The 43,268-nt window shown below is 66.4% G+C and carries 40 protein-coding genes (1 of these 40 cut by a window edge); 23 read left to right on the plus strand and 17 right to left on the minus strand.

The annotated features are described in order from the left end of the window. The 6 genes in view from chlG to J7U37_RS08625 are tightly spaced (at most 34 nt apart) and all read left to right on the plus strand, a layout consistent with a single transcriptional unit that may run on beyond the window. Positions 1-525, plus strand: partial view of a chlorophyll synthase ChlG gene (gene chlG / locus J7U37_RS08600; protein ID WP_056186512.1) — the 3' portion only. The gene continues 360 nt to the left of window position 1, outside the view; only the last 525 of its 885 coding nucleotides appear in the window; the start codon falls outside the window, past its left edge; the stop codon is at positions 523-525. Then, positions 525-1,868: a BCD family MFS transporter gene (locus tag J7U37_RS08605; protein WP_247635441.1), complete on the plus strand. Its 1,344-nt coding sequence runs from the start codon at positions 525-527 to the stop codon at positions 1,866-1,868. The genes chlG and J7U37_RS08605 overlap by 1 nt, the downstream gene beginning before the upstream one ends. Before the next feature lie 22 nt (positions 1,869-1,890). Beyond that, positions 1,891-3,087 carry a geranylgeranyl diphosphate reductase gene (locus J7U37_RS08610; protein WP_247635442.1) on the plus strand — a complete coding sequence of 399 codons (1,197 nt, stop codon included), beginning with the start codon at positions 1,891-1,893 and terminating at the stop codon, positions 3,085-3,087. Further along, on the plus strand, positions 3,084-3,572 hold the full coding sequence (locus J7U37_RS08615) for a TspO/MBR family protein (protein ID WP_247635443.1): 489 nt from the start codon (positions 3,084-3,086) through the stop codon (positions 3,570-3,572). The genes J7U37_RS08610 and J7U37_RS08615 overlap by 4 nt, the downstream gene beginning before the upstream one ends. 1 nt (position 3,573) lies before the next feature. Further along, the gene (locus J7U37_RS08620; protein WP_247635444.1) at positions 3,574-3,930 is read left to right on the plus strand and encodes a hypothetical protein; all 357 of its coding nucleotides are present in this window, start codon (positions 3,574-3,576) and stop codon (positions 3,928-3,930) included. Positions 3,931-3,964: 34 nt separating this feature from the next. Beyond that, positions 3,965-5,563, plus strand: a complete 1,599-nt coding sequence (locus J7U37_RS08625; protein WP_247635445.1) for a cytochrome c — start codon at positions 3,965-3,967, stop codon at positions 5,561-5,563. A gap of 36 nt (positions 5,564-5,599) precedes the next feature. Here the strand turns inward: J7U37_RS08625 and J7U37_RS08630 are convergent, their stop codons facing one another. Beyond that, the gene (locus J7U37_RS08630; RefSeq protein WP_200935796.1) at positions 5,600-5,776 is read right to left on the minus strand and encodes a hypothetical protein; all 177 of its coding nucleotides are present in this window, start codon (positions 5,774-5,776) and stop codon (positions 5,600-5,602) included. Between the two features lie 204 nt (positions 5,777-5,980). Here J7U37_RS08630 and J7U37_RS08635 point away from each other — a divergent pair, with 204 nt between their 5' ends. The 5 genes from J7U37_RS08635 (at position 5,981) to J7U37_RS08655 (ending at position 8,801) form a co-directional block, all read left to right on the plus strand. After that, on the plus strand, positions 5,981-6,154 hold the full coding sequence (locus J7U37_RS08635) for a hypothetical protein (RefSeq protein WP_247635446.1): 174 nt from the start codon (positions 5,981-5,983) through the stop codon (positions 6,152-6,154). Between the two features lie 540 nt (positions 6,155-6,694). Then, entirely contained in the window at positions 6,695-6,931 is a 237-nt protein-coding gene (locus tag J7U37_RS08640) for a hypothetical protein (protein ID WP_247635447.1), read from the plus strand. A 71-nt stretch (positions 6,932-7,002) separates the two neighbouring features. Beyond that, positions 7,003-7,236, plus strand: a complete 234-nt coding sequence (locus tag J7U37_RS08645; protein ID WP_056479407.1) for a DUF2171 domain-containing protein — start codon at positions 7,003-7,005, stop codon at positions 7,234-7,236. A 96-nt stretch (positions 7,237-7,332) separates the two neighbouring features. Beyond that, entirely contained in the window at positions 7,333-7,617 is a 285-nt protein-coding gene (locus J7U37_RS08650; RefSeq protein WP_056479404.1) for a hypothetical protein, read from the plus strand. 332 nt (positions 7,618-7,949) lie between these two features. Next, positions 7,950-8,801 (plus strand): porin family protein, encoded by an 852-nt coding sequence (locus tag J7U37_RS08655; protein WP_200935795.1) that lies wholly within the window; start codon positions 7,950-7,952, stop codon positions 8,799-8,801. Between the two features lie 153 nt (positions 8,802-8,954). On the opposite strand, the gene J7U37_RS08660 is transcribed toward J7U37_RS08655, so the two are convergent. Then, positions 8,955-9,224: a hypothetical protein gene (locus J7U37_RS08660; RefSeq protein ID WP_247635448.1), complete on the minus strand. Its 270-nt coding sequence runs from the start codon at positions 9,222-9,224 to the stop codon at positions 8,955-8,957. A gap of 95 nt (positions 9,225-9,319) precedes the next feature. On the opposite strand from J7U37_RS08660, the gene J7U37_RS08665 reads away from it, so the two are divergent. Further along, a complete protein-coding gene (locus J7U37_RS08665; RefSeq protein WP_247635449.1) occupies positions 9,320-9,514 on the plus strand; it encodes a hypothetical protein in 195 nt (64 codons plus the stop codon). A gap of 16 nt (positions 9,515-9,530) precedes the next feature. Here J7U37_RS08665 and J7U37_RS08670 read toward each other — a convergent pair whose 3' ends face one another. Continuing rightward, positions 9,531-10,916, minus strand: coding sequence for an FAD/NAD(P)-binding protein (locus tag J7U37_RS08670; RefSeq protein WP_247635450.1), 1,386 nt, complete (start codon positions 10,914-10,916; stop codon positions 9,531-9,533). Between the two features lie 330 nt (positions 10,917-11,246). Between J7U37_RS08670 and J7U37_RS08675 the strand changes: the two genes are divergently transcribed. From J7U37_RS08675 to J7U37_RS08690, 4 genes are read left to right on the plus strand one after another with little or no spacing between them, the layout of a single operon-like run. Continuing rightward, positions 11,247-12,350, plus strand: a complete 1,104-nt coding sequence (locus J7U37_RS08675) for an LLM class flavin-dependent oxidoreductase (RefSeq protein WP_247635451.1) — start codon at positions 11,247-11,249, stop codon at positions 12,348-12,350. Further along, positions 12,350-13,291, plus strand: coding sequence for an ABC transporter substrate-binding protein (locus tag J7U37_RS08680; protein WP_247635452.1), 942 nt, complete (start codon positions 12,350-12,352; stop codon positions 13,289-13,291). Before J7U37_RS08675 ends, J7U37_RS08680 begins: the two co-directional genes overlap by 1 nt. 25 nt (positions 13,292-13,316) lie before the next feature. Continuing rightward, positions 13,317-13,847: a cupin domain-containing protein gene (locus J7U37_RS08685; RefSeq protein WP_056186544.1), complete on the plus strand. Its 531-nt coding sequence runs from the start codon at positions 13,317-13,319 to the stop codon at positions 13,845-13,847. Between the two features lie 48 nt (positions 13,848-13,895). Further along, positions 13,896-14,855, plus strand: coding sequence for an aliphatic sulfonate ABC transporter substrate-binding protein (locus tag J7U37_RS08690; protein WP_056186547.1), 960 nt, complete (start codon positions 13,896-13,898; stop codon positions 14,853-14,855). 161 nt (positions 14,856-15,016) lie between these two features. On the opposite strand, the gene J7U37_RS08695 is transcribed toward J7U37_RS08690, so the two are convergent. Then, entirely contained in the window at positions 15,017-16,279 is a 1,263-nt protein-coding gene (locus J7U37_RS08695) for a D-serine ammonia-lyase (protein ID WP_247635453.1), read from the minus strand. Between the two features lie 515 nt (positions 16,280-16,794). Between J7U37_RS08695 and J7U37_RS08700 the strand changes: the two genes are divergently transcribed. The 3 genes from J7U37_RS08700 (at position 16,795) to J7U37_RS08710 (ending at position 20,959) form a co-directional block, all read left to right on the plus strand. Then, positions 16,795-17,115, plus strand: coding sequence for a hypothetical protein (locus tag J7U37_RS08700; RefSeq protein ID WP_247635454.1), 321 nt, complete (start codon positions 16,795-16,797; stop codon positions 17,113-17,115). 350 nt (positions 17,116-17,465) lie between these two features. After that, positions 17,466-19,247, plus strand: a complete 1,782-nt coding sequence (locus J7U37_RS08705; RefSeq protein ID WP_247635455.1) for an EAL domain-containing protein — start codon at positions 17,466-17,468, stop codon at positions 19,245-19,247. 242 nt (positions 19,248-19,489) lie between these two features. Further along, positions 19,490-20,959: an FAD-binding oxidoreductase gene (locus J7U37_RS08710; protein WP_247635456.1), complete on the plus strand. Its 1,470-nt coding sequence runs from the start codon at positions 19,490-19,492 to the stop codon at positions 20,957-20,959. A 6-nt stretch (positions 20,960-20,965) separates the two neighbouring features. Here the strand turns inward: J7U37_RS08710 and J7U37_RS08715 are convergent, their stop codons facing one another. The 3 genes from J7U37_RS08715 to J7U37_RS08725 are packed head-to-tail and all read right to left on the minus strand — an operon-like array spanning position 20,966 to position 24,361. Further along, positions 20,966-22,015: a response regulator gene (locus tag J7U37_RS08715; protein ID WP_247635457.1), complete on the minus strand. Its 1,050-nt coding sequence runs from the start codon at positions 22,013-22,015 to the stop codon at positions 20,966-20,968. Positions 22,016-22,028: 13 nt separating this feature from the next. Continuing rightward, the gene (locus J7U37_RS08720; protein ID WP_056186660.1) at positions 22,029-22,442 is read right to left on the minus strand and encodes a response regulator; all 414 of its coding nucleotides are present in this window, start codon (positions 22,440-22,442) and stop codon (positions 22,029-22,031) included. Positions 22,443-22,477: 35 nt separating this feature from the next. Next, a complete protein-coding gene (locus J7U37_RS08725) occupies positions 22,478-24,361 on the minus strand; it encodes an MHYT domain-containing protein (protein ID WP_247635458.1) in 1,884 nt (627 codons plus the stop codon). A 171-nt stretch (positions 24,362-24,532) separates the two neighbouring features. Between J7U37_RS08725 and J7U37_RS08730 the strand changes: the two genes are divergently transcribed. Then, positions 24,533-26,155, plus strand: a complete 1,623-nt coding sequence (locus J7U37_RS08730) for an ABC-F family ATP-binding cassette domain-containing protein (RefSeq protein ID WP_247635459.1) — start codon at positions 24,533-24,535, stop codon at positions 26,153-26,155. Between the two features lie 234 nt (positions 26,156-26,389). Beyond that, the gene (locus J7U37_RS08735; RefSeq protein WP_247635460.1) at positions 26,390-26,722 is read left to right on the plus strand and encodes a hypothetical protein; all 333 of its coding nucleotides are present in this window, start codon (positions 26,390-26,392) and stop codon (positions 26,720-26,722) included. Positions 26,723-26,968: 246 nt separating this feature from the next. Here the strand turns inward: J7U37_RS08735 and J7U37_RS08740 are convergent, their stop codons facing one another. The 4 genes from J7U37_RS08740 to J7U37_RS08755 all read right to left on the minus strand — a co-directional run bounded on the left by J7U37_RS08740 (position 26,969) and on the right by J7U37_RS08755 (position 35,179). Next, the gene (locus J7U37_RS08740; RefSeq protein WP_247635461.1) at positions 26,969-30,136 is read right to left on the minus strand and encodes a CusA/CzcA family heavy metal efflux RND transporter; all 3,168 of its coding nucleotides are present in this window, start codon (positions 30,134-30,136) and stop codon (positions 26,969-26,971) included. A gap of 33 nt (positions 30,137-30,169) precedes the next feature. After that, complete coding sequence (locus J7U37_RS08745) at positions 30,170-31,444, minus strand: efflux RND transporter periplasmic adaptor subunit (protein WP_247635462.1); 1,275 nt, start codon at positions 31,442-31,444, stop codon at positions 30,170-30,172. A gap of 432 nt (positions 31,445-31,876) precedes the next feature. Beyond that, positions 31,877-33,433, minus strand: coding sequence for a glutamine-hydrolyzing GMP synthase (gene guaA, locus J7U37_RS08750; RefSeq protein ID WP_247635463.1), 1,557 nt, complete (start codon positions 33,431-33,433; stop codon positions 31,877-31,879). 444 nt (positions 33,434-33,877) lie between these two features. Beyond that, on the minus strand, positions 33,878-35,179 hold the full coding sequence (locus J7U37_RS08755; RefSeq protein WP_247635464.1) for an RsmB/NOP family class I SAM-dependent RNA methyltransferase: 1,302 nt from the start codon (positions 35,177-35,179) through the stop codon (positions 33,878-33,880). A gap of 147 nt (positions 35,180-35,326) precedes the next feature. On the opposite strand from J7U37_RS08755, the gene J7U37_RS08760 reads away from it, so the two are divergent. Then, positions 35,327-35,500: a hypothetical protein gene (locus J7U37_RS08760; RefSeq protein WP_200935794.1), complete on the plus strand. Its 174-nt coding sequence runs from the start codon at positions 35,327-35,329 to the stop codon at positions 35,498-35,500. Here the strand turns inward: J7U37_RS08760 and panE are convergent. The 4 genes from panE to J7U37_RS08780 form a co-directional block, all read right to left on the minus strand. Then, positions 35,497-36,447, minus strand: a complete 951-nt coding sequence (panE, locus tag J7U37_RS08765) for a 2-dehydropantoate 2-reductase (protein WP_247635465.1) — start codon at positions 36,445-36,447, stop codon at positions 35,497-35,499. The two genes, J7U37_RS08760 and panE, sit on opposite strands and share 4 nt — an antisense overlap. Positions 36,448-36,523: 76 nt before the next feature. Further along, the gene (locus J7U37_RS08770; protein ID WP_247635466.1) at positions 36,524-36,955 is read right to left on the minus strand and encodes an MAPEG family protein; all 432 of its coding nucleotides are present in this window, start codon (positions 36,953-36,955) and stop codon (positions 36,524-36,526) included. Between the two features lie 116 nt (positions 36,956-37,071). Next, the gene (gene guaB, locus J7U37_RS08775) at positions 37,072-38,565 is read right to left on the minus strand and encodes an IMP dehydrogenase (protein ID WP_056479350.1); all 1,494 of its coding nucleotides are present in this window, start codon (positions 38,563-38,565) and stop codon (positions 37,072-37,074) included. Between the two features lie 164 nt (positions 38,566-38,729). Next, entirely contained in the window at positions 38,730-39,632 is a 903-nt protein-coding gene (locus J7U37_RS08780; protein WP_247635467.1) for a DUF3313 domain-containing protein, read from the minus strand. A 306-nt stretch (positions 39,633-39,938) separates the two neighbouring features. Between J7U37_RS08780 and J7U37_RS08785 the strand changes: the two genes are divergently transcribed. Continuing rightward, a complete protein-coding gene (locus J7U37_RS08785; protein WP_247635468.1) occupies positions 39,939-41,354 on the plus strand; it encodes an MFS transporter in 1,416 nt (471 codons plus the stop codon). A 3-nt stretch (positions 41,355-41,357) separates the two neighbouring features. Here the strand turns inward: J7U37_RS08785 and J7U37_RS08790 are convergent, their stop codons facing one another. Together J7U37_RS08790 and J7U37_RS08795 are read right to left on the minus strand one after the other, a co-directional pair. Continuing rightward, positions 41,358-41,885: a DoxX family protein gene (locus tag J7U37_RS08790; RefSeq protein WP_056189071.1), complete on the minus strand. Its 528-nt coding sequence runs from the start codon at positions 41,883-41,885 to the stop codon at positions 41,358-41,360. A 78-nt stretch (positions 41,886-41,963) separates the two neighbouring features. Beyond that, the gene (locus tag J7U37_RS08795) at positions 41,964-43,133 is read right to left on the minus strand and encodes a multidrug effflux MFS transporter (RefSeq protein ID WP_247635476.1); all 1,170 of its coding nucleotides are present in this window, start codon (positions 43,131-43,133) and stop codon (positions 41,964-41,966) included. Positions 43,134-43,268: the final 135 nt, after the last annotated feature.

Below are 43,268 nucleotides of genomic sequence, written 5' to 3' on the forward strand. Positions count from 1 at the left end.
CTGGCCTGGATCTACAGCGCCCCGCCCCTGCGCCTGAAGCGCAATGGCTGGTGGGGCAACTCGGCGGTCGCCCTGTGCTACGAGGGCCTGCCCTGGTTCACCGGCGCCGCCGTGATGGCCGCGTCGGTGCCGGACCGCCGGGTGCTGCTGATCGCCCTGCTCTACTCGGTCGGTGCCCACGGCATCATGACCCTCAATGACTTCAAGTCGGTCGAGGGCGACGGCCGCACCGGCATCCGCTCGCTGCCCGTGCAACTCGGCACCCTCGGTGCCGCCCGCCTCGCCTGCCTGGTCATGGCGGTGCCGCAAGTCGCCGTCATTCTCGGGTTGTTCGCCTGGAACCGGCCCTGGCACGCCGCCGTCATCGGCGCCCTGCTGATCGGACAGTTCGTGCTGATGCGCCGGCTCCTCGCCGCACCACGGGAGCGAGCCGCTTGGTACAACGGCACGGGGACCACGCTCTACGTCCTCGGCATGCTGGTGGCGGCCTTCGCCCTGCGGCCCCTGGTCCAGGGAGGTTTCTGATGGCATCCGCGTCCTTCGGCTGGCTCGCCATCGCCCGACTCGGCCTGGTCCAGACCGCGCTCGGCTCCGTCGTGGTGCTGATGACCTCGACCATCAACCGCGTCATGGTCGTGGAACTCGCCCTGCCGGCCATCGTGCCGGGGGCGTTGGTCGCCCTGCACTACGCCGTGCAGGTGCTGCGCCCGCGCTGGGGCTACGGCTCCGACCGCACCGGGCGGCGCACGCCCTGGATCGTCGGCGGCATGGCGGCCCTGGCCCTCGGGGGCTTCGGCGCCGCCGTCGCCACCGCGCTGGCCGAGACGCATCAGACCGCCGGCCTCGCCCTTGCGGTGCTGTCGTTTCTCACCGTGGGCATGGGCGCAGGGGCCGCCGGCACCTCGCTCCTGGTGCTTCTCGCCACCGGTGTCGAGGCGAGGCGCCGGGGCGCGGCCGCCACCGTCGTGTGGGTGATGATGATCGCGGGCTTCGCCATCACCGCACCGCTGGCCGGGCACTTCCTCGATCCGTTCTCGGGCGCCCGGCTAGTCGCCGTCTCCGGCACGGTCTCGCTGATCGCCTTCGGAGTCGCGTGGCTGGCGATCCGGGGCGTCGAGCCGGCGGCCCGGATCGCCGACAGCGCCGGCTCGACCGAGAAGCGCCCGTTCCGCGACGTGCTGGCGCGGGTCTGGGCCGAACCCGAATCGCGCCGCTTCACGATCTTCATCTTCATGGCGATGCTGGCCTACAGTGCCCAGGAACTCATCCTCGAACCCTTTGCCGGCCTCGTCTTCGCGATGACGCCCGGCGTCACCACGAAGCTGGCCGGCCTGCAGCATGGCGGCGTGCTGGCCGGCATGCTTACGGTGGCGGGCATCACGATGGGGATCGGCGGCCCGGTGCTCGGTTCGCTCAAGCTGTGGACCACGCTCGGCTGCGCCGGCTCGGCCCTCGCCCTTCTCGCCATCGCGGGGGGCGGCCTGATCGGCGCCGACTTTCCGCTGCGGGTGCCGGTCTTCGCCCTCGGGGTGTTCAACGGCATCTTCGCGGTGGCCGCCATCGGCTCGATGATGGCCCTGGCCGGTGCAGGTGGCGAGGCCGAGCGCGGGACCCGCATGGGTGTCTGGGGCGCGGCCCAGGGCGTCGCCTTCGGGGCCGGTGGATTTCTGGGCACGGTGGCGGTGGATCTCGCGCGCCTCGTCACCCCGCGGGTGGTCGATGCCTATGCGGGCGTGTTCGCCGCCGAGGCTGTCCTGTTCGTGTTCGCCGCAGGGCTCGCCCTGCGGATCTCCCACGCTCCGGCGACGCAGGTCCCGCGCGCCCGGCGATCCGCGACATCCTTCGAGGCAACGCTTTCTGCGAGGTAGGACCATGCTACGAGACCGGACCATGGCCGCGCTTCGGGATACCGATGGGGAGACCTACGACGTGGTGGTGGTGGGCGGTGGCCCCGCCGGCGCCACGGCCGCCACCGACCTCGCCCGTGAAGGCAGGCGCGTTCTGCTCCTCGACAAGCCGGGCCGGATCAAGCCCTGCGGCGGCGCGATCCCGCCCCGCCTGATCCGCGACTTCGCCATTCCCGATCATCTCCTCGTCGCCCGCATCCGCTCCGCCCGCATGGTCTCGCCCAAGGACAAGCGGGTCGATATGCCGATCGGGGACGGCTTCGTCGGCATGGTCGACCGGGCCGATTTCGATCCGTGGCTGCGCGCGCGCGCCGCCGCCGCCGGGGCGGTGCTGCGCCCGGCCACCTTCCGCCACATCGAGCGCGACGGCGACGGCACTACCGTTCACTATCTCCAGGACGGCTATCCCCGCGCCGCGCGGACGCGCCTCGTCATCGGCGCCGACGGAGCGAGTTCCCCGGTCGGCCGGGCCGAGATCCCGGGCCACGCCGCCATGCGCCAGGTCTTCGCCTATCACGAGATCGTCCGGCTCCCCGAGACCGGGACCCACGATGTCGAGGCCACCCGCTGCGACGTCTATTACCAGGGCAAGCTCTCGCCCGACTTCTACGCCTGGGTCTTCCCGCACGGCGACACCGTGAGCATCGGCACCGGCAGCGCCCGCAAGGGGTTCTCCCTCCGGGGCGCCATCCGGGCGCTGCGGGCCTCCACCGGCCTCGAGGGCGGCGAGACCGTCCGGCGCGAGGGCGCGCCGCTTCCCCTCAAACCCCTGCGCCGGTGGGACAACGGCCGCGACGTCCTGCTCACCGGGGACGCCGCCGGTATCGTGGCACCGGCCTCCGGCGAGGGCATCTACTATGCGATGCTCGGCGGGCGCCTCGCGGCCGAGGCGGCGCAAGCCTTCCTCGCCACCGGGCAGGTCAGGGCGCTTGCCGGCGCGCGTCGCCGGTTCATGCGCCTGCACGGCCGGGTCTTCCTGATCCTGCGGATCATGCAGGGCGTTTGGTACCGCAACGACGGCCTGCGCGAGCGCTTCGTCTCCATCTGCCGGGACCGGGACGTGCAACAGCTCACCTGGGATTCCTACATGAACAAGGAGCTGGTGCGGGCCAAGCCCGCCGCCCATGCGCGGATCTTCTTCAAGGATCTGGCGCACCTCTTCCGCTGGGTCTCGCCATGATCGCCGCGCTGTGGGGACCGGCCGGCATCGCCGCCGTTTCGGCCATCCTGGTGGCCCTGGCGGGCGGGCTTCTGACCACCACCGGACCCTGGTACCAGGCGCTTCGGCGCCCGGCCTGGAAGCCGCCGGACTGGGCCTTCGGTCCGGTCTGGACCACGATCTTCACCCTGACGGCGATCTCGGCCGTGCTCGCCTGGAACGCCGACGCGAGCGTCGCGGCCCGGAGCGCATTGGTGGCGGCGTACGTCGTCAACGCCGTGCTCAACATCGCCTGGAGCGGCCTGTTCTTTCGCCTGCGCCGTCCGGACTGGGCCTTCGTCGAGGTGCTGTTCCTGTGGCTCTCGATCGCGGTGCTGATCCTGGTCACCGTCCGGGTCTCGGGCTTGGCTGCGTCCCTGTTGCTGCCCTATCTCGTCTGGGTCGGCATCGCCGCCTGCCTCAACCGGGCGATCGTCCGCCTCAACGGCCCGTTCCAGCGCGCCTGACATGGAGGCGCTTCTGGCCAGCGGGCACCTCCTCGATGCCATCCTGCTCCTGGTCGCGATCGAGGCCCTGGCCCTGATCCTGTGGAGCCGACGGGTGCGGGGCACCTGGCCGGTCGCGCTCCTGTTCAATCTCGGCTCGGGTGCGGCTCTGATGCTGGCCCTACGCGCCGCGCTGACCGGCGCGGCGTGGCCTGCCATCGCCGGAGGCCTCGCCGTGTCCGGGCTGGCGCACGGTGCCGAGATGGCCCTGCGCCTCGGACTGTTCGCGAGACCGCCACGCTTCGCTGCCCGACCGGTCCGCCGACCCGTCCGTCGACGCGAACCCGAACCCAGGGCCGCCCCCGATCCAAGCCCCTGACCGATCCCCGCACAGCCCGATCCGGAGAGACGCCATGAGATATCGCCGCCCCGCTCTCCCGCTCAGGCCCTGGCGGGTGCTGAATCGCCCCGCCCTCGCGGCCGTTGCCCTGGCCCTCGGTGCTCATGCCGCCGCGGCCCAGAGCGCGGCCCCGGCCGCCGCCGATGCCGATCTGATCAAGCGCGGCGAGTACCTCGCCACCGCCGGGGATTGCGTCGCCTGCCACACGGCGCCGGACGGCAAGCCGTTCGCCGGCAACTACGTGCTCAACACGCCGATCGGCAAGATCCGGACGCCCAACCTCACCCCCGACCCGGAGACCGGTCTCGGGCGATGGAGCGCCGACGATTTCTACCGCGCCTTCCACGAGGGCATCACCAAGGACGGTTCCTATCTCTATCCGGCCTTCCCGTTCGCTTGGTACACCAAGGTCACGCGCGCCGATTCCGACGCGATCTTCGCTTATCTGACGTCGCTGCCGGCTGTGCACGAGCCGCGCAAGCCCTCCGAGATCCCCTTCCCGTTCAACATCCGCACGGCGCTGATCACCTGGCGCACCGCCTTCTTCACGGCGGGCGAGTTCCAGCCCGATCCGCAGGCGAGCCCCGAGGTCAATCGCGGCGGCTACCTCGTCGAGGGGCTCGGCCATTGCGGCATGTGTCACAACGCCAACAAGATCGTGGGCAACAGCGGGCTGGCCGGCAAGCTCGGCGGCGGCGTCATCGATGGGTGGTACGCGCCCAACATCACGCCGGACGACCACACCGGCATCGGCGCCTGGAGCGACGAACAGGTGGTGACCTACCTCAAGACCGGCGCCGCGCCCGGCAACCAGCCCGGCGTCGCGGCCGGGCCGATGCGCCAGACCATCGAGGAATCGCTGTCCAAGCTGACCGATGCCGATCTGAAGGCGATGGTGGCCTACCTGCGCACGCAGAAGGCCAAGGAGAGCTACAAGGTCAAGGACATCCAGGCCTTCAATCAGGCCGACGCCCCCGGCGCCGCGACCTATCTCAGCTACTGCTCGTCCTGCCACAAACCGGATGGCCGGGGCGTCGAGGGCGCGATTCCGGCGCTCGCCGGCAACACCTCGGTGCAGGCGCAGGGGCCGGAGACGGTCATCCGCGTGATCCTCGGCGGCCTCGCGGCGCAGAACGGCTACGCGCCGATGCCGGCCATCGGCGTCGGCATGACCGACCAGGAGGTCGCCGACGTCACCGACTATGTCCGCAATGCCTGGGGCAACGCTGCCCCGGTGATCGGCGAGCGCGGCATCGTCGCCGCGTCGCGCAAGGCCACCGAGACCATGCTGGCCGGGAGCGCGCCCTGCGCCGAGATCGCTCAGCCGGAGGTGGCCAAGGCCATCGCCGAATCCGGCGCAGCCCAGAGCCTTGCCGGCCTGGAGCCGGAGAATTTCATCCCGGTGATCGACGCGCTGCTGCCGAAAATCCGGGCGGCCGCGCCGGAGGCGAAGGGCGACGACATCGTCAACGGGCTGACGACCGCCTTCTGCAAGGCCGCCCGCCAGGATCCGCGCTACGACAAGGCCGGCTGGCACGCGGTGATCGGCAGCTTTTCCAGCGTCACCTACAGCCAGCTGAAAAACCCGGAGCTGCGCGCCGCAAAGCCCTGAGACCCAGCCGCAGGGGTGCCCGCGATCTCCGGCCTCTCAGTGTTCGGTACCCGGCCGGTTCGGCCGGGGCGGCCCGCCATGGGTCTCGACGAAGGCGGAGCGCTCCGGCGACTTCTTCTTGGCCGCGACGCGAACCCGCATCACGAGCAGGGCCGCGATGGCAACGGCGAATGTCGCCAGTGCCAGGCCGAAGATCAGCGTTTGGTCCTGCATGTGACCCCCTGGTGGGATGTGTCGAGATCAATCGACCAGAGGATATCCAGTTCCAGCTTGACGTTAACGAGAGCAGATACAAGGAAATGTTGTTGTTCGAGTTCCGAGGCTCAGAGATCCTGGGTTCGAATACACGACATCGTCGTTCGCGACGCACACCCCGCACGGATGACCTGCCTGCGCCCTCCGGCCGGCGGGAGCGCGGTGAACACGCCCGCCTTTCCCGAAGTTGAGCGGACGAAAAACCCCCGGGAGGACAAGCTGTCCGAGGCCAAGATGGCGCTTCAGCGCGCCATCGACCTCAACGCCGAGGGCGACCCGTCCTGCCGCGACGCCGTTGCGGATCCGCGCAAGCTGATGCCGCACAAGGGCCGCTGACCCGCACGTGCAACGAACGTCCGCGCCAGCTGGCCGGCGTCGCCGCTCAGAGGGGACGCGTCGCCCGAAGGCGGGACAGTTCGAAGGCGGCGAGAGCCATCGGGGTTCCGATGAGGAACAGGGCGAAGAAGAGGGCCATGGTCGATCGTCCGTATCCGTCGGGTGGAGGCGTTGCGCCTGTGCGCGGACGCCCGGGAGACAGACGGTTCAACGCCGATGAGCGGAAGACGGTTCAGACGCGCCGCGCGCCGGCGGCACATGGGCCGGCCAATGCCAACGGCCATGCCGATCGGATTCCTGTGCGCGTACATCCGGCGTCACAGGAATCCGGCAGCATGGCCGTTGCCGGTCAGGTGGTCCGAGACCGCCACCGGCTTGCCCCCTGTGTGAACGAACAGGGTTAAGGAAGCGTGAACGTCGCCGATCCAGGGCGCGGGGCCGGCCGACCCGCCTCCCCTAGAGCGGGGCGCGCCCACTTCAAGAATATCGCCCACGGCCAAGCTTTGCTATCGGCCGGCAACAGACGCGGAGAGACGATGCATGGCGGTGGAAACGCAGGGCGGACCGAAGGACGGGCGCGCGAAGCGCCTTCGGCGGCTCTGGCGCAGGCATGATTCGAACCTCCGGTCCAGCGGCCTTGCGCAAGGCCGACCCCTCATGACCACCCGGCCCGAGGAGACCGATCTCCCGGCGCGCGGATTGACGGCGCGCGAACTCATCAACATGGCCCGGGCGGCCCGCCGGGAACGGCCCCGGGAGCCCTCGACGAGCCACTGAAGCTGGATCGGTCCGCTTCTCGGAACACCGCCTCATCGCTCCCGTTGAGATTGCAACAGGGAGTGAAACCGATGGTCGATGTCGCGCAGATCAAGGAACACGCGAACGTGGTGGGCTCCGATGGCGCCCATGTCGGCACGGTCGATCACGTCGACAAGGGCGAGATCAAGCTGACCAAGACGGACCCGGAGGCCGGGGGCCTGCATCACTTCATCCCCGTGGACTTCGTGCACTCCGTCGAGGGCGGCACCGTGCGGCTCGATCGGCCGGCGGAGGAGGTCAAGCGGGAATGGTCGACGTCCTAGCGCTGCATTGAGCGGCAGCGCTAGGACGTCGCGGGCGGCCCATGCCGGGCCGTCCGTCCGACGCGGCCCGTCCGCGGAACTCAAGGGTTTTTCCTCATGGCTGACGTGATCAACGGCGATTTCGGAACCGGCCGGGCCGCGCTTGCGGGCCTGGAGCGGGTGTTCGGCGAGGCGGCGGGGCTTCGCGTCGGATTGCGCCGCATCGAGGCACCGCATGGCGACGAGTTGCAGGTCACGGTCGGCGCCGAAGGTCTGTCGGTTCCGAGGCATGTGGCAGTGGTTCTCGCCAACCCGGCTGGAGAAGACGAAGCGGACCGGATCGGCAAGGCTGTGCTCGAAGCGCTGCAACTCGCCGAAGGTCTTCGTGATGGAGCCGTCTGAATATTAATCGGATAAGACCTGAATGAAGATGGTTTCTTCCGTTTATGTCCAAATCATCCGGCTTATCTATCAATACTGAAATAATATCTCTGAGTCGAAGAAAATATATTTCGTCTAAGATTCGGGCCATGCAGCCGATCTGATTGCTTTTTATAAACATTCCATGAAATTTATCGGCGTATCCACTGAATATGACCGTGCCTCACACAATCGATCGGAATCTCAAACAAGTCTCTAGTGTTGCATCGATGCACTAGGGACTCGCCTGGACTCTGGATAGACAAGTTTTACACGCATCGTGAATGCGGTCTTCGAGCCGGGCCTGAAAACCAATGATCAAGAAAATCCTCGTCGCTTCCACCGTGCTCGCCGGCCTGACGGCTGCAGCTTCGGCCGCCGATCTTCCCCGCCGCGCGGCTCCCCCGGTTTTCGTGCCGGTGCCGGTGTTCACCTGGACCGGCTTCTATGCCGGCTTCAACGCGGGTTACGGTTTCGATACGGCCAAGAACCAGAGCAACGTCTTCAACAACGTGTTCCCGAACCTCGATGTCGGACCGAGCAGCCCGTCGCAGATCGCCTACTCGAACAACTCCAACGAGGGTTTCACGGGCGGCGGTCAGATCGGCTACAACCACCAGTTCACCCCGGGTTCGGGCTTGGTCGTCGGTGTCGAGGCTGACGCCCAGTATGTCGATTTCGGCCGCAGCCGCACCGCCGCGATCCTGACCCCCGGCTTCGCCCCCGCGCCCGGCGTCACCTTCGTCGATCCGCGCGGCACGGCCGGTCTCGACTACTTCGGCACCGTCCGCGGTCGCGTCGGCTATGCCTTCGACCGCACCCTGGTGTACGGCACCGGCGGCTTCGCCTACGGCGCCGGCAGCAACGAGCGTTCGTTCGGCGGCTACCGCGGCAACGACAGCTTCCGCACCGGCTGGGCCGCTGGCGGCGGTATCGAGTACGCGCTCCCCACCGACTCGTTCCTGAACTTCTTCCGCTCGTCGGCCGTCACGCTCAAGGTCGAAGGCCTGTACGTGAACCTCGACCAGGGCAACAAGAGCCCGGGCGTCTACGCCGTCGACACCAACAACGTGCTCTACCGCCAGCCCGGTTTCACCAACCGCAACAGCGGGACCGAGTTCGCCGTCGTCCGCGCCGGCCTGAACTACAAGTTCGGCGCCTACTAAGACCGCGAGAGCACTCGGTTCGGCCGAAGCGCTCCCCAGTCCCGATCATCTGGCCGCTTTCGTCGAAGCGCGCCCCGAGGAGCGATCCTCGGGGCGTTTCTACGTTTGAGTTCGCTCGGCACCTGGCCCGCCCGCCTGCCGGTATGGGCGGGCTCAGGCCAGGGGTTGGCTCACATAGGCCACCATCATCTCGGCGACGGCGCGGTCGGCGTAATCGGCAAGGCTCTCGCGGCCCGCCACCGGGAACGCCTCGACCACGCGGCGCCCGGCAAGCAGGGCGGAGAGTTCGTGCGGCAGCAGGCCATTCTCGATGGCCGCCTCGGCCGCCGCCCTGCCGTAGCTGCGCCGAAGGCTGCGTGGCCCGAACAGGGCGGCGCCACCGGCCGGTCCGGCGCTCTCAGTCGATCTGACGTGAAGTTCCATGACGATGGTCCCCGATCCTCGTGTCCGTTGCGCATGCTCCCTCGATCGGCCAGCGGCAGCGGCAGCAGGATGGGCGGACGGAGATGGGGTTCGAGATGGACGTGGACATCGGCACAGGCATCGGCAAGGGACTCCTCTCCATCCGGCGGCTGATTGGGACCGCCGACGGCAGAAATCTACCGGATCGCCTGGGCAAAGTGCTTCTGAAGTTCCGGCCGGCGGTAGGCGCAAACGGATGGCCGGGGCCTCTTCGAGAGAACGTGCTGCCCGGCGGTGACGAGCAAGCCTGAGCGCCGGTGGATCGCATCAGCTTGAGATCCGCCCCGCCACGCGGTCGGCGAGGTCGCCGGCAGCGTCGCGGATATCCGGTACGGCAATGCATTCCCAGAGCACACCGCGCAGCATCGGGCCGAACGCCCAGAGCGGCGCATCGGTCGCTCGGCCCTCCTCCGGCCCGGTCACCGCACCGCCGGGCGTCGCCGCGATGCCGAGGCCGAAGGGACCGGGCTGAATCAGGCCACGTCTCAGCAGCGCGCGGATGAGCGGATCCTCGGTCTCGGCGAGGCGGCTGAAGCCGGTGGCGTCGAGGATTGCCTGGGCCGCGATGGTCTCGCGATCCCGGGTTCCGCGCGGGCGGATGGTCACCACCGCATGCTCCGGCGTATCGGAGAGGGCGACGATGCGCGCGGCCCGCACGACCAGCTGCCCGCGCCGGATCTCGGCGGCGATGGCCTCGGCGGCCGGTGGCGCCGTGCGGTGGCGGTGCACGTCCCAGTAAGGCCGGATGTGGCGCAGCACCCGGGCCTGCTCGGTCGGGGGCAAGCCGGTCCAGAGTTCGTCGGTCACCGGGCGAAGGGCGTCGATCACCCCGCGCCAATCCGCCCCCGCCGCCTCGGCCGACGCGACCGCGTGCCGAACCGCGCCGAAGAGCTTGCGCGCCGAGGCCCGGATCTCGGGCGTCAGGCTCGGGCGGTGCCTGGCCGCGACCGGCGCGTGGGGCTTCGGTAGCAATCCCCGGCGCGATACGGCGACGATGCGGCCCGCAAAGCCCGCATGCCGGAGGGTCGCGACGGAATCCATCATCGTCAGGCCGGTGCCGATCACCAGCACATCGCGGTCCGGGTCGAGCGACCCGAACGTGTCCGGCCGCCAGGGATCGCGCCGGTACCGGCTCGCTGCGACGACCGGCCCCGGCAGGTTGCCCATGGCGAGGACGAGGCCGGCCACCCGTCGGGTCGTTCCATCCCCGTCGTGCAGCACGAAGCCCTCGGGGGTTCGTTCGACATCGACGATCCCCGCATGGATCGCCTGAAGCCGGTCGCCCGCCCCGGCGACCACGCGCTCCCAGCGGGCGGCGAGATAACGGCCATACACGCCCCGCGACGCGAAGGTCCCTGCTTCGGTGACGCGGATGCCCCTGCGCTCAGTGACATCGAACGGAGTGCGGGCCAGCCACTCCGCAAAGTCGTCCTGACGGTCGGGGTCGGCGCTCATCTGTGTCGCCCGCAGGTTCAGCAGATGATCCGGGTTCGCGGTGGCGTAGGCGAGCCCGAGGCCGAAGGGGCGGCTGCGCTCGTAAAGCAGCACCGGGCGGTCGGGCGGGAGCGCGCCCAGCAGACGCTCCGCCGCCATCAGGCCACTGAACCCGCCGCCGATCACCGCAACGGGCAACGGCCGTGTTTGTGAGGTCATGGGGTCCACTCCCGAGGCGTCGCGCTGTCATAGGATCGTCCGTTTTAAAGAACAAGGCGCTTGGGTGTTCGTCGATCCAAAGCCAGGTTGGTCAAAGATCTTCGCGGGTTCCATCCGGATATCTTGGTCTTGCGATCGAATTTCTCGCCGAGCCATGCGGATTGGAAAGATCTTCTGTGAGGCATCGTTCTGAAAAACGAACGTTCTCGTTGACTTCACGATGCGGCGAAAGGACGATTGGGGGGATCGCTGCGACCCGTCGGAGCGGGCCGAACCCAGCACGTTTGAAATCTTGCGCCGTCGACACTCGCCCCAAGCCCAGGAGACCCCATGAGCTTCCTCAGTCCGGATGCCGTCGAGTTCATCGGGTTCGCCGCCCCGCGCGACCAGTCGGAAACCCATGCGGCTGCCGGCCCCGCCATCGATCGCGATTACCTCAACCTGCTGGCGCAGGCCCATGAATGGGGCGGATTCGACCGCATTCTGGTGGCCTTCTATGCGACGGCGCCCGACGCCCTTCTGCTCTCGGCCCAGATCGCGGCGGTGACCGACCGGATCGGCCTGATGATCGCCCACCGCACCGGCTTCACCGCCCCCACCGTGGCGGCGCGCCAGTTCGCCACCCTCGACCAGCTCACCGGCGGACGCGTCGCCATTCACGCCATCAGCGGCGGCGACGACCGCGAACTGGCGCAGGACGGCGATCACCTGACCAAGGACGAGCGCTACGCCCGCACCGACGAATTCCTGACCATCGTCCGTCAGGTCTGGACGGCCGCGAAACCCTTCGACTTCGCTGGCGCGCATTACCGGATCGTGCGCGGTTTTTCCGAGGTGAAACCGGTGCGCCAGGGCGGCATCCCGGTCTATTTCGGCGGCGCCTCGCCGGCCGCCATCGCGGTGGCGGGCCGCCATGCCGACACCTACGCCCTCTGGGGCGAAAGCCTGGATCAGGTCCGCGAGGCCATCGGCAAGGTCCGGGCGGCGGCGGCTCCGCACGGGCGCGACCCGCGTTTCAGCCTGTCCTTCCGGCCGATCCTGGCGGCGACGGAAGACGCGGCCTGGGCTCGGGCCGAAGACATCCTGGCCCGGACCCGCGCGACCCGCGCCGCGCAGGGCCTGGGTCCGGCCGCCTCGCCGCAGAACGAGGGCTCGCGCCGCCTGCTCGCCGCGGCGGCGCAGGGCACCCGCCTCGACGCCCGGCTCTACACCGCCATCGCCCGCGAGACCGGCGCATCCGGCAATTCCACCGCCCTCGTCGGCACGCCGGAGCAGGTTGCCGAAGCGCTGCTGGCCTATCACGACCTCGGCGTACGGACCTTTCTGATCCGGGGCTTCGACCCGCTGGAGGACGCCATCGCCTACGGTCGCGACCTGATCCCGGCCTTCCGCCGGCTTCTCGCCCGACGCGGCGCCCGAGCGGAGGCGGCGTGATGCGGATCGTCCTGACAGCCCTCGCGCTCCTGGCCTTCACGGCCCTGGCCCGCGCCGACGAGGCGGTGCTGCGCGTCGGCGATCAGCGCGGCAACGCCCGCGCGCTGATGGAAGCGGCCGGCCTGTTGGCCGACCTGCCCTATCGCCTCGATTGGAGCGAGTTTCCAGCCGCCGCGCCCCTGCTGGAAGCCCTCAATGCCGGGGCGATCGATGCCGGAGGCGTGGGTGACGCGCCCTTCACCTTCGCGGCCGCCGCCGGAGTGCCGGTGAAGGCCTTTCTGGCTTTCCGCAACCGTCAGGACGGGCTCGCGATCCTGGTGGCGAAGGACTCGCCGGTGAAGACGGTCGCCGACCTGCGGGGCAAGAGCATCGCCACCAATCGCGGCTCCATCGGCCATCAGGTCGTGCTGGCGGCCCTGGAGGAAGCGGGTCTTCCGGCCGGCGCGGTCACCCTGCGCTTCCTGCCGCCGGCGGATGCCAAGATCGCGCTGGCCAGCGGCAGCATCGAGGCCTGGGCGACCTGGGAGCCCTACACCTCCACGGCCGAACTCGCCGGCCTCGCCCGCGTGGTGCGCGACGGCAACGGCATCACGCCGGGCCTCAGCTTCGCGGTCGCGAGCGATACGGCCCTGACGCGCAAGCGTGCGCTGCTCGCCGATTTCGGTCGACGTCTGGTCGCGGCCCGCGACTGGGCTCTGAAGGACCCCGCCCCCTATGCCGCACTCTGGTCGAAGCTCATCGGCCTTCCGGAGGCGGTGCCCCTGCGCTGGTTCGCGCGGGCGCAGTACCGTGCCGTGCCGATCGACGAGGCCGTCATCGCCGACGAGCAGCGCAACATCGATCTGTACGTCCGTTCCGGGCTGATCCCACAGGCGCGCGCACCCAAGGCCGACGCGATCCTCGACCGCAGCTTCGCGCCCGCCGCCGTCGCGGTACGATGAGCCGCACCGCAGGAGGAGGCGAGACATGCACGGCGACCACGATCACGACCCGACCGATCAAGCTCATATGCACCGAGAGCACGACGATGCCGCCCCGGCGGATCGCTGGAAGCACGATGGCGTGCGGGTGATCCCGGGCGACAAGCTCGATCCCAACACCGCCCAGACCCCCGGCATGTTCCGGCAGGCGGCGATCAACCACGCGCGCGTCGGTGCCCAGAAGATCTGGGCCGGCACGGTGGCGATCGCCCCGGACGCCAAGACCGGAGTGCATCATCACGGCGCTCTGGAAAGCGTGATCTACGTGGTCTCCGGCCGCGCCCGCCTGCGCTGGGGCGACCGGCTCGAATACGTGGCCGAGGCGGGCCCCGGCGACTTCATCTTCGTGCCGCCCTACGTGCCGCACCAGGAGATCAACGCCGATCCGGACCAGCCGCTGAACTGCGTCCTGGTGCGCTCCGACAACGAGGCCGTGGTGGTCAACATCACCGATGTCGAACCGGTCGAGCGCCCCGAGACCGTCCACTGGGTCGATCCGATCCACAAGCATCCCTGACCGCTGCGCACTCCGCACAATGCTTCCGACAAAACGAGACACGCTTCCATGATCGACCGTCGCCACGCGCTGAAGGCCGCCGCCGGCCTCAGCCTCCTCGCCCTGTTGCCCGGAGGCGCCCGGGCGGAGCCTGGAAAACTCCGCATCGGCTTCCAGAAATCCTCGACGCTGATCGCCCTCCTGAAGGAGGATTCCGCCCTGGAGAAGGCCCTGGCGCCGCTCGGCGTGACCGTCTCCTGGCATGAATTCACCAGCGGCCTTCCGATCATGGAGGCGCTCAATGCCGGGCAGATCGACGTCTCGGCGGACGTGGCCGACACCGTGCCGATCTTCGCCCAGGCCGCCCAGGCGCGGATCACCTACATCGCCCAGGAAGCCGCCTCGCCCAAGGCGCAGGCGATTCTCGTCGGCGCCGAGTCCTCGATCCGGTCCATCGCCGATCTGAAAGGGCGCAAGGTCGCGGTCACTAAGGGGGCCGGCAGCCATTATCTGCTGCTCGCCGCCCTGGCCTCGGAGACGCTGCCCTTCAAGGCGATCAGCCCGGCCTATCTCACCCCCTCGGACGGACGCGCGGCGCTGGCCAGCGGCAGCGTCGAGGCGTGGGTCGCCTGGGACCCGTTCCTGTCGGCGGCCGAGCAGCAGACCGGCGCCCGGGTGTTGCGCGACGGCACCGGCCTGTCGCAGTACAAGCGCTACTACCTGGCGGGTGCCGATTACGCGACACAGCGCGCCGACGTGCTCACCCTTCTGTTCGCCAAGCTGCGCGAGACCGGCGCCTGGGTGAAGGCCAACCCGGAGGCCGCCGCGGCGCGCCTCGGCGCCCTGTGGAAGCTCGACCCCGCCATCGTGCTGCAGGCCAACGGGCGCCGCAGCTACGCGGTCGAGCCGGTCACCCGCGCCGGCCTGTCCGAGCAGCAGACCATCGCCGACGCGTTCCGGGCCGAAGGGCTCCTGCCCCGCGCCGTCGACGCCTCCGCCCTCCCGATCTGGGCGCCGCCGGGGCTCTGAGGCGAGCCGGTTCCGACCGGGTCATCACCCACCCGGTCGGTCTGTCCCGAACCAGCAGCAAGGGTGCGGGGCGGTCCGGAAGCCGAAGGGGTCGCGGTAGCAGGGAAAATCGCCCGGCCGCGCAAGCGCCGCCGGTTCGGCCGCTCCCTCGTCGCCTCGCCCTATGCAGCGCCCGCCAGTGCCTTGCGGAACTCGGCCTCGGGCAGCAGGGCACCGCCGGTCGTCCACACCACGTGGGTCGCAATCTGCAATTCGGGGAGGCTGGCGAGCGCTGGGCGGATGGCGGCGAACGCGGCGGCCGCCGAGGGTTCGAGGCGCATCTCGGCCCGTTGCCACAGGGTGCGGACCCAGGCGAACAGGTCCGCATCCGCCACCGTGACCACGCCGGCGATGAGCCCGCCGACGGTGCCGGCCACGAGGAGCGAGGCGCTCGACACCGCCAAGCCATCGGCGGCGGTGCGGTTGTCGAGGCCGATATCGTAGACGCTGACCGGCCGGTCGAGTCCGGCCGCGAGTTGCACCAGCATGCAGGGGGCGGCGACCGGCTCGACGAAAACGCAGTGCACGGCATCGCCGAACAGCAACGTCAGCCCGAGGGTGACGCCGCCGGGCGCGCCCCCGACCCCGCAGGGCAGGTAGACGACGAGCGGGTGGTCGGAATCGACACGCACCCCGGTCTCGTCCAACTGGCGTTCGAGGTCGAAGGCCGCCGCCGCATAGCCCAGGAACAGGTCGACCGAACTCTCGTCGTCGACGAAATGCGCGTCGGCCCGACCCGCGAAGGCGTCGCGCGCCGCCGCGACCGCGCTGCCGTAATCCCCCGCATGCTCGACCACGCGGGCGCCGAGATCGCGCAGGCGCTGCTTCTTCCACGCCTTGGCGTCGTGGGACATGTGGACCTCGACCTGGAAGCCGAGGGCGCGGGCCATGACGCCGACACTGAAGCCGAGATTGCCGGTGCTGCCGACCGCAACCGTGTAGGCTCCGAAGGCGGCCCGCATCGCGGGCTCGGCGAGGCGCACGTAGGATTCGCCCTCGCGCAGCCAGCCCTGGTCGAAGGCCAGCCGTTCGGCCGTGACCAGCACCTCGTAGACGCCGCCGCGCGCTTTGATGCAGCCCGTCACCGGCAGGTCGTGATCGGCCTTCACCCACAGATGCGCCGCATCGAGGCCGCTGACCTCGGCGGCGAGTGTCGGGTCCAGCGGCAGGAAGGGCGAGTCGATCCGCCCGGTCTCCAATTCGGGAAACAGTCGGGCCAACAGCGGATCGAAGCGGCGCCAGCGCGCCTCCGCCGCCCTGACCTCGGCCAAGCCGAACGCCAGACCGGGCAGAACCTCTCTCGCCGCCCGGCGATGGGGATTGCGCCATACGGTCGGACGCCCCACCCGCACGGCGTCCGGGATTCCTGCCGGATGATCGGTCATGGGCGGCGTTCTTTCGGATGGGGGCGGTGCAACGATGCCGGAATGGCAGCGATATCAGAGAACGCGCGGCGTATCGTCGAACCCGGTGCACAGGACCGAGGCGTAGGGCGGAGAAATTTTCCTTGCATCGGTTCCTTGAACGCACGGCTTCGCCGGATCGACGCGGTGATGTCGGCCTGTCTGAACCGGGAGAGTGGTCGGGTCCGGGGGCACGAGGCGAGCCCAGGCCTACAAGCTGAACGCTCGCTCCGAAAAACGTTATGGCAGGCGAGCATGAAGCACACTTGATATATGTTACAGATATCGAAGCGTCGATTTGAAAGCCTTAGCTCCGGACGGAACGGTTTCGATGGATTGATTCACTCTCGAACAACTACGAACGACAAATGTTTTGCCATCCGCCAAATTGCAACGATCTTGGAACCGTGGCCGTTTAGGCTCTCGATGAAGGATTTGCATCAGGGGTTGGAGAGCGGCGCCGGGTTATGAGCGATCTGAGGAAGAGGCGCGGTTGGTTGTTCGTCCTGCCGTTGACGGGCTGTCTTGGATGCCTCCAAGCCGATGCCGAGACGTCGAACATCGCCGGCATCGTCATCCAGAAAGCGCGACGGTTCGGCTTTCAGGCCGTCAGCTTACAGGCCGGGGGATCCATCGTTCTGTCGAACGAGGAAGCGACCGCCGTCCACCACGCCTATATCGAGGCCGATGGCGTTCGGCGCGACTTCGGCGACCAGGCGCCCGGCAGCCGCACCACGATGATTTTTCCGCAGCGGGGCGACTTCATCGTCCTGTGTGGCGTGCACCCCAAGATGAAACTCGCCGTCCATGTGGAGTGATCCGGCATCCGCCTGATCGGTGCCTATTCCGGATCGGCGGACCTGCGCGGCACGGGGGCGAGGCCGAACCATGCTATCCCGACGGAACCGACCGGCGCTCGTCCGAGCGGCGGCCGCCCTCGGACGTCGTGTTTCCGATGGACCCGCCGGGACGGTGGCCGATGGGAATAGGGGAATCAGCCTCCGCCGATGCGGCGCCCTGACGACGCGATGACGGCGCTCCTGCGATCCGCAATTGAGGTGTGGCGCAAGCGCACAGAGCCGTCAGGAGGGTAGAACTCGCCTAAAGCATTAGTTTCGCGTTCGTATTTGGCCGCTAACATCGCTGCAATACTAACATGAGTTAGGCAATGGCGACCCTTAAATCCGAAGACGAACGGCTTCATGCTCTTAAGCAACTGAGGCTCCTCGATACGCCTCCTGCCGAAAGCTTCGATCGCATCACCCGAATGGCGAGCCAGCTGTTCGATCTCCCGATCGCCGCCATTTCACTGACGGACAGCGATCGGCAATGGTTCAAATCCCGGGTCGGCGTCGATCACTGGGCGATCCCCCGGGATCGCGCGCCCTGCGCTGAGGTGGCGGACACGTCCGGTTCCCTGGTGATTCCCGACCTGATGGAGCATCCCAGTTATCGAGACAGCCTCCTGGCGCGATCCGGGATTCGATTCTACGCAGGTGCCCCGCTGACCACACGCGAAGGGTTCTGCCTCGGGGCCATGTGTGTTCTCGGTCCGGAGCCGCGCCAGGTTTCCAAGCAGGAACAGGCGGTGCTCATCGATCTGGCCGCCATGGTCATGGCGCAGGTCGAACTTCAGCACGCGTTCGGCCGTGTCGATGCGATCACGGGGCTGCCGAACCGGCATCAACTGCTCGAGGACCTTCACGATCAGGCGGCCACGGGAAACGGAGGGCTGCGTCACCTCGCGCTGGTTGAGGTCATGGACGCCCTCAAGATGTCGGATGCGGTACGGGTCCTGGGTGTCGGGGTCATCGAAGACCTCATGCGAGAGGCGACCCGGGTGATTTCCAGCAATCTTGGGCTGAGCACACAGGTCTATCATGTCGGGGCAGCCCAATTCGCATGGATTATCTCGTCATTCCACGGCGAGGCCATGCTCGAGGATCGTCTCGGGAACTTGGCTGGCACGCTGCACAACCACCTGAGTTCGGCCCCGGTGCGGATTGCGCTGAACCCGGTCATCGGGGTCGCGCCGCTGGCGGTCGGCCAACATCTTGCCGAAGATGCGATCCGAATGGCTCACAACGCAGCCCAGGAGGCGCGTCTCACGGGCCATTCCGTCAGCACCTATTCGATGGTCGCCGACGATCACCATCGGCGGCGCTTCCGGCTGCTGAGCGACATGCGTACGGCGCTCGTTTCCGGCCAGGAGCTGTCGCTCACCTATCAGCCGCGCATCGCTCTGAGCACCGGAGACTGCATCGGCGCCGAGGCACTGCTTCGCTGGCAGCACCCGGAACTCGGCGCCGTCTCACCGGGCGAATTCATTCCGCTCGTCGAACAGACCGATCTGGCCGGTCCGCTCACGGCCTGGGTGATGGCCGAAGCCATTCGGCAGATCGTCGCCTGGCGAAACATGGCCATCGACTTGGCCATCTCGGTCAATGTCTCGGTGGCGAATTTGGACCAATCCGAGTTCGCGACCGACCTCATCGGGCAATTGCGAAAGGCCGGCATTCGTCCCTCAGCCTTCGAGATTGAAGTGACCGAGAGCGCACTGATCAAGAACCGGATGCATGTCGAGGAGCAGCTTCGGGCCATCCGAAGCGCGGGCATCCGTGTGGCCATCGACGATTTCGGAACCGGCTACAGCAGTCTTTCCTACTTACGGCACCTGCCCGCGGACCTGGTGAAGATCGACCAGTCGTTCGTGCGCGATCTTGCCGACGACCCCAAGGGGCAAACGCTTGTGCGGCATCTCATCGAGATGTCCCGTGGGCTCGGCTTCCGCGTCGTCGCCGAAGGTGTCGAGGACGGGCAGGCCTACGAGATCCTGCGGACCTGGCAGTGTGAGGAAGCACAGGGATACTGGATGTCGCCGCCGCTGGCCCCCGCCGATCTTCAGCATTGGCTCACCACGCGGGTGTCTTCCCGGGACGAGGCCGCGTAGATCACAACTATGCCTCAGCGTTTCGGGAAGCAGACGGCATTCGCGGGCGCTATCGGCGCGCCCACGCGCACCTGGGCAAGGTCGAATTCCAGCCTTCCGAAGAGTCCGAATGGCGGCAAGGACGGGAACTGCCGGGACGCCGGATACGCGAGGAAGCACGCTTCCCTTCCGCGCGGCCGCACGACATGGTCCGTCCGCACCGGCCGACCCAATGCGACGCCAGCCACGAAGAGCCCTGCCCCATGTCGGAGTCCCTGTCGAACCGCGACGCCCGTGATGGCGATGCCTCCAATCGCGACGACCCCAGTCGCGACGACCTGGCCCCGTTCGAAGCCGTGCTCGGGGTCGGCGGAGTCCTCACCGATCCGGGAGTGACCGCCCGGTACACGCGCGACCACCGCGACCTGATGCAGGGCGAGACCCCGGCCGTCTTGCGCCCGCGCAGCGTCGCGGAGGTCCAGGCCCTCGTCGGGCTCGCCCGCGCAGGCGGGTTCGGCCTGGTGCCCCAGGGCGGCAACACGGGCTATGTCGGTGGAGCGACGCCGGAACCCGGCCGGCGCCAGTTGGTGGTCAGCCTGGAGCGGATGACCCGCATCCGTGCCGTCGATCCGCTGAACTTCACCCTGGCCTGCGATGCCGGAACGATCCTGGCGGACGCCCAGAAGGCGGCCGAGGCGGACGGGCTGTTCCTGCCGCTCAGCCTCGGCTCCGAAGGCAGCTGTCGCCTCGGCGGCAATCTCGGCACCAATGCGGGCGGGCTCCAGGTCCTGCGCTACGGCATGGCCCGCGACCTCGTCCTCGGCCTCGAAGTTGTGCTGCCGGACGGAACGTTGTTCTCCGACATGCGGACCCTGCGCAAGAACAACATCGGCTACGACCTGAAGCAACTCTTCATCGGCGCCGAGGGAACCCTGGGCATCATCACCGGCGTGGTGCTCAAGCTCTGGCCGGCGCAAACGCAGCGCGCCACCGCCTGGCTCGAACTCGCCGCCGGAGCGCCGATCCCGGACATGGCCGCGACCGTGCGCCGGGAGACCTCGGACCTCGCCTCGACCTTCGAACTGATCTCGGCTTCCTCCCTCGGCCTCGCCGCCGATCTGCGCGGCGGCGAGATCGGGTTGAGGGCGGGGCCCGGCGGGGCCGTGCTCCTGGAACTCACCGCCTCCTCCAACCGCATCCCCCTCGACGACGTGCTGATGGGCTGCCTCGAAAGCCTGATGGAGCGCGGCTGGGTCACCGACGCGGTCCTCGCCCAATCGGAGGCGCAGCGCCGCGCCTTTTGGGCGGTGCGCGAATCGATTCCCGAGGGGGAGAAGCATGCCGGCGGCTCGGTCAAGCACGATATCGCCCTGCCGATCTCGCGGCTGACCGACTTCCTCGCCAGCGCCGCCCTCCTGCTGGCCGAACGCCTGCCCGAGGTGCGCCTCTCCGTCTACGGCCATGTCGGCGACGGCAATCTGCATTACAATCTCGTCGTGCCGCCGGGTCAGGATCGGCTCGCGTTCACGCGCATGATCGAGGCCGGTTTTGCCCGTGACCTCTACACGATCGCGCTGGAATACGGCGGCAGCTACAGCGCCGAATACGGGATCGGTCGCTTCAAGCGCGACCTGCTGGAGCGCTATTCGGATCCGGCCCGGCTTCGTCTGATCGGGGCCCTGAAGCACGCTCTGGACCCGGACGGGATCATGAACGCTGGCGCCTTGGTCTGAACCGGCTCACCCTTGGAACGACAGCGTCACCCGGGTTCCGGCGCTCCCGGTGCCATAGACCAGGGCCGATCGCAGGTTCGCCGCCATCGCCTTGACGATGCGGGAGCCGAGGCCGGTCCCCCTCGGCTGTCCCTCACCGGTCCAGCCGATGCCGTCATCCTCCACCGTCAGGGTCAGGCCGGCAGGACCCTGGCGAGCGATGGAGACCCGGATTTCTCCAGGGATTTCAGGCGGATAGGCGTACTTGTAGGCGTTGGTCACGAGTTCCGTGACGACGACTCCCACCGACACCGCCTTGTCCGTCGCGAGCCGGATCGGCGCCGCGTCGAGGCGGATGGCATGGTCGCGCCCGGCCGCCTTCATCGCCGCTTGAAGCTCCTCGACCAGGCTCGCCAGGTAGGCGTCGAGATCGACGGCCTCGACGTCATCGGAGGTGTAGAGCCGCCGGTGGATACCGGCGATCGCCGAAATCCGCGCCTGCATCTCCCGCAGCGCCGCCTTGGCCGCCGGATCGGTGACCGCGTTGGTCTGCATGTGGGTCAGGGCCGCCACCAGCGCCAGCGAGTTCGCCACCCGGTGGTTCACTTCCCGCAACATGATTTCGGCCCGGTCCCGCGCCTCCCGGACTTCGCGTTCCGCACGCTCCTTGTCGCGCCGCAATGCCTCCTGACGTAGGGCCGTATCCACCGCTTCGCCCAGGAGTTCGCGGAACTGGCCCTGCAGGTCCTTCCAGACGTAATCGACGGCACCCGCCTTCAGGGCCGCCACGGCGACCCGACTGTCCTCCGATCCCGTCACGTAGACCACCGGCGGCGCCTCCGGCAGGGCACGGATGCAGGGGAGGATGTCGAGGCCGGTCTGCCCGGGCATATGATGATCGAGGGCCACCACGTCGATATCGCCCTGAGCCAGGCGCCGGAGGCCGCTATCGCCATCGAGTGCGAGGTCTACAGCGTAGCCCCGCGCCTGCAATGCGCGTTGCACGAGCCGCCCCAGACCAGGGTCGTCGTCGATGTAGAGGACGCGACCGCGGCCTGGGGGCGTCGGTGCGGTCATGGAAGCGAAGGCTTCATGGATTTTCTGGGACCTGCATGACCGAGAAGAACAGCCCGAGCTGCCGGATAGCGTTGGCGAAGCCCTCGTAGTTCACCGGCTTGGTGATGTAGACGTTGGCTCCGAGATCGTAGCAGCGCTGGATCTCGCGCTGGTCATCCGTGGTGGTCAGGACCACGACTGGCGAGCGCTTGGTATGCGGGTTCGCCTTTACCTTCTCGAGGATGTCGATACCTGTCATATCGGGCAGGTTCAGATCGAGCAGGATGAGCAGGTGCCGCTTGGCGCTGACCTCGCCGGATCCGTCCGCACCCAACAGGTAGTGCAGTGCCGAGGTGCCGTCCTGGAACGGCAGGATCGTATTGTTCACGCCGGCGCGACGGATGTTGCGCTCGATCAGGCGCGCATGGCCCTCATCGTCCTCGATCATGACGATTTCGACGGCGTTCACGCTTCGCTCCACCCCTATTCGGCAGCGAGCCGCATCGGCGACCCGTTCTGTCCCTGACCTGTAGCGGTCTCGCGGGGCAGCGTCACGCTGAAGGTTGTGCCGATTCCCAGTTCCGACGCGACCTCGATACGGCCGCCGAGAGAGCGAACCAGCGCCTTCACATGAGCGAGGCCGATCCCTTCCCCGGGCCGGTCTTGAGCGCCGGACCGCCGGAACAACTCGAATACCCGGGCGTGGTCCCGTTCGGCGATGCCCCGGCCGTTATCCGCGATACGGTAGCGGATCCGGCCGCCGCCGAGGGCCTCAGCCGTGATCTCGATGCGTCCCGGCCGAGCCGGGTCGAGATATTTCACAGCATTATCAATCAGGTTGCCGAAAATCTGCTCGATGGCGAGCCGGTCGGCGACGAGGCGGGGCAGGTTCGGGGCGACGATCACCCGCGCGCCGGCCTGCTCGATTTGGTGCTGCTGCGCGGCGGCGAGGCGCTGGAGGAGGCTCGTCATGTCGAGGCGTTCGGGCGTAAAACTGCGCCGCCCCTCGCGGGACAACTTCAGGATTGCCGCGATGAGCCGCTCCATTCGGTTCACGGCCGCCTGGATGAAGCCGAGCGCTTCGCCAAAATCAGCATCGATCCGGGCCGATTGTGGATGCCCCTGGAGAGCGGCGCCGACGTCTGCCCGCGTCGCCTCCAACTCGCTGGTGAAGCCCATCACGTTCACCAGAGGCGCCCGGAGGTCATGGCTGACGATGTAGGCGTAACGCTGGATCTCCTCGTTCGATTCGCGCAGTTCCGCCTCGGCTTGGCGCTGCTCGGTGATGTCGGTATGGACGCCGACCCATTCTCGTATCGAACCATCGCCGTTCGTCACTGGCACCGCGCGAATGGCATAATGGCGGTAACTGCCATCGGCGATGCGCACCCGGTGTTCGTGGACGAAGGTCCTGCGTGCCCTCACCGTTTCGTTCCAAGCTTCGATACTGGCTTGGGAATCTTCGGGATGTACGGCATTCGCCCAGCCGTAACCCGCGTACTCGGTTGGGCTCTGCCCCGTAATGGCGCTCCAGCCCGGCTGTTCGCCGATCATCCTGCCCTCGGCATCATTGGTCCAGAGAACTCCGCGCACGGCCTGGATGGCCGCACGAAAGCGGGCCTCGCTGCCGCGGAGTTCCTCTTGCACCCGTTGCTGGTCGAACGACGAAGCCAGCATCGCCAGGAACAGGATCAGGAAGGTCGCGCCCGCCACCGCAAGGGCGAGGTTCTGTTGGCCTTGACCCAGGTCTGTAATGTGCGCCGCCTGGGCGCCGGCGGCCTCGGCGGTGAACGTGGCTGCTGCCATCCCGGTGTAGTGCATGCCGGCGACTGCGATGCCCATGACACTGGCCGCGATGAGCGTCTGCCACACACTGTTCTGGCGCAAAGTCAGCCACAGCGCTGCCGTCGCTGCCGTAATCGCGATGGCGACCGATATCCCGACGAGGCGCCAATCATAGGCAAGATTTCCGGGGACGTGCATCGCGGCCATACCCGTGTAGTGCATCGCCGCGACCCCAAGACCCATCACGGGGCCAGCGATGAACAGATCTTGTCTCGTTGCCCCTCGCCGGCTGATCCAGGCGAAACCGGCGCCGGTGCAGGTAACGGCAAGAGCCAGCGACAGGAGCGTCGTTCCAAGATCGTACGCAGCCGGCATTCCCATCTCGAACGCCAGCATTCCAACGAAATGCATCGACCAGATGCCTCCGCCCATCGCGGCTGCAGCGGCGGCGATCCAGAGGTGGCGTCTTCGGCTTGCCGCACCCCGCGCGCGGCTCACGAGATCGAGTGCCGTGTAGGATGCGAAGATCGCGATGGCGACGGACAGCGCGACGAGCGCCGGGTTATAGCCGGTGTGAACCATCGTTGGGGCGGACAACCATTCTGCGGACGGATGTGTCAGCCTATCCCGTTCGGACTCCAGGAACCATCAGGGTTTCGAATGTCCGGAGTTCCGGCGCGGTGCCGCCTTGCACTACCGTTTGCAGGCAGCATGCCGTAAGGCCGCTGCATCCGCCAAAACTTCCGTGACCCCATGATCCGCCTCGAAAAAATCGGTAAGCAGAACGGCCGCCAGATCGTCTTCATCGAGGCGTCCGCCGCCCTACAGAAAGGCGAGAAGGTCGGCCTTGTCGGCCCAAACGGCGCCGGCAAGACGACCCTGTTCCGGATGATCACCGGCGAGGAGCAGCCTGACGAGGGCCAAGTCGCTTCCGACCGCGGCATTTCCATCGGGTATTTCAGTCAGGATGTGGGGGAGATGTCCGGCCGTACCGTCGTCTCCGAGGTGATGAACGGCGCCGGTCCCGTCAGCGAGATCGGGGCCGAGCTGAAGGAGGTCGAGCAGGCGCTCGCAGATCCGGACCGAGCCGATGAGATGGAAGCGCTGATCGAGCGCTACGGCGAAGTGCAGGCGCGCTTCGAAGAGCTCGACGGCTATGCCCTGGAGGGCCGCGCCTACGAAGTTCTGGCGGGCCTCAGCTTCTCGCAGGAGATGATGGACGGCGATGTCGGCAAGCTCTCCGGCGGCTGGAAGATGCGCGTGGCGCTTGCTCGTATCCTCCTGATGAACCCCGACGTCATGCTCCTCGACGAGCCAAGCAATCACCTGGATTTGGAAAGCCTGATCTGGCTCGAAGCCTTTCTCAAGGGCTATGAGGGCGCCTTGCTGATGACCTCGCACGACCGCGAGTTCATGAACCGCATCGTTACGAAGATCGTCGAGATCGATGGCGGGCAGCTCACCACCTATTCGGGTGACTACATCTTCTACGAGCAGCAGCGGGCGTTGAACGAGACGCAGCAACAGGCCCAGTTCGAGCGCCAGCAGGCGATGCTGGCGAAAGAGATCAAATTCATCGAACGCTTCAAGGCACGGGCTTCCCACGCCGCCCAGGTGCAGAGTCGGGTGAAGAAGCTCGACAAGATCGAGCGGGTCGAGCCGCCGAAGCGCCGCCAGAGCGTTGCCTTCGAGTTCCTGCCTGCCCCGCGGTCCGGCGACGACGTCGTCATGCTCAAGAACGTACACAAGCGGTACGGCAGCCGAACCATTTACGACGGCCTGGATTTCTCGATCCGCCGGCGTGAACGCTGGTGCGTGATGGGTATCAACGGCGCCGGCAAGTCGACGCTCTTGAAGCTCGTCACCGGAACCGCCACGCCCGATGACGGCAGCGTCGCGGTCGGCGGCAGCGTGAAGCTTGGCTACTTTGCCCAGCACGCCATGGACGTCCTCGACGGGGACCGGACGGTCTTCGGCTTCTTGGAAGATGCCTTTCCGCAGGCGGGTCAGGGCTCCCTGCGGGCGCTCGCTGGGTGTTTCGGTTTCTCAGGCGACGATGTCGAGAAGCGCTGTCGGGTGCTCTCGGGCGGAGAAAAGGCGCGCCTCGTCATGGCCCGGATGCTCTACGATCCGCCGAACTTTCTCGTCCTCGACGAGCCCACGAATCACCTCGATATGGGCACCAAGGAGATGCTCGTCGCGGCGCTCGCGAACTATGAGGGTACGATGCTGTTCGTGAGCCACGACCGGCACTTCCTTGCAGCCCTATCGAACCGGGTCCTCGAACTGACGCCGGACGGCATCCATCAGTACGGCGGCGGTTACACTGAGTACGTCGCACGGACGGGCCAGGAGGCACCGGGGCTGCGCAGCTAAGTCCACGCACCGAACCCTGCCATCGCACGGATTCTGACGTTCGGCTCAGAACGATACCCGTCGGGGAAATTTGGTAAGGGGGGAGCCGGCTTGCGGGTCATGCCTGCGAAAGATCGGAGAGCTGGATCAGCGTGTTCCGACCCTGAACTTGAAATGAACGAAAAGTCATATTAACTGAACATGAACGATCAGCCTTCCACACTGGGCTGCCACTCACCAACCAGGAGTACGGATATGTCCAGCGGACTGTTCCAGAACCTGCCGGGCGCTCATGAAATGGGAGGGCTTCAGGCTCTTCCGAGTGAGCCGTGGCTTCTCCCGATCTCCGACGGGATTTCCTCTGTGTCGATGGATGCTGATCGCCTCGAGGCGTCTGTTCGTTTATCCGCCCGTCCGTTCCAGCGGGCCGCGCAGGCGCTGGTCGTGGCGCTGTTGTTCATGCTGACGATCCAGATCAGTGCAGACTGGATGACCGCCCAGACCCCCCACCGGACTACCGGCCAGATCGCGGATGCCACACCGCCCGAGTTGCCGGTGTCGAAGGCCGCGCTGACCAGCAATAACTGATTGATCGGCGCTGCTGCATCGACCGGCCCGCTGGCTGCGGGCCGTAATGCTTTGCCAGCACAACTATCGCGACAGCGGCAACGTGTATGCTCGGGCGAGACCCGACCCACGACTTGACCGGAATGCATCTGCTCGAGAAGGCGTCCCGATTGCTGTCGGCTCAATCCACCTAAATCGCATGGAGATTTTGTGGGACTGGGTTCGCGTAGCGCGTCAACCAGCTCGTAGAAATGCAGCACTCATCGATCAGGTCAAACCGGATGCTGGCTTCGCGGCGCTTATCTCTATGTCCTCGCTTTCGGCCTGTTCAGGGTTTTGCCGCGAGAGCGTTAGAATGAGCGCTGGCAGGATCAACAGGATGAGGAGCGGCGCCAGACTCATGCCGCCGACGACTACCAGCGCCAGAGGTTTCTGAACCTGGGAGCCGACTCCGTTGGAGAAGGCAGCCGGCAGGAGGCCGACGCCAGCCACGACGCAGGTCATGACCACCGGCCGGAGTTGCGTTCGGCAAGTGCGCAACATGGCCCTTACACGCTCTTCGCCCTCCGCGATCAGTGCATTGTAGTGTGAAAGCACGATGATGCCGTCCATGACGGCAATGCCGAGGAGTGCGATGAAGCCGATTGCGGCGGATACACTGAACGGTGTCTCCGTGATGACAAGCGCCAGGACTCCTCCGGCCGCAGCCATTGGGATGACACTGAGCGCCAGCAGCATGTCGATGGCGGATCCGAAGTTCATGAACAGCAGGATCGCAATCAGGCCAATGGCAATCGGAACTGTGATGGAAAGGCGCGCGAGGGCGCCTTGCATGTTGTTGAATTCGCCGACCAGCTCAAGACGATAGCCGCGCGGCAGAGAGACCTCGGTGTTCACACGCTCGCGTGCTTCCAGGATTGCGCTACCGAGATCGCGGTCGCGGACACTGAACTTCACCGGCAGGTATCGTTCCTGACCCTCACGGTAGATATAGGCCGGTCCTGAAACGAGAGCGACCTGAGCAACCTCGCTAAGGGGCACCTGCATCAATGTGCCATTTGGGCCCTGTCCCGAAATGCGAAGGGCACGGATCGAAGCCACACTCTGCCTGAATTGCTCGGCAAGGCGGATCACGATTGGATAGTGGCGATCTGAACCGCTGTCGTAGAGATCTCCAGCGCTGTCACCGCCGATGGCTGTGCGGACGGTTGCGTTGATGTCGCCAGGCGTCAGCCCATAGCGGGCCGCCCGGACGCGATCGACGTCGATCTGTACCGTTGGTTGGCCCAGGGATGTGAAGACACCGAGATCGGTTACGCCTGGCACTTGATGAAGAACTGCTTCGACGCGATTGGCGACCTTCGTAAGGGTCTCCAGATCTGGGCCGAAGACCTTGAAAGAGTTCTCTCCCTTGATGCCGGACACAGCTTCCGCGACGTTGTCCTGCAGGTATTGCGAGACATTGAACTCGATACCGGGGAACTCAACGCGCAATTTTTCGAGGAGGTCGCTGACCATCCTGTCCTTTGTCACCCCCGGACGCCAAGCCTCTGCGGACTTCAGCGGCGCGAAGAATTCGCCATTGAAAAATCCTGCTGCGTCCGTTCCGTCATCTGGTCGGCCGTATTGTGAGACGACGCTTTCTACCTCCGGTACGGCCGCGATGATGCGGCGAATCCGATTGACGTAGAGATTGCCCTCTTCGAGCGAGATCGTCGCCGGCATGGTGGCGCGTAGCCAGAGGTTGCCCTCCTCGAGTTTCGGCAGGAATTCCAGACCGAGTTGACGTCCTGCCACGCCGACTCCCGCCAAGAGCAAAACCGCTAGGCCGAGAGTCAGGATGCGGTTGCTCAACGCGGCGTGGATTGCTGGCCGGTAGAGTCGATCAAGGCTGCGGACCAGGAGCGTCTCAACCTCTTCCACGTGGTTTGGGAGCAGGTAGGCGGAGAGGACGGGTGTGACCGTGAAGGTGGCGATGAGCCCCCCCAGGAGCGCGTACGCATAGGTCTGCGCCATTGGTCCGAAGATATGGCCCTCGACACCCGTGAGGGTAAAGAGCGGAAGAAAACCGGTCACGATGATGATGGCGGCGAAGACAATCGAGCGGCTCACGTCGGCGGAGGCCTGACGAATGCGCCCAAGCTTGCCGGCTAGGCCAGACTGGATGATGGTTCCTGTCGGGTCACCGTGACCCGATAGCCGCCGGAAGATGGCCTCAACCATAATCACGGTTCCGTCGACGATCAGGCCGAAGTCCAGGGCGCCGACGGATAACAGGTTCGCCGATTCGCCACGCAGCACAAGGATGATCACGGCGAAGAACAGCGCGAACGGGATCGTTGCAACCACGATGAGCGCACTGCGCAAATTGCCGAGGAATAGCCACTGGACGATCAGGATGAGCACGATGCCAACGAGCATGTTGTGCAGGACGGTGTGCGTCGTGACGGCGATTAGATCGGCTCGATCGTAGATCCGCTCGATCTTCACGCCCGGTGGCAGCAGTTCCATCGCCGTGATGCGCGAGACTTCCGCCTGTACAGCCTGGATCGTCGGCGTGCTCTCCTCTCCGCGGCGCATCAGGATGATGCCCTGGACGATGTCGTCGTCATCGTTCATGCCGGCGATGCCGAGGCGTGGTTGATGTCCGATCGTCACCGTGGCGACATCGCGAACGAGGACCGGTGCGCCACCGGATTGGGTCAGGACGGTGTCGGCGATGTCGTCGGTCGAACGGATCAAACCGACGCCGCGCACCACCGCGGATTGCGTCCCAAGGTTGATCCGGTTCCCACCGACATTGAGGTTGCTATCGTTGAGCGTCTTGACGACGCCCGACAGGGTCAGTCCGTAGGCGGTGAGTCTGTCGAGATCGATGGCGATGTCGAAGGTCTTCGTCTTACCACCCCAGCCGATGACGTCGATAACGCCGGGCACGGCACGGAAACGACGGCGCAAAACCCAATCTTGCAGAGATTTCAGATCAAGGACGCTGTAACCGGCCGGAGCAGTCAGCTTATAGCGAAAAATTTCGCCGATGGGGCTCACCGGTGAGATGGTTGGCTTGGCACCGTTGGGCAGCGCGTCGAGTTGGGCCAGTCGATTGAGAACCTGCTGCTCGGCCTCACGATACGTGAATTCAAATCCGAACTGTAGCTTGACGTCCGAGAGGCCGTAGAGTGAAACCGAACGAACCTGCTTCAGGTTTGGCAATCCGGAGGTGATCACCTCGATCGGAACGGTCACGTATCGCTCGATTTCCTCGCCCGACAGACCTGATGCCTGCGTGATCACATCGATCATGGGCGGAGTCGGATCGGGGTAAGCCTCGATGTTAAGAGTCCGAAAGGCTACGAGCCCGCACGCCAGCAGCAGGACAAACGCCAGCACCACCAGGGCACGCTGACGAAGCGCGAGTTGGACGAGTCCAGTCATTTGCGGTGGTTCCTCCGGGCGAGCGCTGACGAATCAGCCTCGGGTCAGCATCCGATCGATGAACAAGGAGCCGCGTGAGATGACGCGCTCGCCGGATACCAGACCTTCCAGAATCTCGATGTTGCTACCGTCGATGATTCCAGGTTTGACGATTCGGCTCTCGACCGAGTTATCCGGCTTCAGCACCCAAACGCTTGCCTTGCTGCCTTCAAGCACCACCGCCGCACGCGGAACGGACTGCGAAAGGCTCTCGCGTTCATTGATAATCCGAACCGTAGCGTACATCTCAGGTTTGAGAAGATTATGTATGTTTTCGATGTCGGCTCGAACAGTGATGCGTCTTGTAGCCGGATCAACCGAAGCCCCGATGAAGTTGATTCGGCCTTCGAAAATCTTCTCTGGATAAGCCAGCACGCGGAATTTGAGGCGCTCCCCAAGGTCGACCTTGGCTGCATCGGGCTCCCGCAATTGTGCGATGAGCCAGACCTTGGAAAGGTCGCCAATAATGTAGGACGGGTCGCCACCCGCGGTACCGATATACTGTCCCGGTCCGATCTTTCGCTGGATAATGGTACCCTTCAAGGGCGCGTTGATCGCTGTCTCGGGATTGATCGATCCCTTTTGAAGATTGGCGACATCGTCATCGCGCAGGCCGAGGATGCGGAGGCGATTTCGTACAGCCTCAAGACCTACTTCTGCGGTCCGCGCGTCGTTGGTCGCAGTGTTCAGATCGTTCTGTGCAGATTGCAGTTCGCGCAACGTTGTGACGCGGGAGTCGTAGAGGTCATGGAGCCGCTTCTCGGCAGCCTGCGCGTAGCCTAGTTGCGATCGTGTCTTTGCCAATACATTCAAAGCGGCCAGATAATCGTTCTGTGCCTGGACCATTTCGTTGGCTTGAATTGAAAAAAGGCGCTCACCCTTTTGCACCTGCTCTCCGGTCCGAGCGAAGATGGCAATGACTCGGCCCGGATAAGGTGAGAAAACCGGTGTCGCCTGATACTCATCGACACCAATCTTACCCTCAGTGGTGATCTCTTCGTAGAAGAGACGCTGTTCCACCGTCTCAACCTCAATGGCGGCGAGTTGATCAGCAGAGAGGACGAAACTCTTATTTCCAATAGATGGAGAGGGTACAGCTGACGGCGCCGGTGCTATCGCAGCCCCAGCGAATGTCCCGGAGAACCACAAAAGGGGTCCGATACAAATCACAGCAACAACGAACAAAAGCAGGATTTGAGTACGGCGCCGCAATCCGGAAAGTGGAGCGAAGGAGCCCTGTGGTTCGCTCATCATTTCGATCTCGGGCAACTTCGCGTTCGCGCACGTATCCAAAGCCATATTGGATCGCGGATCGGTCTCTAGAGGTCGGCTTCCCGGGGCACAAGCGAGTCCGGATCACTTTGGCTAGAGATCGCCTTTTGCTTCGCAGGTGTGGTCTTCGCGTCAGCTCTGGAAATGAGCGGACTGTTCCTCGGCTCCTTGGCTCCTCGGCCTGCGCCGCGTTATCCATTCCGTTCCGTAGCGCCCGTCATCGCGCGCCAGTAGCCTTTGACAACAAAACCCCGCAGACCGAGGGGCTGCGGGGTGAAGTTGCGTCACATGGGTCCCTGGGAGGGACAGCTGGTATACTACATGCCATGTCGCAAACGACAAGACCAATGCCGAGGCTCCAGAGCTATTCTGCCTATGAAAAGCGGGAATTCCTGATAAATTTTGCAACCTTGTGGAAGCTCAGGATCGTCATTCCCACTCGATCGTACCGGGTGGCTTCGAGGTGATGTCATAGGTCACCCGGTTGATCCCCTTGACCTCGTTGATGATCCGGGTCGCAACGCGTCCGAGGAAAGCCATGTCGAAGGGATAGAAATCCGCCGTCATCCCGTCGACGGAGGTTACGGCGCGCAGGGCGCAGACATGGTCGTAGGTCCGGCCATCGCCCATCACACCGACCGTCTTCACCGGCAGGATCACCGCGAAGGCTTGCCAGATCGTGTCGTAGAGGCCGGCCTTTCGAATTTCGTCAAGGTAGATTGCGTCTGCTTTCCGAAGGGCCTCGAGCTTCTCCGGCGTAATCGTTCCTGGGCAGCGGATGGCAAGACCCGGGCCCGGGAAGGGGTGTCGCCCCACAAAGGCATCGGGCAGACCAAGTTCCTTACCGAGGACGCGGACCTCGTCCTTGAACAATTCGCGCAGGGGCTCAACGAGCTGCATATTCATGCGCTCAGGCAGTCCGCCGACGTTGTGGTGGGACTTGATGGTGACCGAGGGGCCACCCGTGAACGAAACGCTCTCAATGACGTCCGGATAGAGCGTGCCTTGAGCGAGGAAGGCTGCGCCGCCAATCTTCTTCGACTCGGCTTCGAACACGTCGATGAACAAGCGGCCGATGGTTTTGCGCTTCTGCTCGGGATCGCTGACTCCGTCGAGTTCACCCAGGAAGAGCGCCTGTGCCTCTACGTGGACCAGGGGAATATTGTAGTGGTCGCGGAAAAGGCGGACGACCTCTTCAGCTTCACCCATGCGCAAAAGGCCGTGGTCCACGAAAACGCAGGTAAGTTGTTCGCCGATCGCCTCGTGGATCAGGACTGCTGCCACTGCGGAATCGACGCCACCAGACAGGCCACAGATGACCCGCTCATTTCCGACCTGGGCGCGAATTTTCTCGATTGCCTCGTCGCGGTACGCGCCCATGGTCCAGTCGCCGGAGCAGCCCGCAATATCGCGCACGAAATTGCGGATCAGCAGTGCGCCATGCGGGGTGTGGGCCACCTCCGGATGGAACTGGACGGCGTAGTAGTTCCGCGCTTCATCGGCCACCGCCGCGAAGGGGGCATTCTTCGACATGGCGACGGTGGTGAAACCGTCCGGGAGCTTGGTTACGCGGTCGCCGTGGCTCATCCAGACGGGATAATGCTCACCGACATGCCAAACGCCCTTGAAGAGAGCGCAGTCCGACAGGATCTCGATCTCTGCCCTGCCAAATTCCGCATGGTGACCGCCTTCGACCTCACCGCCGAGTTGCGCCGCCATCGTCTGCTGCCCGTAGCAGATGCCGAAGACGGGAACACCGGATTCGAACACCACCTGAGGCGTGCGGGGCGATGCCTCGGTGGTCACCGATTCGGGGCCGCCGGACAGGATCACACCCTTTGGCTTCGTCTCCGCAAACGCCTCCGCAGCCTTGGTGAACGGCACGATCTCGCAGTAGACGCCCTCTTCGCGCACGCGGCGCGCGATGAGCTGCGTCACTTGGCTACCGAAATCCACGATGAGGATTTTGTCGTGTTCTGTCGTCATGGAACCGGAGTTAGACGAGGCCTCGATCCCGTGCAACGGACGAACCTGCAGAGCGGCCCCGCGACCGGTATCGGACTGGGGATGCGCGTGCCGCCGCGTTAAGCGGCTGTTCACCGTCAGCGGTCGAAACCCTACCCCCCAGAAACGAACAGGAGCCTCCGCTGTGAGAGCCACCATCTTCGGGATTGCCGCCTTCGCCCTGACCGGGTTCGGAGCGACGTCGGCTTCAGCATTGCCTTTCGCCGCCGGCCTTTCGCCTGGCTCCAACGTCGAGCAGGCGCGTGTCGTTGAACGGACGATTGTCCGCGGGCCACGTTGCAAGACGGTAGTCACCAAGCGTCGTGGCCCATTCGGTCGCGTCGTAGTGGTGCGCAAGCGTCGCTGCTTCTGATCACCCACTCATCAAACGCTTCGAAATGGCCCCCCATGGGGCCATTTCTTACTTCAGCGGAGGCGTTCCAGGGTCGCGACGTAGAAACCGTCGGTGCCTGTGAGGGCCGGACTCATCTGGAGACCGTGGTTGGTCAAGCGAACGGCTTCAGCCAAACGGGGGGCCCGCTCCGCCAGGACCTCCTTTGCAGGAACTACAGCGAAGTCGTCCGGTCGTCGGCTGATGAAGCTGGCGATAGCCGTATCGTTTTCCTCGGGGAGCAACGAACAGGTGATGTAGGTGATGCGGCCGCCAAGGCGGACCAGCCGACTCGCTCGGTCGAGGACAGTGGCCTGATCCGCGACCCGCGATGTCAGCGCATTGGGGCGCAACCGCCACTTGGCATCAGGGTTGCGCCGCCACGTGCCCGAGCCTGTACAGGGCGCATCGACCAGCACCCGGTCTGCCATCTCGTCGAGGTCGCCAAGGACGTCGGCGCGAGCCTTACCGGAGCGGGGCGTGCGGATTTCGGCGTCTGCGCCGGCGCGGCGCAGGCGCTCGTGGATCGGTGCGAGGCGACGCGGATCGTCATCGCTTGCCACGAGACGGCCGGTGTTCTGCATCATGGCCGCCAAACTCAACGTCTTCCCGCCGCCGCCTGCGCAGAGGTCGATCACCGTCTCGCCCGGTCGCGCTCCGCTTAGGATACTCGCGAGTTGCGAGCCCTCATCCTGAATTTCGTACCACCCGTCGATGAACTCCGGTTCGACGTGAAGAGCGGGGCCGCGTCCATCCTCGCCGATGGGGATGCGCAGGCCGTTCGGGGCGTGTGGTGTCGGCATCGGCGCGAGATGAGCCAAGCCGGTCATGGCATCATCGCGACTGCGCTTCAGCGTGTTGATCCGGATATCAAGGGGGGCTCGGCGACCGAGGGCTCGTAGTTCCTCATGGGTCGCCTCTCCGAATGTCACCGCCAGGGAGGGCAGAACCCATTCGGGGACATCGCCGGCGACGTGCGCCGGTGCGTCCGCGAGCGTCCCGTCGGTCAAGCAGGCTCGCTCAGCAACCGTCAATGGCTCCGGGGCAAAGCGATCACCGGAGAACATCGCGGCGATCGTGGGCGTAGCGAGCCCGTGCTGGAGGCGCAGCATGCCGATGACCAGACTGCGCGGGCTCTCGTCGCCCATGATCCATGCGGCAGCGGCGCGGCGGCGCAGGGTATCGTAGACCAGACTGGCGATGGCGGCGCGATCGCCCGATCCGGCAAAACGGTGGGCCAGTCCCCAATCCTTCAGGGCATCGGCGGCCGGGCGACGGCGCGAAGACAGATCGGTCAGGACTTCGATCGCAGCGGAGAGGCGGGCAGGCGGGGTCAAGCAGGGTCCTCGATATTCAAACAGCGCCGCGATATGGCCACGCTTTGGGCGGCGGTCAGTCACAGTACGGTCGAGCTTCCGTCGGGTTCACGGCTCAGCTTGAGCGACGGTGCCGCGTCGAACGCACTCGGAGCTTTAGAGAACTGCATGTCCCCCGTCATCCATCTCGGCCTTGCCAGCCTTCTCGCGATTGCCGTGGCCGCCTGTTCCACGGCCCCGGCCGCCCCCGATCTGTCGCCGCCCCCGCCGCGCCGGCTGGATGCCAAGACCCAGCTCGAGTACGGCGCGCCGCCGCCTCCGCCGCCAGGGCCTCGCTACTAGGATCGTGCCGTGGTTTCTCGGGCGCGACGGTTCTCGTAAGCCTTGAGATGCGTATAGACGCGGTCGAGCATCGGATGCGCGACCGCATCGGACGCGCGCGCGATCAGATCGCCGACGATGTGATCCGCCTCGATGCGGGCTCCGCCCTCGATGTCGCGCAGCATCGAGGCCGTGAAGGCGGATCCTGCAGCGGTCAGGGTCTTGCGGGTGTTGTCGAGTGCACTCGGGCGCGGCGCATAGCCCGCGCTCTCGGCGATGGCGCGGCACTCCTCCATCAGCGCTTCGATGAACGGGAGGCCGCCCGGGGCGGCAACGATGTCGCCGATGGTGGCACGCATCAGGCATGTGGACCCGGCGAGCGTGGCCAGGAAGCTCCATTTCTCCCACATTTCCAATACCATACACTCGCTGAGCCGGGGCTGGAACGTGACGCCCTGCATCAGGATCTCGATGGCATCGACGCGAGCGGATCGGCCGCCGGAACGCTCGCCATAGGTCAACGTATGCAGCGGATTCATCTGGCGGATCTCGCCGGATGGCCCGAGCGTCGCCACGATCGCGCAGGAACCGCCGAGCACGCGGTCGGCGCCGTATACCAAGTCCAACGCGTCGAGGTGGCGCATGCCGTTGAGCACGGGGAGGATCGCGGTGCCGGGTCCGATGGCCGGTGCGACATCCGCGATGGCGCTGTCGAGATCATAGGCCTTGCACGAGAACAGCACGAGATCGAAGGCGCCACCCTGGCCGGCCGCCAGTTCGCGCGCCGTGACGGTCTGCGGCGCGGGAAGCTGGAAATGGCCGACCGGGCTTTCGAGCACCAAGCCGGTGGTGGCGAGCTTCTCGGCCCGGGCCGGTCGGACCAGGAAGGTCACGTCGCGCCCGGCCTCGGCCAGGCGTGCGCCAAAGTACCCACCGGTGGCTCCGGCCCCGACGACGAGCACGCGCATGGTCGAATTCCTTCCCTGTTCGTTGGGTGAGCTTGAGCCGAAATGGGCGGTGGCGCTGCTGCGCTCTCCCGCGGGATTAGAGGCCGATCGGGCTGGCGAAGATGCGGACGGCGAAGACGATCCACATCGCCAGGAGCACCAGCGTCCCTGCCGTGTAGGCCTGGAAGCGATAGGGCACATGGTTGCTGGTGAGGTAGATTCCGGCGTGAACGAACCGGCTCGCGACGAAGACCCAGGCCAGAACGACGAAGAGCAGGTCCGCCTTGCGCGTCGCCAGGGCGAATCCGACGAGGACGTAGAACAGCACCGGGATTTCGAACTGGTGCGAGAAGGTGTTGGCCGCCTGCTGCGCCGGAGCAGGCCAGTTGCGCTGGCCCATCGCCAAGTCCCGGCCCTTCGCCGCGCCGCCTTGTACGGCGTCGAGACGGGTCCGACCGAGCCAGAACAGCAGGGCGAAGGTGAGGAACACTTGCGCGAAGACGGGCGCCAGGATGGCTTGGACGGTCACGGCGGACCTTTCGCGCGGTGGTCACCTAGGCAGCGGTCACCTGGAGAGGGTAGGCCCCGATCCCGATCATCGCCTGCGCGGAGCGGCGACGACCGAGACCGGACGAGGATGGCGGCTCAGGCGCGACCCGGGTAGTTCGGGCTCTCGCGGGTGATGGTCACGTCGTGGACGTGGCTCTCACGCAGACCCGCATTGGTGATGCGGATGAACTGCGCCTTCTCCTGGAAGTCGGGGATGGTCGGGGCACCGACATAGCCCATGGCGGCCCGCAGGCCGCCCGCGAGCTGGTGCAGCACCGCCGCCACGGGCCCCTTGTAGGGCACCTGCCCCTCGATCCCCTCGGGGACGAGCTTGTGGGTGTCGCTGACCTCGGCCTGGAAGTAGCGGTCGGCGGAGCCGCGCGCCATGGCGCCCACCGAACCCATGCCGCGGTAGCTCTTGTAGGAGCGGCCCTGGTGCAGGAACACCTCGCCGGGCGCCTCGTCGGTGCCGGCCAGCAGCGAGCCCAGCATGGCGACCGAGGCCCCGGCCGCGATCGCCTTGGCAAGGTCGCCGGAGTATTTGATGCCGCCATCGGCGATGACGGGCACGTCGGCGCTCTGGGCCGCCTCGACCGCCTCCATCAGGGCGGTGAGCTGCGGCACCCCGACGCCGGCGACGATGCGGGTGGTGCAGATCGAGCCCGGCCCGATGCCGACCTTGATCGCGTCCGCGCCGGCATCGATCAGCGCCTGGGCGCCATCGCGGGTGGCGACGTTTCCGGCGACGATCTGGACGGTGTTGGAGAGCTGCTTCACCCGGCGTACGGCGTCGAGAACCTTGATCGAGTGGCCGTGGGCGGTGTCGACCACGATCACGTCACAGCCGGCATCGATGAGGCGCTCGGCCCGTTCAAATCCGCTGTCGCCGGTGGTCGTGGCGGCCGCCACCCGCAGGCGGCCCTGCTCGTCCTTGACGGCGCCCGGATAAGCGACCTGCTTCTCGATGTCCTTGACGGTGATGAGACCGATGCAACGATAGTGGTCGTCGACGACGAGCAGCTTCTCGATGCGGAACTGGTGCAGGAGGCGCTTGGCCTCGTCCTGGCTCACGCCCTCCCGCACCGTGATGAGCCGGTCGCGGGTCATCAGGTCGGCCACGGTCTCCGACGAGTTGGTGGCGAAGCGCACGTCACGGTTGGTCAGGATGCCGACGAGCTTGCCGCGCGAGCCGTTGGGGCCGCGCTCGACCACCGGGATTCCGGAAATGCGATTCTGCTTCATCAGCGAGAACGCGTCGGCCAGGGTCTCGTCCGGGTGGATGGTGATGGGATTCAGCACCATGCCGGACTCGTATTTCTTGACCAGGCGGACCTGCTCGGCCTGCTCGGCCGGCTCGAGGTTACGGTGAATGACGCCCATGCCGCCGTTCTGCGCCATGGCGATGGCCATCGGCGCCTCGGTGACGGTGTCCATGGCCGAGGCCAGGATCGGCAGGTTGAGATGGATGGACCGGGTGAGCCGGCTCGCGATCTTCACGTCCGAAGGCATCACCGAGGAAGCGGCGGGACGCAGGAGGACGTCGTCGAAGGTCAGGCCCTCGATGATGGAATCTGCGGTGATGCGGGCCATGAACCAACTCCGGAACGGGTGCCTGCGCCGGGCCTTGCGGGCCGTCCGGCGTCAGTGGGTTGGCACGGGCCAGTATCACGCGTGGGGAACCGGCGCAAAGCCGCCGGTCAGCCTGCGCCACAGAAAAAGGCGCTCTGGGCGCCGTTCTCCGGTAAGGGTTGCGCCTAGCGCAGGCTATAGGGGGCGCCCGGCAGGCCTTCCGCCGGTCCCTTGTCGGTCCATTCCGGGGGCGCACCGACGTAATCGCCGAGGATTCCATCGAAACCGGGGGCGCGGCCAAAGGCTTCGCAATCCGGATCGAGGGGCGCTTCGCCTAAAGTCGTCACGCGGACGCGGTCGTAGGTCGGCAACGTGAGCGGTGCCTTGAACGGATCCTGGCCGGTCGCGAGATAGAAGCCGAAATCCTGCCCGAACTCCCCGGCGAGGTCATAAGCGTCGCTGGCCGGCGAGAATCGCGCCTGATTGGTGAAGGCGTTGGTGGCACCGCCCCACACCATGGCGGCGCGCTGCGTGTTGCGGCTGTCGAGGGCCTCGGCCTCGACGGTCAGGCTTCCGAGCCCGATCGGGATGCGCGGGATCGGGATGCGCCCGACGGCCGTCGCGAACCCGGCGCCGAGCTGCGACGCGACGGTGATGCCGGCCGAGGTGGCGATCGTGGCGCCGGCGGCCGGCACGTTGGTGAGGTCGATGCGGGTGACGGCCGAGCGGACCGTCAGGTCGGCCTTCCGCCCGGACACCACGTCGTAGCGCAGGGACAGCTCGTAGCAGAGGGCGCGATCGGCGGCGTTGGCAACGAGCTTGCGTTCCGCCGGCGTCAGACCGGGGGCGACCGCCTCCGGGAACGTCGTGGGCACGATCCGCACTGTCCGGGTCTGGGACAGGGCCGCCTGATCGACGAAGATTCGCGACGAACTGGCCGTTTCGTCGCTGGAGACCAGACGATCGTAGCGGGTCAGCGATCCGGCCTCGGTCAGGATCACGGTCCCGCAACCGGCGACCGCAGCCGTCAAAGCGAGGCAGGAGACGAAGCCCGCCAGCCTGCGTCGATGTTCGAACCTCAGGAGCATCAGTGACTTTCTTGGGGACACGGTGGTGAGCGCCCGGCACAGCTCCGAGGCGGAGTCGCGCAGCGTCCTATCATGCCGCTGAGCTTAGCGGGTTCAGCAACAGTGTGGAAAGGCGCACGCCGCTCGGGACGTGCCAATGCTGAATGGATGTGTCTGCAAGGCCACGCTCATCGGAGCATCGAAGCCTGTACGTCCGGCCGGTCGTTTTCATCCGGTCCGATCCGTTACGCATTGATCATTTGCGATCGGTCACGAAAGCCCACGTAAGACGCATCGGAATCGCTCGCCGCGACACAGATGGCTCGAATGCGCACGTCCCAGATCGTCCCACTCGTGGTCGCCACGGCCCTGTTCATGGAGAACACGGACTCGACCGTCATCGCCACAGCTCTTCCGGCCATCGCAAAGAGTCTGGGTGAGGATCCGATCGCCCTGAAGCTCGCGCTGACCGCCTACCTGGTCAGTCTCGCGATCTTCATTCCGATCAGCGGGTGGGTGGCGGACCGGCTCGGGGCCCGAACCGTGTTTCGGGCGGCACTGGCGGTGTTCATGGCTGGCTCGCTGGCCTGTGCGGCCTCGGATTCGCTGGCTGGCTTCGTCGCCGCACGATTCTTCCAGGGCATCGGAGGCGCCATGATGGTGCCGGTCGGCCGCCTCGTGATCCTGCGCAGCGTGCCGAAGAGCGAGCTCGTCAGCGCCCTCGCCTATCTGACGATTCCGGCGTTGGTCGGTCCGATCCTGGGGCCGCCGATCGGCGGTTTCATCACGACCTACTTCGACTGGCGGTGGATCTTCTTCATCAACATCCCGATCGGGATCGCCGGGATCGTGCTGGCGACGTTCTACTTCGAGAACATCCGCGAGGCGGAGCGCCCGCCCCTGGACGTCGTCGGCTTTCTGCTCTCGGGCCTGGGCCTTGCCACGGTGATGCTCGGGCTCGCCTCGATCGGGCGACATCTCCTGCCCGCCTCCCTATCCTGGGGCTGCCTCGTGGGCGGTATCGTGCTGCTGGTGCTGTACCGCCGGCACTCCCGGGGCATCGCCCACCCGGTGATCCGCCTCGACCTGCTGCGCTACCCGACCTTCCGGGCGGCGGTGACGGGCGGCAGCCTGTTCCGCATTGGCACCGGGGCGATCCCCTTCCTGCTGCCGCTGATGCTGCAGATCGGCTTCGGTCTCGACCCCCTGCGTTCGGGGCTCATCACCTTCGCGGCGGCGGCCGGCGCCCTGCTGATCAAGCTCATCGGCCCACGCATCCTGCGTACCTACGGCTTCCGTCGCGTGATGGTTCTGAATGCGCTGGTGGCCTCCGGCTTTCTGGCGGTGAACGGTCTGTTCACGGCCGAAACCCCGCACGCCGTGATCATCTGCGTGCTGCTGATCGGCGGCTGCGTTCGCTCGCTGCAATTCACCTGCGTGAATGCCATCGCGTATGCCGATCTGGAAACGCCCGACATGAGCGCGGCCACCAGCCTCGCCAGCGTGGCGCAGCAGCTCTCGCTCAGTCTCGGCGTGTCCCTGGGGGCCATGGCCCTGGAGGCGACGGCCGCCTATCACGGCCGCACCGACATCGTGGCGGGCGATTTCGGACCTGCCTTCTTCGCGGTCGCGCTGATCTCCGCCCTGTCGTTCTTCTCCTTCCGCCGGCTCAGGCCGGACGCCGGTGCGGAAGTGTCGGGGCACCGGATCGTCGCCGCCGAGCCCCGCAACGCGATGCCGTAGACCTCAGGCGGCGGCGCGTGCCGGGGCTCGCCCGGCGGCGGCACGCTTCGGCTTGGTCCCGGCCCGAGACGCCACGGATTTGGTGGACCCGGCCGACCGGGCCGCCGTGCCGCCGGAGCGGCCGGCTTCGCGCCAGCCCTGCCAGCTCCAGCGCCCCGGCCCGGTCAGTGCGTACATCAGGAAGCCGCCCGCCAAGCCGAAATCAGCCAGCAGGAGGGTGCGTTCGGCGACGGCGCTCGGCCCGGAAAACTGCCAGAACGGATGCAGCAGGACGGCCATGACGCCGACGAAGATCGCGAGGGCCGATCCGCTGAGACGCGGGAGTACGCCGAGCAGCAGGGCCGCTGGCCCGAACACCTGAACGATCACCGCCGCGGTGGCGAAGGCGTTCGGCGACGGCAGACCGGTCGCCGCCAGCGTGAGGGCGAAACCCGAGACGTTGAGGGCTCGGGCGATGCCGGTGGGCAGGAGCGCGGCGGCGAGCAGCAGCCGTGCGAGGAAGAGCAGTCCGTCTTGGGCACGGCCGGTCACGTATTGGGCTCCGTCTGACATCCGAGATGCGGAGCTTTGTCGGCACCGGCTGAAGACGGCGTTAAGCGTCGGCGGTGCTCAACCCGAAACGCCGCCCCGGAACAGGCGGCCGCGCTCGGTCCAGGCCACCACCGCCAAAGCACCTGCGCCGAGGACGGCGTAGCCGATGCCGATCGGCAGGACCGAGCCGTCGAAGGCATGTCCGATTAGGAAGCCGCAGAAGGCGCCCAGAATCGTGGTGTAGAAGCCGAGGAAGGACGAGGCGGTGCCGGCGATCTCGCCCAAGGGCTGAAGCGCCAGGGCGTTGAAATTGGGCATGGCGAAGCTGATCAGAAATTGGTTGGCCGCCAGGATCGAGAGAAACAGCGCCAGAGGCGGGTGGCCCTGATAGGCGAGGCCCGCGACCACCTGCACCACCGCCACCACGACGAACAGGCTCAGGCCCGCATGCGACAGCGGACGCATGCCGAGGCGGCGCACGAGCCGGGCATTGACCAGGGTCGCGGCTCCCATCGCGCCCGCGACGAGGCCGAAGGCCAGGGGGAACAGGGCGCCGAGCTGGTAGAGCCCCGTGTCGAAGACCTGCTGGGCCGAGCCGACATAGCCCATGATGCAGCCGGTGAGCAGGCCGAGCGCCGTGGCATAGCCAACCGCGATCCGGTTCCGGAACGTGATCCCGACGGCCTGGGCGACGGCTGCCAGCGAGAATGGCCTCCGGTACTGCGGATGCAGCGTCTCGGGCATCCGCCAGGCGAACCAGACCACCAGGATTCCGGCCAGCGCCAGCATCGAGACGAAGACGTAGACCCAGGAGCCGAACAGCAGCATCGCACCGCCGACGGCCGGGGCGATCATCGGCACGATCAGGAACACCATCATGATCAGCGACATCACGCTCGCCATCTCGCGACCGGCGAAGCGGTCGCGCACGATGGCGGTGGACAGTACGCGACCGCTCGCGGCGCCGATGCCCTGGATGATGCGGGCCGCCAGCAGCCAGCCGAACGACGGTGCCACCATCGCGAGTCCGGTGCCGACGACGTAGATCGCGAGGCCAGCGAGCAGGACGGAGCGGCGGCCGTAGGTGTCGGAGAGCGGTCCGTAGACGATCTGTGCCGTGCCGAATCCGATCATGTAGACGTAGATCAGCAGTTGCAGGCTGTTCGGATCGACAACGCCGAATCGCGCCTGGATGGCCGGGAAGGCCGGCAGCAGGTTGTCGATGGAAATGGCGGTCACCGCCATCATCAGAGCGACGATGCCCACGAACTCGCCGAAGCCCGGTCCCTTCCAGGGCTGGGGCGCTGCGGCGCCGGTCGGTCCCGCAGGGGCGTGGAGGGTCGTGGCCGGGGGACTGGTCACCTGAAAACGGTCCTTCGAGGA

The sequence above is a fragment of the Methylobacterium sp. 37f genome (assembly GCF_023093475.1).
Lineage (GTDB): Bacteria > Pseudomonadota > Alphaproteobacteria > Rhizobiales > Beijerinckiaceae > Methylobacterium.

Bases quoted from the DNA above. Each gene is read 5' to 3' on its own strand.
- J7U37_RS08605 (WP_247635441.1), top strand. From the start codon at position 525: ATGGCATCCGCGTCCTTCGGCTGGCTCGCCATCGCCCGACTCGGCCTG.
- J7U37_RS08610 (WP_247635442.1), top strand. From the start codon at position 1,891: ATGGCCGCGCTTCGGGATACCGATGGGGAGACCTACGACGTGGTGGTG.
- J7U37_RS08615 (WP_247635443.1), top strand. From the start codon at position 3,084: ATGATCGCCGCGCTGTGGGGACCGGCCGGCATCGCCGCCGTTTCGGCC.
- J7U37_RS08620 (WP_247635444.1), top strand. From the start codon at position 3,574: ATGGAGGCGCTTCTGGCCAGCGGGCACCTCCTCGATGCCATCCTGCTC.
- J7U37_RS08625 (WP_247635445.1), top strand. From the start codon at position 3,965: ATGAGATATCGCCGCCCCGCTCTCCCGCTCAGGCCCTGGCGGGTGCTG.
- J7U37_RS08630 (WP_200935796.1), bottom strand. From the start codon at position 5,776: ATGCAGGACCAAACGCTGATCTTCGGCCTGGCACTGGCGACATTCGCC.
- J7U37_RS08640 (WP_247635447.1), top strand. From the start codon at position 6,695: ATGGCGGTGGAAACGCAGGGCGGACCGAAGGACGGGCGCGCGAAGCGC.
- J7U37_RS08645 (WP_056479407.1), top strand. From the start codon at position 7,003: ATGGTCGATGTCGCGCAGATCAAGGAACACGCGAACGTGGTGGGCTCC.
- J7U37_RS08650 (WP_056479404.1), top strand. From the start codon at position 7,333: ATGGCTGACGTGATCAACGGCGATTTCGGAACCGGCCGGGCCGCGCTT.
- J7U37_RS08655 (WP_200935795.1), top strand. From the start codon at position 7,950: ATGATCAAGAAAATCCTCGTCGCTTCCACCGTGCTCGCCGGCCTGACG.
- J7U37_RS08660 (WP_247635448.1), bottom strand. From the start codon at position 9,224: ATGGAACTTCACGTCAGATCGACTGAGAGCGCCGGACCGGCCGGTGGC.
- J7U37_RS08665 (WP_247635449.1), top strand. From the start codon at position 9,320: ATGGACGTGGACATCGGCACAGGCATCGGCAAGGGACTCCTCTCCATC.
- J7U37_RS08670 (WP_247635450.1), bottom strand. From the start codon at position 10,916: ATGACCTCACAAACACGGCCGTTGCCCGTTGCGGTGATCGGCGGCGGG.
- J7U37_RS08675 (WP_247635451.1), top strand. From the start codon at position 11,247: ATGAGCTTCCTCAGTCCGGATGCCGTCGAGTTCATCGGGTTCGCCGCC.
- J7U37_RS08680 (WP_247635452.1), top strand. From the start codon at position 12,350: ATGCGGATCGTCCTGACAGCCCTCGCGCTCCTGGCCTTCACGGCCCTG.
- J7U37_RS08685 (WP_056186544.1), top strand. From the start codon at position 13,317: ATGCACGGCGACCACGATCACGACCCGACCGATCAAGCTCATATGCAC.
- J7U37_RS08690 (WP_056186547.1), top strand. From the start codon at position 13,896: ATGATCGACCGTCGCCACGCGCTGAAGGCCGCCGCCGGCCTCAGCCTC.
- J7U37_RS08695 (WP_247635453.1), bottom strand. From the start codon at position 16,279: ATGACCGATCATCCGGCAGGAATCCCGGACGCCGTGCGGGTGGGGCGT.
- J7U37_RS08705 (WP_247635455.1), top strand. From the start codon at position 17,466: ATGGCGACCCTTAAATCCGAAGACGAACGGCTTCATGCTCTTAAGCAA.
- J7U37_RS08710 (WP_247635456.1), top strand. From the start codon at position 19,490: ATGTCGGAGTCCCTGTCGAACCGCGACGCCCGTGATGGCGATGCCTCC.
- J7U37_RS08715 (WP_247635457.1), bottom strand. From the start codon at position 22,015: ATGACCGCACCGACGCCCCCAGGCCGCGGTCGCGTCCTCTACATCGAC.
- J7U37_RS08720 (WP_056186660.1), bottom strand. From the start codon at position 22,442: ATGATCGAGGACGATGAGGGCCATGCGCGCCTGATCGAGCGCAACATC.
- J7U37_RS08725 (WP_247635458.1), bottom strand. From the start codon at position 24,361: ATGGTTCACACCGGCTATAACCCGGCGCTCGTCGCGCTGTCCGTCGCC.
- J7U37_RS08730 (WP_247635459.1), top strand. From the start codon at position 24,533: ATGATCCGCCTCGAAAAAATCGGTAAGCAGAACGGCCGCCAGATCGTC.
- J7U37_RS08735 (WP_247635460.1), top strand. From the start codon at position 26,390: ATGTCCAGCGGACTGTTCCAGAACCTGCCGGGCGCTCATGAAATGGGA.
- J7U37_RS08740 (WP_247635461.1), bottom strand. From the start codon at position 30,136: ATGACTGGACTCGTCCAACTCGCGCTTCGTCAGCGTGCCCTGGTGGTG.
- guaA (WP_247635463.1), bottom strand. From the start codon at position 33,433: ATGACGACAGAACACGACAAAATCCTCATCGTGGATTTCGGTAGCCAA.
- J7U37_RS08760 (WP_200935794.1), top strand. From the start codon at position 35,327: ATGTCCCCCGTCATCCATCTCGGCCTTGCCAGCCTTCTCGCGATTGCC.
- panE (WP_247635465.1), bottom strand. From the start codon at position 36,447: ATGCGCGTGCTCGTCGTCGGGGCCGGAGCCACCGGTGGGTACTTTGGC.
- guaB (WP_056479350.1), bottom strand. From the start codon at position 38,565: ATGGCCCGCATCACCGCAGATTCCATCATCGAGGGCCTGACCTTCGAC.
- J7U37_RS08780 (WP_247635467.1), bottom strand. From the start codon at position 39,632: ATGCTCCTGAGGTTCGAACATCGACGCAGGCTGGCGGGCTTCGTCTCC.
- J7U37_RS08785 (WP_247635468.1), top strand. From the start codon at position 39,939: ATGCGCACGTCCCAGATCGTCCCACTCGTGGTCGCCACGGCCCTGTTC.
- J7U37_RS08795 (WP_247635476.1), bottom strand. From the start codon at position 43,133: ATGATGGCGGTGACCGCCATTTCCATCGACAACCTGCTGCCGGCCTTC.